The organism is Pseudomonas hydrolytica (genome assembly GCF_021495345.1).
GTDB classification, from domain to species: domain Bacteria; phylum Pseudomonadota; class Gammaproteobacteria; order Pseudomonadales; family Pseudomonadaceae; genus Aquipseudomonas; species Aquipseudomonas hydrolytica.
This window is the reverse complement of the sequence record NZ_CP099397.1, coordinates 2,269,248-2,326,918: the sequence shown is the minus strand read 5'-3', so window position 1 is coordinate 2,326,918 and position 57,671 is coordinate 2,269,248. Positions and strand designations below refer to the sequence as shown.

Annotated in this window: 44 protein-coding genes (2 of these 44 cut by a window edge); 29 read left to right on the top strand and 15 right to left on the bottom strand. The window is 65.7% G+C overall.

Annotated elements, in window-relative coordinates; all coding sequences use genetic code 11:
* The 8 genes from purB to L1F06_RS10710 form a co-directional block, all read left to right on the top strand.
* Window positions 1-623, top strand: the final stretch of a protein-coding gene (purB, locus tag L1F06_RS10745) for an adenylosuccinate lyase (protein WP_129483591.1). The gene continues 748 nt to the left of window position 1, outside the view; only the last 623 of its 1,371 coding nucleotides appear in the window; its start codon lies off the left edge, out of view; the stop codon is at window positions 621-623.
* Window positions 624-701: 78 nt separating this feature from the next.
* Window positions 702-1,868 carry a ribosomal protein uL16 3-hydroxylase gene (locus L1F06_RS10740; protein ID WP_012018721.1) on the top strand — a complete coding sequence of 389 codons (1,167 nt, stop codon included), beginning with the start codon at window positions 702-704 and terminating at the stop codon, window positions 1,866-1,868.
* The gene (locus L1F06_RS10735; protein ID WP_003240666.1) at window positions 1,861-2,286 is read left to right on the top strand and encodes a GNAT family N-acetyltransferase; all 426 of its coding nucleotides are present in this window, start codon (window positions 1,861-1,863) and stop codon (window positions 2,284-2,286) included. Before L1F06_RS10740 ends, L1F06_RS10735 begins: the two co-directional genes overlap by 8 nt.
* Before the next feature lie 8 nt (window positions 2,287-2,294).
* The gene (locus L1F06_RS10730) at window positions 2,295-2,936 is read left to right on the top strand and encodes a DUF7931 domain-containing protein (protein WP_129483592.1); all 642 of its coding nucleotides are present in this window, start codon (window positions 2,295-2,297) and stop codon (window positions 2,934-2,936) included.
* Window positions 2,933-3,742: a secretin N-terminal domain-containing protein gene (locus L1F06_RS10725; RefSeq protein ID WP_129483593.1), complete on the top strand. Its 810-nt coding sequence runs from the start codon at window positions 2,933-2,935 to the stop codon at window positions 3,740-3,742. The genes L1F06_RS10730 and L1F06_RS10725 overlap by 4 nt, the downstream gene beginning before the upstream one ends.
* A gap of 558 nt (window positions 3,743-4,300) precedes the next feature.
* The gene (locus L1F06_RS10720; RefSeq protein WP_012018723.1) at window positions 4,301-5,896 is read left to right on the top strand and encodes an isocitrate lyase; all 1,596 of its coding nucleotides are present in this window, start codon (window positions 4,301-4,303) and stop codon (window positions 5,894-5,896) included.
* A gap of 288 nt (window positions 5,897-6,184) precedes the next feature.
* On the top strand, window positions 6,185-8,188 hold the full coding sequence (locus tag L1F06_RS10715) for a PhoX family protein (protein ID WP_129483594.1): 2,004 nt from the start codon (window positions 6,185-6,187) through the stop codon (window positions 8,186-8,188).
* 128 nt (window positions 8,189-8,316) lie between these two features.
* Window positions 8,317-8,955: a hypothetical protein gene (locus tag L1F06_RS10710; protein ID WP_129483595.1), complete on the top strand. Its 639-nt coding sequence runs from the start codon at window positions 8,317-8,319 to the stop codon at window positions 8,953-8,955.
* 18 nt (window positions 8,956-8,973) lie between these two features.
* On the opposite strand, the gene L1F06_RS10705 is transcribed toward L1F06_RS10710, so the two are convergent.
* Together L1F06_RS10705 and L1F06_RS10700 are read right to left on the bottom strand one after the other, a co-directional pair.
* Window positions 8,974-9,495 carry a hypothetical protein gene (locus L1F06_RS10705; protein ID WP_129483596.1) on the bottom strand — a complete coding sequence of 174 codons (522 nt, stop codon included), beginning with the start codon at window positions 9,493-9,495 and terminating at the stop codon, window positions 8,974-8,976.
* A 63-nt stretch (window positions 9,496-9,558) separates the two neighbouring features.
* Window positions 9,559-10,962 carry a pectin acetylesterase-family hydrolase gene (locus L1F06_RS10700; protein ID WP_096826565.1) on the bottom strand — a complete coding sequence of 468 codons (1,404 nt, stop codon included), beginning with the start codon at window positions 10,960-10,962 and terminating at the stop codon, window positions 9,559-9,561.
* A gap of 500 nt (window positions 10,963-11,462) precedes the next feature.
* Here L1F06_RS10700 and L1F06_RS10695 point away from each other — a divergent pair, with 500 nt between their 5' ends.
* The 13 genes from L1F06_RS10695 (at window position 11,463) to nuoN (ending at window position 26,343) form a co-directional block, all read left to right on the top strand.
* Window positions 11,463-11,876: an NADH-quinone oxidoreductase subunit A gene (locus L1F06_RS10695; protein WP_003240678.1), complete on the top strand. Its 414-nt coding sequence runs from the start codon at window positions 11,463-11,465 to the stop codon at window positions 11,874-11,876.
* A gap of 10 nt (window positions 11,877-11,886) precedes the next feature.
* Window positions 11,887-12,564, top strand: a complete 678-nt coding sequence (locus L1F06_RS10690; protein ID WP_003240680.1) for a NuoB/complex I 20 kDa subunit family protein — start codon at window positions 11,887-11,889, stop codon at window positions 12,562-12,564.
* A gap of 62 nt (window positions 12,565-12,626) precedes the next feature.
* A complete protein-coding gene (nuoC, locus tag L1F06_RS10685; protein ID WP_129483597.1) occupies window positions 12,627-14,408 on the top strand; it encodes an NADH-quinone oxidoreductase subunit C/D in 1,782 nt (593 codons plus the stop codon).
* 1 nt (window position 14,409) lies between these two features.
* Window positions 14,410-14,922 carry an NADH-quinone oxidoreductase subunit NuoE gene (gene nuoE, locus L1F06_RS10680; protein WP_012018729.1) on the top strand — a complete coding sequence of 171 codons (513 nt, stop codon included), beginning with the start codon at window positions 14,410-14,412 and terminating at the stop codon, window positions 14,920-14,922.
* Window positions 14,919-16,265, top strand: coding sequence for an NADH-quinone oxidoreductase subunit NuoF (gene nuoF / locus L1F06_RS10675; RefSeq protein ID WP_129483598.1), 1,347 nt, complete (start codon window positions 14,919-14,921; stop codon window positions 16,263-16,265). The genes nuoE and nuoF overlap by 4 nt, the downstream gene beginning before the upstream one ends.
* A gap of 58 nt (window positions 16,266-16,323) precedes the next feature.
* On the top strand, window positions 16,324-19,032 hold the full coding sequence (nuoG, locus tag L1F06_RS10670) for an NADH-quinone oxidoreductase subunit NuoG (RefSeq protein WP_129483599.1): 2,709 nt from the start codon (window positions 16,324-16,326) through the stop codon (window positions 19,030-19,032).
* Window positions 19,029-20,021 carry an NADH-quinone oxidoreductase subunit NuoH gene (gene nuoH, locus L1F06_RS10665; RefSeq protein ID WP_012018732.1) on the top strand — a complete coding sequence of 331 codons (993 nt, stop codon included), beginning with the start codon at window positions 19,029-19,031 and terminating at the stop codon, window positions 20,019-20,021. Before nuoG ends, nuoH begins: the two co-directional genes overlap by 4 nt.
* A gap of 13 nt (window positions 20,022-20,034) precedes the next feature.
* A complete protein-coding gene (nuoI, locus tag L1F06_RS10660; RefSeq protein ID WP_003240692.1) occupies window positions 20,035-20,583 on the top strand; it encodes an NADH-quinone oxidoreductase subunit NuoI in 549 nt (182 codons plus the stop codon).
* A 67-nt stretch (window positions 20,584-20,650) separates the two neighbouring features.
* Window positions 20,651-21,160 carry an NADH-quinone oxidoreductase subunit J gene (nuoJ, locus tag L1F06_RS10655; RefSeq protein ID WP_129483600.1) on the top strand — a complete coding sequence of 170 codons (510 nt, stop codon included), beginning with the start codon at window positions 20,651-20,653 and terminating at the stop codon, window positions 21,158-21,160.
* Entirely contained in the window at window positions 21,157-21,465 is a 309-nt protein-coding gene (gene nuoK / locus L1F06_RS10650) for an NADH-quinone oxidoreductase subunit NuoK (protein ID WP_003240696.1), read from the top strand. The genes nuoJ and nuoK overlap by 4 nt, the downstream gene beginning before the upstream one ends.
* Complete coding sequence (nuoL, locus tag L1F06_RS10645; protein ID WP_129483601.1) at window positions 21,462-23,312, top strand: NADH-quinone oxidoreductase subunit L; 1,851 nt, start codon at window positions 21,462-21,464, stop codon at window positions 23,310-23,312. The genes nuoK and nuoL overlap by 4 nt, the downstream gene beginning before the upstream one ends.
* 13 nt (window positions 23,313-23,325) lie before the next feature.
* The gene (gene nuoM, locus L1F06_RS10640) at window positions 23,326-24,855 is read left to right on the top strand and encodes an NADH-quinone oxidoreductase subunit M (protein ID WP_129483602.1); all 1,530 of its coding nucleotides are present in this window, start codon (window positions 23,326-23,328) and stop codon (window positions 24,853-24,855) included.
* 18 nt (window positions 24,856-24,873) lie between these two features.
* The gene (nuoN, locus tag L1F06_RS10635; RefSeq protein ID WP_003240701.1) at window positions 24,874-26,343 is read left to right on the top strand and encodes an NADH-quinone oxidoreductase subunit NuoN; all 1,470 of its coding nucleotides are present in this window, start codon (window positions 24,874-24,876) and stop codon (window positions 26,341-26,343) included.
* A gap of 111 nt (window positions 26,344-26,454) precedes the next feature.
* On the opposite strand, the gene tam is transcribed toward nuoN, so the two are convergent.
* A complete protein-coding gene (gene tam, locus L1F06_RS10630) occupies window positions 26,455-27,216 on the bottom strand; it encodes a trans-aconitate 2-methyltransferase (RefSeq protein ID WP_129483603.1) in 762 nt (253 codons plus the stop codon).
* A 303-nt stretch (window positions 27,217-27,519) separates the two neighbouring features.
* Between tam and L1F06_RS10625 the strand changes: the two genes are divergently transcribed.
* A complete protein-coding gene (locus L1F06_RS10625; RefSeq protein WP_003240705.1) occupies window positions 27,520-28,527 on the top strand; it encodes a TRAP transporter substrate-binding protein in 1,008 nt (335 codons plus the stop codon).
* 19 nt (window positions 28,528-28,546) lie between these two features.
* Here L1F06_RS10625 and L1F06_RS10620 read toward each other — a convergent pair whose 3' ends face one another.
* From L1F06_RS10620 to L1F06_RS10580, 9 genes are all read right to left on the bottom strand, one after another.
* On the bottom strand, window positions 28,547-30,598 hold the full coding sequence (locus tag L1F06_RS10620; protein ID WP_129483604.1) for a putative bifunctional diguanylate cyclase/phosphodiesterase: 2,052 nt from the start codon (window positions 30,596-30,598) through the stop codon (window positions 28,547-28,549).
* A 146-nt stretch (window positions 30,599-30,744) separates the two neighbouring features.
* Entirely contained in the window at window positions 30,745-32,274 is a 1,530-nt protein-coding gene (locus L1F06_RS10615; protein WP_129483605.1) for an efflux transporter outer membrane subunit, read from the bottom strand.
* Window positions 32,271-35,375 carry a multidrug efflux RND transporter permease subunit gene (locus L1F06_RS10610; protein ID WP_129483606.1) on the bottom strand — a complete coding sequence of 1,035 codons (3,105 nt, stop codon included), beginning with the start codon at window positions 35,373-35,375 and terminating at the stop codon, window positions 32,271-32,273. Before L1F06_RS10610 ends, L1F06_RS10615 begins: the two co-directional genes overlap by 4 nt.
* Window positions 35,376-35,517: 142 nt before the next feature.
* Window positions 35,518-38,610: an MdtB/MuxB family multidrug efflux RND transporter permease subunit gene (locus tag L1F06_RS10605; protein WP_129483607.1), complete on the bottom strand. Its 3,093-nt coding sequence runs from the start codon at window positions 38,608-38,610 to the stop codon at window positions 35,518-35,520.
* Window positions 38,607-39,851 carry an MdtA/MuxA family multidrug efflux RND transporter periplasmic adaptor subunit gene (locus L1F06_RS10600; protein ID WP_129483608.1) on the bottom strand — a complete coding sequence of 415 codons (1,245 nt, stop codon included), beginning with the start codon at window positions 39,849-39,851 and terminating at the stop codon, window positions 38,607-38,609. Before L1F06_RS10600 ends, L1F06_RS10605 begins: the two co-directional genes overlap by 4 nt.
* A gap of 164 nt (window positions 39,852-40,015) precedes the next feature.
* A complete protein-coding gene (tpx, locus tag L1F06_RS10595; RefSeq protein ID WP_003240712.1) occupies window positions 40,016-40,516 on the bottom strand; it encodes a thiol peroxidase in 501 nt (166 codons plus the stop codon).
* A gap of 175 nt (window positions 40,517-40,691) precedes the next feature.
* Window positions 40,692-44,372 carry a translocation/assembly module TamB domain-containing protein gene (locus tag L1F06_RS10590; protein WP_129483609.1) on the bottom strand — a complete coding sequence of 1,227 codons (3,681 nt, stop codon included), beginning with the start codon at window positions 44,370-44,372 and terminating at the stop codon, window positions 40,692-40,694.
* Window positions 44,369-46,096, bottom strand: coding sequence for an autotransporter assembly complex protein TamA (locus tag L1F06_RS10585; RefSeq protein WP_129483610.1), 1,728 nt, complete (start codon window positions 46,094-46,096; stop codon window positions 44,369-44,371). The genes L1F06_RS10590 and L1F06_RS10585 overlap by 4 nt, the downstream gene beginning before the upstream one ends.
* Before the next feature lie 67 nt (window positions 46,097-46,163).
* Complete coding sequence (locus L1F06_RS10580) at window positions 46,164-46,808, bottom strand: GNAT family N-acetyltransferase (protein WP_096826576.1); 645 nt, start codon at window positions 46,806-46,808, stop codon at window positions 46,164-46,166.
* Between the two features lie 244 nt (window positions 46,809-47,052).
* On the opposite strand from L1F06_RS10580, the gene xthA reads away from it, so the two are divergent.
* The 4 genes from xthA (at window position 47,053) to L1F06_RS10560 (ending at window position 50,685) form a co-directional block, all read left to right on the top strand.
* Complete coding sequence (gene xthA, locus L1F06_RS10575; RefSeq protein WP_003240718.1) at window positions 47,053-47,865, top strand: exodeoxyribonuclease III; 813 nt, start codon at window positions 47,053-47,055, stop codon at window positions 47,863-47,865.
* Window positions 47,866-47,967: 102 nt separating this feature from the next.
* The gene (locus L1F06_RS10570) at window positions 47,968-49,350 is read left to right on the top strand and encodes a substrate-binding domain-containing protein (RefSeq protein ID WP_003240720.1); all 1,383 of its coding nucleotides are present in this window, start codon (window positions 47,968-47,970) and stop codon (window positions 49,348-49,350) included.
* A gap of 177 nt (window positions 49,351-49,527) precedes the next feature.
* Window positions 49,528-50,517, top strand: coding sequence for a TerC family protein (locus tag L1F06_RS10565; protein WP_003240721.1), 990 nt, complete (start codon window positions 49,528-49,530; stop codon window positions 50,515-50,517).
* Window positions 50,518-50,526: 9 nt separating this feature from the next.
* A complete protein-coding gene (locus tag L1F06_RS10560; RefSeq protein WP_003240723.1) occupies window positions 50,527-50,685 on the top strand; it encodes a hypothetical protein in 159 nt (52 codons plus the stop codon).
* A 159-nt stretch (window positions 50,686-50,844) separates the two neighbouring features.
* On the opposite strand, the gene L1F06_RS10555 is transcribed toward L1F06_RS10560, so the two are convergent.
* On the bottom strand, window positions 50,845-52,074 hold the full coding sequence (locus tag L1F06_RS10555) for an acyl-CoA dehydrogenase (protein WP_003240725.1): 1,230 nt from the start codon (window positions 52,072-52,074) through the stop codon (window positions 50,845-50,847).
* Between the two features lie 140 nt (window positions 52,075-52,214).
* Here L1F06_RS10555 and L1F06_RS10550 point away from each other — a divergent pair, with 140 nt between their 5' ends.
* Complete coding sequence (locus L1F06_RS10550; protein ID WP_129483611.1) at window positions 52,215-53,150, top strand: LysR family transcriptional regulator; 936 nt, start codon at window positions 52,215-52,217, stop codon at window positions 53,148-53,150.
* 63 nt (window positions 53,151-53,213) lie between these two features.
* Here L1F06_RS10550 and L1F06_RS10545 read toward each other — a convergent pair whose 3' ends face one another.
* Both L1F06_RS10545 and L1F06_RS10540 read right to left on the bottom strand, forming a co-directional pair.
* Window positions 53,214-53,648: a DoxX family protein gene (locus L1F06_RS10545; protein WP_003240729.1), complete on the bottom strand. Its 435-nt coding sequence runs from the start codon at window positions 53,646-53,648 to the stop codon at window positions 53,214-53,216.
* A gap of 105 nt (window positions 53,649-53,753) precedes the next feature.
* Window positions 53,754-55,169: an MltF family protein gene (locus L1F06_RS10540; RefSeq protein WP_003240731.1), complete on the bottom strand. Its 1,416-nt coding sequence runs from the start codon at window positions 55,167-55,169 to the stop codon at window positions 53,754-53,756.
* A gap of 278 nt (window positions 55,170-55,447) precedes the next feature.
* On the opposite strand from L1F06_RS10540, the gene L1F06_RS10535 reads away from it, so the two are divergent.
* Together L1F06_RS10535 and L1F06_RS10530 are read left to right on the top strand one after the other, a co-directional pair.
* A complete protein-coding gene (locus L1F06_RS10535) occupies window positions 55,448-56,275 on the top strand; it encodes a TatD family hydrolase (RefSeq protein ID WP_012018751.1) in 828 nt (275 codons plus the stop codon).
* A gap of 86 nt (window positions 56,276-56,361) precedes the next feature.
* Window positions 56,362-57,671 carry the 5' portion of a methyl-accepting chemotaxis protein gene (locus tag L1F06_RS10530; protein ID WP_012018752.1) on the top strand. Its footprint extends 160 nt past the window's final position, so only the first 1,310 of its 1,470 coding nucleotides appear in the window; it begins with the start codon at window positions 56,362-56,364; its stop codon lies off the right edge, out of view.

Below are 57,671 nucleotides of genomic sequence, written 5' to 3'. Positions count from 1 at the left end.
AGCCGCACGACTACATCGCCGAGCTGTTCGACGCCATTGCCCGCTTCAACACCATCCTGATCGACTTCGACCGCGACGTCTGGGGCTATATCTCCCTCGGCTACTTCAAGCAGAAGACCGTGGCTGGCGAGATTGGCTCCTCGACCATGCCGCACAAGGTCAACCCGATCGACTTCGAGAACTCCGAAGGCAATCTGGGCATCGCCAACGCGATCTTCCAGCACCTGGCCAGCAAGCTGCCGATCTCCCGCTGGCAGCGCGACCTGACCGACTCCACCGTGCTGCGCAACCTGGGTGTCGGCTTCGCGCACAGCGTCATCGCTTATGAGGCAAGCCTCAAGGGAATCAGCAAGTTGGAGCTCAATGCTCAACGTATTTCAGAGGATCTGGACGCCTGCTGGGAAGTGCTCGCCGAGCCGATCCAGACCGTGATGCGCCGCTACGCCATCGAGAACCCGTACGAGAAGCTCAAGGAGCTGACCCGCGGCAAGGGCATCAGCCCCGAGGCCCTGCTGGCCTTCATCGACGGCCTGGACATGCCGGCCGCCGCCAAGGAAGAGCTCAAGCAACTGACCCCGGCGCGCTACATCGGTAACGCCGTGGCCCAGGCCAAGCGCATCTGAGCGACACCAGCCTCGAGGACGCCCGGCTGAGCCGGGCGTTTTTGTTTTAAGGTTTTTATTCATTTCAAGGGCTTACTGATGAATCCTGATACTCCGCTGCAATTGCTGGGTGGCCTCACAGCCCGTGAATTCCTGCGCGACTACTGGCAGAAGAAACCGCTGCTGGTGCGCCAGGCCATTCCCGACTTCGAAAGCCCGATCAGCCCGGACGAACTGGCCGGCCTGGCGCTGGAAGAGGAAGTCGAGTCGCGCCTGGTGATCGAGCATGGCGAGCGCCCCTGGGAACTGCAGCGTGGCCCGTTCAACGAAGACACCTTCCAGGATCTGCCCGAGCGCGACTGGACCCTGCTGGTCCAGGCCGTCGATCAGTTCGTCCCGGAAGTGGCCGAGCTGCTGGAGGACTTCAAGTTCCTGCCCAAGTGGCGCATCGACGATCTGATGATCAGCTTCGCCGCGCCCGGCGGCGGCGTCGGCCCGCATTTCGACAACTACGACGTATTCCTGCTGCAGGCTCACGGTCATCGCCGCTGGCAGATCGGCCAGATGTGCGATTCCGACAGCCCGCTGCTCCCCCACGCCGATCTGAAGATCCTGGCCGAATTCGAACCAACCGATGAATGGGTGCTGGCACCCGGCGACATGCTCTACCTGCCGCCATGCCTCGCCCACTGTGGCACCGCTGAGGATGATTGCATGACTTATTCCGTGGGCTTCCGCGCGCCGAGCGCCGCCGAAGTACTGACCCATTTCACCGATTTCCTCGGCCAGTTCCTGCCCGACGAAGAGCGCTACAGCGATGCCGACATCCAGCCGAGCGAGGATCCCAACCAGATCCAGCGCGACGCCCTGGAGCGCCTCAAGGCCCTGCTCAACGAGCACATGAGCGACGAGCGCCTGCTGATGACCTGGTTCGGCCAGTTCATGACCGAGCCCAAGTACCCGGAGCTGGTCGCCGGCATCGAGATCGAGGAGGAAGATTTCCTCGGCGCCCTGGAAGATGGCGCGATCCTCATCCGCAACCCCAGCGCACGCATGGCCTGGTCGGAAGTCGGTGACGACCTGGTGCTGTTCGCCAGCGGCCAGAGCCGCCTGGTTTCGACCAGCCTGCGCGAGCTGCTGAAGCTGATCTGCAGCGCTGACGCGTTACATGTGGAAAACCTCGGTGCCTGGCTGGCCGATGACGAGGGGCGTACCCTGCTATGGGAACTGGTCAAACAGGGCAGCCTGGGGTTCGCCGATGAGTGAGATCACCGTCCGCGTCGCGGACTGGCATAGGGACAATGCCGAGCTTCGCCGCATCCGCGACAGCGTGTTCGTCGCCGAGCAATCGGTGCCGCCGGAACTGGAGTGGGACGCCGAAGACACCGACGCCGTGCACTTTCTCGCCGAAGAAGGTGATTACGCGGTGGGCACCGCACGCCTGCTGCCGGACGGTCACATCGGCCGCGTTTCGGTGCTCAAGGACTGGCGCGGCCTCAAGGTCGGCGAAACCCTGATGCAGGCGGTGATCGCCGAAGCGGAAAAGCGCGGCCTGCGTCAGCAAATGCTCACCGCTCAGGTGCACGCCACGCCGTTCTATGAAAGGCTAGGCTTCAGGATTGTCAGCGACGAGTACCTCGACGCCGGCATACCGCACGTGGATATGGTGCGCACCAGCCAGTAGAGGCCCCGATGAACGAAAAAGACGCCCCGGTCGAACCGATCGATACGCCAGAAGCCATTGAGCTGGCAGCCATCGAATTCGAGTCGCCGGGGCGTTTTGCCGTGCACAACCCGCAGTCCGTGACGCCGGATGCGGCGCAATGGGAGCCGGCGCCCTTCATCCTCGGTCAGCACGAGCACCTGGAACGCTTCAGCCAGCCGCAGGAGGCGCGCGCTCACGTGCTGGCACTGATCCAGCAGGCCCAGCGCAGCCTGTGCCTTTACAGCGACGACCTGGAGCCCTGGCTCTATCACCACAGCAGCGTGCAGCATGCCTGCACCCGCTTTCTGCTGAGCAGCCCGCGTGCGCGCCTGCGCATCCTGCTGCGCGATCCGACCCGTGCCGTGAAGGAAGGTCACCGGCTACTCAGCCTGTCTCGCCGCTTGTCGTCGAATCTGCATATCCGCAAACTCAACCCGGACCATGCCAGCGAGGAGCTGGCCTACCTGATTGCCGACGACCGAGGGCTGCTGTTACGCCCGGAGCTCGACCAGCAGTCCGGCTATACCCTGTACAACGACCCGGCGCGCGTTCGTCAGCGCCAGGCCCAGTTCGACCAGGCCTGGGACACCAGCATCACCGACCCCGATCTGCGGAGCTTTCTGCTATGACCCTGCGCACGCTGTTCGCCGCCCTGCTTCTCGGCCTGTGCCTGCCGCTGCACGCGGCTACCGAGGTGATTCCGCTGAACTACCGCACCGCCGACGATGTGCTTGGCGTGGTGCAGTCGATGCTCGGCAACGAGGGCAAGGTCAGCGCCTACGGCAACCAGCTGATCGTCAATGCTTCACCCGCCAAGATCGGCGAGATTCGCGTGCTCCTGCAGCAGCTCGACACCCGTCCTCGCCGCCTGCTGATCACGGTCGAAAGCGCCGACAGCAGCTACCAGAACGACCGCGGCTATCGGGTCGACGGCACGCCCAGCGCCGGCAATGCCGAGGTGCAGGTCGGCCGTGGCGAAGTGAACGGCCGCGACCAGGTGCGCATAATTCGTCGCAGCACTGACAGTCGTGGCGGCGGCACCCAGCAGGTACAGGCCACCGAAGGTTATCCGGCGCTGATCCAGGTCGGCCAGAGCGTGCCGCTGACCACCACCAGCACCGGCCCCTACGGGCGGATCTATCAGGACACCCAGTACCGCGACGTCACCCGAGGCTTCTACGTAACGGCCAGCCTCTCCGGCGAACTGGTGCATGTGGCCATCAGCAGTCAGCGTGATCGCGTCAACAGCAACCGCCCAGATGTGATCGACGTGCAGAGCACCGACACCCGCGTCAGCGGCCGACTCGGCGAATGGATCACCCTTGGCGGAGTCAGCGAGGACACCAGCTCCAGCGGCCGCGACGTGCTGCGTCGGCACACCACCCAGGGCCGCGAAGACATGTCGCTGCGGATCAAGGTCGAGGCGCTCGACTGACGCCACCGACCAAAGTCGAGTGCATTTTCCTCACAAGAACGATGGACAACACGCGCAACCCGCAAAACCGCTGAAACGCCCGCCTCATGGGCTGCCATGCGTGACCAGCCAGTCGTCTCCTGAATATGTAGTAGCCTGAAAAAACCACTACAAAACGTTTGACGAAGCATTTCTCGAGAGGCATGATGGCCTCGCTCCCGCTAGCCAGGGGTCCTGAAAAGGATCTCCAGATCGTTCACGAAGTACTTCGTAACGGTCCGTGTCCCAACAGCCCACAAGGCCGTACGACGAGGTTGCGACTGGAACGAAGTTGTCCTGAGGGACGGGGAAGCGTTTAGCGTCAGACAGATCGAAAGATGCAGCAGGTGCCCAAGGTTTCCACGAGCCGACCGGCCCAAGCGACCTTATCGAGCTGTTCGCCACATCCCCCCTCCTCGCGGTCAATCCTCGCCCCAGCCGTCTCGCCGTCAAAGTGGAAGCCTCCCGCAGCCGCTGCATCCGTGCACGCATTGCGAGGGTAGTCGGTGCTCAACCAACACATTTTTTGAAGGATTGACCATGTCCGCATATCAAAACGACATCAAGGCTGTAGCCGCTCTGAAAGAGAAGTTCGGCAGCAGCTGGAGCGCTATCAACCCCGAGTCCGTCGCCCGTATGCGCGCTCAGAACCGCTTCAAGACCGGTCTGGAAATCGCTCAGTACACCGCTGACATCATGCGCAAGGACATGGAAGAGTACGACGCCGACTCCTCCCTCTACACCCAGTCCCTGGGCTGCTGGCACGGTTTCATCGGTCAGCAGAAGCTGATCTCGATCAAGAAGCACCTGAAGACCACCAACAAGAAGTACCTGTACCTGTCCGGCTGGATGGTTGCGGCTCTGCGCTCCGACTTCGGCCCGCTGCCGGACCAGTCGATGCACGAGAAGACCGCCGTCTCCGACCTGATCGAAGAGCTGTACACCTTCCTGCGTCAGGCCGACAGCCGCGAGCTGGACCTGCTGTTCACCGCGCTGGACGCTGCTCGCGAAGCCGGCGACCAGGCCAAGGCTGCCGAGATCCAGAACCAGATCGACAATTTCGAGACCCACATCGTCCCGATCATCGCCGACATCGACGCCGGCTTCGGTAACCCGGAAGCCACCTACCTGCTGGCCAAGCGCATGATCGAAGCCGGTGCCTGCTGCATCCAGATCGAGAACCAGGTTTCCGACGAGAAGCAGTGCGGCCACCAGGACGGTAAAGTGACCGTTCCGCACGCCGACTTCCTCGCCAAGATCGCTGCCGTTCGCTACGCCTTCCTCGAGCTGGGCATCGACAACGGCGTGATCGTCGCACGTACCGACTCCCTGGGCGCCGGCCTGACCAAGCAGATCGCCGTCACCAACAAGCCGGGCGACCTGGGCGACCTGTACAACAGCTTCCTCGATTGCGAAGAAATCTCCGAAGCCGAGCTGGGCAACGGCGACGTCGTGATCAAGCGCGAAGGCAAACTGCTGCGTCCGAAGCGCCTGCCGTCCAACCTGTTCCAGTTCCGCGCTGGCACCGGTGAAGACCGCTGCGTACTGGACTGCATCACCAGCCTGCAGAACGGCGCCGACCTGCTGTGGATCGAGACCGAGAAGCCGCACGTTGGCCAGATCAAGGGCATGGTTGACCGCATCCGTCAGGTCATCCCGAACGCCAAGCTGGTGTACAACAACAGCCCGTCCTTCAACTGGACCCTGAACTTCCGTCAGCAGGTGTTCGACGCCATGGCTGCCGAAGGCAAGGACGTGTCCGCCTACGACCGCGCCAAGCTGATGAGCGTGGAGTACGACGAGACCGAACTGGCCAAGCTGGCCGACGAGAAGATCCGTACCTTCCAGCGCGACGGTTCGGCCCACGCCGGCATCTTCCACCACCTGATCACCCTGCCGACCTACCACACCGCGGCCCTGTCCACCGACAACCTGGCCAAGGGCTACTTCGCCGACCAGGGCATGCTGGCCTACGTGAAGGGCGTGCAGCGTCAGGAAATCCGTCAGGGCATCGCCTGCGTCAAGCACCAGAACATGGCTGGCTCCGACATCGGCGACAACCACAAGGAGTACTTCGCTGGCGAAGCTGCTCTGAAGGCAAGCGGTAAAGACAACACCATGAACCAGTTCCACTAAGAACGGTTCCCCTGCTGCGGACCACGCATCCGCAGCAGCTTGTTTGCCTAACTAGCCCCGGCACTGCCGGGGCTTTTTTTATCCCCCGCTTTCGGCACTTGCGCGCGCGGCTGTTGCAGGGGGCGCCATGCGCACCAGCTGTTTGCAGCGGCCTCGGTGCGCACGATGCACCCTGCAGAAAGCCCAACCTCGCAGTTTTGTGCAACAGCGCACAGTCGCTGTCACTATTCCGTCGTTTTCCTTGGTTAGCGTCATGGCTCCGTCGATCAGCCTAACCAGGAGCCCTCCATGCGCAATGAACACGAACAAGACGTGCTATTCGGCAATGGTGATGAACCGCTCAGCAACACTTCCGCCAACCCCCATATCAATGACCTTATCGAAGCCGGCCTGAGCCGTCGCCAGGTCGTCGCTGGCGGCGCTGCGCTGGGCGTCATGGGTTTTCTCGGGGTGGCCATGCCCGGCACCGCCGAGGCCGCCGGCAACCCGCTCAAGGACCTGCTCGAGCGCCTGAAAAAGCGCAGCAAGCGTCTGCCGTTCAACCCGGTGGCGGTGACCCGTGCCGATACCATCACCGTACCGGCCGGCTACAAGGCCACCACCTTCATTCCCTGGGGCACGCCGATTCGCGGCAGCTTCCCGGCTTTCCTCGAGAACGCCGGCAACAGCGCCGCCGATCAGGCCGACCAGATCGGCATGCACCATGACGGCATGCACTTCTTCCCCATTGACGGTCAGCGCGGCGGCGGTCACAAGAGCGACCACGGCCTGCTGGTACTCAACCACGAGTACATCGACGCGCCGCTGCTACACCCCAACGGCCCCACCCTGATCGGCGGCAAGCGCAGCAGCGCCGATGAGGTTCGCAAGGAAATCAATGCCCACGGGGTTTCCGTGGTGGAAGTGCGCCGTGTGCGCGGCCAATGGGAGGTGCTGCCCAGCGCCCGCAACCGCCGCATCACTGGCGCCACGCCGATGCAGATCAGCGGCCCGGTACGCGGCCACGCCCTGCTCCGGACTCGCTACAGCCCCGACGGCACCGCCACTCGCGGCACATTGAACAACTGCGCCAACGGCTTCACCCCCTGGGGCACCTACCTGACCTGCGAGGAAAACTGGGCCGGCTATTTCGCCAGTGGCGATGCCGAACGCCCGCGTGAAATGACCCGCTACGGCGTGGGCAGCGCCAGCCGTTACGGCTGGGATCACCTGGCCGGCGACGAATTCCAGCGCTTCAACGCCACCCGCCTGGCCGCCGACGCCACCGGCGACTACCGTAACGAGCCGAATCACTTCGGCTGGATCGTCGAGATCGACCCCTTCGCGCCGGAATCGGCCCCGATCAAGCGCACCGCACTGGGTCGCTTCGCCCACGAGGGCCTGGTGTTCGCCCCGGTCAAGCCGGGCCGTCCGGTGGTGTGCTATTCCGGCGACGACTCGCAGAACGAGTACATCTACAAGTTCGTCAGCCGCGGCAAGTACGTACCGGGCCGCAGCAACGGCAGCCTGCTCGACGAGGGCACCCTCTACGTGGCGCGCTTCAAGGCCAATGGCAAGGGTGAGTGGCTGGCCCTGGACATCAAGGACAAGGCCTTCCAGGCTGCCTGCAAGGCTGCCGGAGTGAGCTTCGCCGACCAGGGTGAGGTGCTGATCAACACCCGCCTGGCTGCCGATATCGTCGGCGCCACCAAGATGGATCGCCCGGAATGGGGCGCGGTGAACCCGAACAACGGCGACGTCTACTTCACCCTCACCAACAACAGCTCGCGCACCGTCGCCGACGCGGCCAACCCGCGCCCGGCCAATGCCTACGGTCACATCATCCGCTGGCGCGAGCAGAGCCGCGACTATGCCGGTCGTGAGTTCGTCTGGAGCCTGTTCCTGCTGGCCGGCCCGGAAAGCGACAGTATCGACCCCAACGGCAAACCCCTGACCGCCGACAATCGCCTGGCCAGCCCGGATGGCCTGTGGTTCGACGATGAAGGCCGGCTGTGGATCCAGACCGACATGAGCGGCAGCCAGCTCGCCAGCGGCCCGTTCGGCAACAACCAGATGCTGGTAGCCGAACCGACCACCGGCGAGATGAAGCGCTTTTTGGTCGGTCCCGTGGGCTGCGAAGTCACCGGTATTACCGCCACGCCGGACTTCCGCACGCTGTTCGTCAACATCCAGCACCCGGGTGAAGGCTCGACCCCGACCGATTTCCGCAGCACCTGGCCGGACGGCCCCGGCCGCCGCCCGCGCTCGGCCACGGTGATTGTCACCCGCGAAGACGGCAAACCGCTGTTCTGATCCCACCGCCGGCACCCTCTCCCCCTGCGGGAGAGGGTTGTCCGGCGCGTTCATTCGATGCATGGACAGGCAAAGCGCCGTGGCAGCTTCTACGCTGAGAACGCCATCGACTCGCGCAAGGAATGCCCATGCCCCGCTCCACCCTGCTGTTCGGCACCTGCCTCGTTCTGGCCGGAACCGCCCTGAGCTGGTACTGGCTGCAGCCGGCTGCCCGGACCGCGCAGCAGGCACCTGCCACGCCGCCTGCAACCAGCGCCTTGCCGCAACCCGCCGTCCCCAGCGAGCAGCCGCCTACCTCCGAACAGCTGCAGCTGCTGGCCGCCCCACAGGTCAGGAAACAGCAGCAGCGCCTGGCCTTTCATAACCGCTATCGGGACTTTATCGAGCGCGCCGCAGAGCTGGACGCCGCAGCCCGCGCCGCCGAGGTGCGCGACCTCGAGCAAGGCATCGAGACGCTGGAGCAGCAAGGCGAGCTGGCCCTGAGCGAGGCGCTGCTGCTGCAACTGGCGCTGATCAAGGCGGACACTCAGGATGAAGCCGCGCAGAAGGCCCGTGGCGAGGCCCTGATACGTCGCTACCAGGCGCTGAGCGCCGAACGCGAGGCTGCCCAGGCGCAGCGACCGGATCCGCAGTTCGAGCGCTACAAGGCCGAGGAGCGGCGCATCGTCGAGGAAGTCATGGCCCTGCAGAATGTCCCCGACGGGCTCAGCCGTGATCAGTATCTGCGTCAGCGCCTGCAGGAAGCCCGCGAGCGCAGCTATCAGTGACGATGCACTGGCATGAAGCTACTGATTGCCCGGCAGATGTTCACCGAAATAGCCGCCGAAGAAGCGCAGCCCGAAGTTCATGCCTCTGCGTCCGGACTGGTAATAGGAGCGGTTCTGCGGCGGCACTCTCAGCTCATCGAACAAGCTATCCGCTTCCGAGAAGGCAATCCCGCCGTAGTACTGGGCGACCACGGCAAAGCGCGGGCCTCGTACACTGCGCAGCACATGGCTGGCCAGCTGCATTGAGTGCGAAGTGATGGCCGCCCCGGCCAAATGCTCGAAGTAACAGCGCCCCCAGCCGTTGCGCTGCGGCTCCCATTCCATGACGGCCACCACCGAACAATCGGATATGCCCTCGGTGAAACACCCCGCATACGCCTCGTCTGCCACGTCCCCGCACCAGGGCTGGCTCATCTGCAGATAACGCAGGTCGTTCTTCTCGCGGATGACCAGCGGGCCTGCCGTGGGCGGGAAAGGCAGTGCCAATCCGGCGCGTCCATGGCCGGCATTTCTGTCCTGCACCACGTAGGTTCCCGGCATGGATCGACTCCCTGAATGCTGTTGAAAAAGGGGCGCGGTCTGGCGCCGCGCCCCTGCGTACCATCAGAGCAACTGGTCCAGCAGGTAATACAGCAGATTGAACGGCTTGTTGCGGTCGGCTACGTCGCTGCTCTCGGAAGCGTCCAGCACCTGGCCGGTGCCATCGAGCACATTGCTGACGAAGTGATCCAGCTCCAGGTTCTGCTCCTGAATATCGGAGTTGGCGAACTCGATGATGCTGGTGCAGTGGCTTTCGTTGACGTTGCGAAACTGCGGGAAATAGCCGCCGACGTTACCCAGGTTGGCCAGTTGGCCACGCAGACGGCTGGTGTCGGTGCGCCAGCGCTGCTTGATCAGCGCCTCCTTGGTGGCCTGATCCGGCGCGTTGACGATCTCCGGATAGAAGCGCTCGTAGGAATAGGACGAGTAGTTCAGATCCTGCCAGAAGTGCGTGTGGCCCATACGGTCGCCCGGCAGGTTGCTCGACAGCGCCGGATACAGGCTGCCCAGGTCAGTGCTGGAGAAACCGGGCAGCCGCGCCTGCAGGTACTGCAGCGGCCCCTGCGCGGCATCCAGCCCCCAGGCCTGACGGATCAGGGTCTGCAACGGATAGGAGGGATAGGCCTGGTTGTCGCCGGCCAGCGCGGTGTAGACGGGTCCGGAATCGTTGATCAGGTAGCCGCGATTGGGCGCGATGTCCTGACGCAGGTTGGCATAGTTGGTCAGGCTGCCGGCGCCGCCGGCACTGCAACCGGTAGCGAGCATCTGCGTCGGCCGCGGCAGGTTGTCCTTGAGCCAGCCCACCACCGCGCGCATGTTGCGCAGCCCGTTGTGATGCCACACCAGTGGCGGCTGCTGACCTTGCGGGTCTTCGTACACCGCCACCTTGTCGCCGGAGTAGATGTCGCCGGTGCAGTAAGGCACGTAGACCATGTTCCAGTTCTGCGTCTTCACCCGCGTCCAGGGATGCAGGCGCACGACGAAGGGGCTGACCAGGCTGGCGCCCGGGTTGAGCAGCGACATGTAGTCGTCGGCGATGCCATTGGGGTTGCGTGCACCGCGGATGCCGCTCTGCCCGCTGCAGCTGGCGTAATCCCAGCAGGCACCACCGCCCTCCAGGTAGATGATGGTGTTGCGGGTATTGGGCACGCGGTTGATGAAGAACTTGTAGGGCGAGCCGTTGCCGCACACGGCACCGGTCTGCGGCGCCATCTGAATGGTCTGCCAGCCGTAATAGTTACCGGGATTGAAACCGCTGTTGAAACCGGCCGGGTTGGCCAGAAGCGGATAAGGCCCGGTGCGCTGCGCCGGCGTTACCGGATTGTCCGCCTTGGGTGGCGACACCAGATTGCTCAGCGTCTGCCAGAAGTTGTAATCGCCCAGCTCCGCGCTTGCGGGCGCAGACAGGGCCAATAGCAGGACAGCGGGCACGGCACGGTGTAAGGACCAAGGTGTGACGACAGGCATGGCAAACCCCTCATGTTGTTCTGATACGAAGGGTCGGCATACCCAGGCAGGGGCAACTGCGCAGACCCAGCGAATGGTCGGGTACTGCTGGATCAGCGAATGCGTCGCGCGGCGGCGATTCATGCACGCTAGTACAAGATCGCCAGAGTGTCTCAAAACCGAGAATATCTTTTCGGGATGGAACTTAGCCTTCTAATTGCTCTCGGTTATTTCACTGTACGGTTTCTGGTCATGCTTTCGTGCTGCTACCAAAGCCTTAGGCAATTGCGCATTTCGCCGAAGATGATGCTCTCGAAAAGTCCGGCAGACTCAGCGGATGCATGAGTCAGGTGCTCAGGGCCAGCGCTCGGACGCACAAGAATAGGGCTTTTTTTGCTTCGACAAATTTACTTACATTTAACCTGCGCATAGTATGGAGCACATACTTTTGCTCAGGCGCCCTCGCAGGCGCTCATTAGCGACTAGATTAAAAGCCGTTCCTTAGCTCAAGGAGTACCGGCATGCCTGATGTGCCATCGACCCTGTCCCACGACTGGGCCTTTGCTGTCTTCCTGCTCGGAGTGTGCGGGCTTATCGCCTTCATGCTCGGCGTTTCCAGCCTGCTCGGCAGCAAGGCCTGGGGACGCAGCAAGAACGAACCCTTCGAGTCGGGCATGCTCCCCACCGGCAACGCGCGGCTGCGCCTGTCCGCCAAGTTCTATCTGGTCGCGATGCTCTTCGTGATCTTCGACGTTGAAGCCCTCTTTCTCTTCGCCTGGGCGGTCTCGGTACGCGAAAGCGGCTGGGTCGGCCTGGTCGGTGCTACCGTTTTCATAACCATTCTGTTCGCGGGTCTTGTCTACGAGTCGGCGATAGGTGCGCTGGATTGGGCACCTGAAGGACGCCGCAAGCGGCAGGCGAAGCTGAAACAATGAGGCTTTGGCGATGCAATACAAACTTACTCGGGTCGACCCGAATGCGCCCAACGAGGCGTATCCGATCGGCCAGCGGGAGCTCGTGTCCGACCCGTTGCTAGAGGATCAGGTCCACAAGAACATCTACATGGGCAAGCTGGAAGAGGTGCTCAACGGCGCCATCAACTGGGGACGCAAGAACTCCCTGTGGCCCTACAACTTCGGCCTCTCCTGCTGCTACGTGGAAATGACCACGGCCTTCACCGCCCCGCACGACGTTGCGCGTTTCGGCGCCGAGGTCATCCGCGCCTCACCCCGCCAGGCCGATTTCATGGTCATCGCCGGCACCTGCTTCATCAAGATGGCGCCGGTCATCCAGCGTCTCTACGAGCAGATGCTGGAGCCCAAGTGGGTCATTTCCATGGGTTCATGCGCCAACTCCGGCGGCATGTACGACATCTACTCGGTCGTTCAGGGGGTGGACAAGTTCCTTCCCGTGGACGTCTACATCCCCGGCTGTCCGCCCCGCCCCGAGGCATTCCTGCAAGGCCTGATGCTGCTGCAGGAGTCCATCGGCCAGGAGCGTCGCCCGCTATCCTGGGTGGTAGGAGACCAGGGCATCTACCGTGCCGAGATGCCTTCGCAGAAGGAGCAACGCCGCGAGCAGCGAATCGCCGTTACCAATCTACGTAGCCCCGACGAAGTCTGAACCGCCTCTTGCTCCGCAAGAGTCCGGCCCATTCCCTACGTTGACCGATAGCGACCGAGATCATGACTGCAGACACCGCTGTGTCCATACCGCCTTACCAGGTCGATGACCAGGACGTCATCGCCGAACTTCGCGCCCGCCTTGGCGACGACGGCTTCACCCTGCAAGCGACACGTACCGGCATGCCGGTGCTCTGGGTGAGCCGCGAACGGCTGCTGGAGGTGCTCAAATGCCTGCGCCACCTGCCGCGCCCCTATGTGATGCTCTACGACCTGCACGGCGTCGACGAGCGCCTGCGCACCCAGCGCCGCGGCCTGCCGGACGCCGATTTCACCGTGTTCTACCACCTGATGTCGCTGGAGCGTAACAGCGACGTGATGGTCAAGGTCGCCCTCAGCGAGCGCGATCTCAACCTGCCGACCGCCACCGGCATCTGGCCCAACGCCAACTGGTACGAGCGCGAGGTCTGGGACCTGTACGGCATCACCTTCCAGGGCCACCCGCACCTGACCCGCATCATGATGCCGCCGACCTGGGAAGGTCACCCGCTGCGCAAGGACTACCCGGCGCGCGCCACCGAATTCGATCCGTTCAGCCTGACCCTGGCCAAGCAGCAGCTCGAGGAGGAAGCCGCGCGCTTCCGCCCCGAAGACTGGGGCATGAAGCGTGGCGGCGAGCACGAGGACTACATGTTCCTCAACCTCGGCCCCAACCACCCGTCCGCGCACGGCGCGTTTCGCATCATCCTGCAGCTCGACGGCGAGGAGATCGTCGACTGTGTGCCGGAGATCGGCTACCACCACCGTGGCGCCGAAAAGATGGCCGAACGGCAGAGCTGGCACAGCTTCATCCCCTACACCGACCGCATCGACTACCTCGGCGGGGTGATGAACAACCTGCCCTACGTGCTGGCGGTGGAGAAGCTGGCCGGCATCAAGGTGCCGGACCGGGTCGACTTCATCCGCGTGATGCTCGCCGAGTTCTTCCGCATCACCAGCCACCTGCTGTTCCTCGGCACCTACATCCAGGACGTCGGCGCCATGACCCCGGTGTTCTTCACCTTCACCGACCGCCAGCGCGCCTACAAGGTGATCGAAGCCATCACCGGCTTCCGCCTGCACCCGGCCTGGTACCGCATTGGCGGCGTCGCCCACGACCTGCCGCGCGGCTGGGACAAGCTGGTCAAGGAGTTCGTCGACTGGCTGCCCAGGCGCCTCGACGAATACGAGAAGGCGGCGCTGAAGAACAGCATCCTCAAGGCCCGCACCATCGGCGTGGCGCAATACAACACCAAAGAAGCGCTGGAATGGGGCACCACCGGCGCCGGCCTGCGCGCCACCGGTTGCGACTTCGACCTGCGCAAGGCGCGCCCCTATTCCGGCTACGAGCACTTCGAGTTCGAGGTGCCGCTGGCCGCCAATGGCGATGCCTACGACCGCTGCATGGTGCGCGTGGAAGAGATGCGCCAGAGCATCCGCATCATCGACCAGTGCCTGAAGAACATGCCGGAAGGCCCGTACAAGGCCGATCACCCGCTGACCACGCCGCCGCCTAAAGAACGCACGCTGCAGCATATCGAAACCCTGATCACCCACTTCCTGCAGGTTTCCTGGGGGCCGGTCATGCCGGCGGGCGAATCCCTGCAGATGATCGAGGCGACCAAGGGCATCAACAGCTACTACCTGACGAGCGACGGCAGCACCATGAGCTACCGCACCCGGATTCGCACGCCCAGCTTCGCCCACCTGCAGCAGATCCCCTCGGTGATCCGCGGCAGCATGGTGGCGGACCTGATCGCCTACCTGGGCAGTATCGACTTCGTCATGGCCGACGTGGACCGCTGACATGATCCAGACAACCAATAGCAGCACGCTGATCCAGACCGATCGTTTCACCCTCAGCGAAACCGAGCGCTCGGCCATCGAGCACGAGATGCATCACTACGAAGACCCGCGCGCGGCCAGCATCGAGGCGCTGAAGATCGTGCAGAAGGCGCGCGGCTGGGTGCCGGACGGCGCCAGCGAGGCCATCGGCGAGGTACTCGGCATCCCGGCCAGCGACGTCGAGGGCGTGGCCACCTTCTACAGCCAGATTTTCCGCCAGCCGGTCGGCCGCCACGTCATTCGCGTGTGCGACAGCATGACCTGCTACATCGGCGGCCACGAAAGCGTGCTGGCCGAAATGCACAAGCAGCTCGGCATCGGCCTCGGCCAGACCACCGCAGACAACCGCTTCACCCTGTTGCCGGTGTGCTGCCTGGGCAATTGCGACAAGGCGCCGGCGCTGATGATCGATGACGACACCTTCGGCGACGTCCGCCCCGATGGCGTCGCGGCGCTGCTGGAGGCCTATCCATGAAAACCATGACCTCCATCGCCCCGGCCAACCGCGTACCGCGTCAGGAGGAAAGTCACCCGCTGACCTGGCGCCTGCGCGACGACGCCCAGCCGATATGGCTCGAGGAATACCAGGCCAAGAACGGCTACGCCGCCGCGCGCAAGGCGCTGACCGCGATGGCCCAGGCCGACATCGTGCAGACCGTCAAGGATTCCGGGCTCAAGGGCCGTGGTGGCGCGGGCTTCCCCACCGGCGTGAAGTGGGGCCTGATGCCCACCGACGAATCGCTCGATATCCGCTATCTGCTGTGCAACGCCGATGAAATGGAGCCCAACACCTGGAAGGACCGTCTGCTGATGGAACAGCTGCCGCACCTGCTGGTGGAAGGCATGCTGATCTCGGCACGGGCGCTCAAGGCCTACCGTGGCTACATCTTCCTGCGCGGCGAGTACGTCGAAGCGGCGCACAACCTCAACCGCGCCATCGAGGAAGCCAAGACCGCCGGCCTGCTCGGCAGGAACATCTTCGGCTCGGGCTTCGACTTCGAGCTGTTCGTGCATACGGGTGCGGGGCGCTACATCTGCGGCGAAGAAACCGCGCTGATCAACTCCCTGGAAGGCCGCCGCGCCAACCCGCGCGCCAAGCCGCCCTTCCCCGCCGCCGTCGGCGTATGGGGCAAGCCCACCTGCGTGAACAACGTCGAGACCCTGTGCAACGTGCCGGCCATCGTTCAGCACGGGGTGGACTGGTACAAGTCGCTGGCGCGCGAAGGCAGCGAAGACCACGGCACCAAGCTGATGGGTTTCTCCGGCAAGGTGAAGAACCCCGGCCTGTGGGAGCTGCCGTTCGGCATCAGTGCGCGCGAGCTGTTCGAGGAACATGCCGGCGGCATGCGCGATGGCTACCGGCTCAAATGCTGGCAGCCCGGCGGCGCCGGCACCGGCTTTCTGCTGCCCGAGCACCTCGATGCGCTGATGTACGCCGGCGGCATCGCCAAGGTCGGCACGCGCATGGGCACCGGCCTGGCGCTGGCGGTGGACGACTCGATCAACATGGTCTCGCTGCTGCGCAACATGGAGGAGTTCTTCGCCCGCGAGTCCTGCGGCTGGTGCACCCCCTGCCGCGACGGCCTGCCCTGGAGCGTGAAGATCCTCCGTGCCCTGGAGCGCGGCGAAGGCACTCGCGAGGACATCGCCACCCTGCTCGGCCTGGTCAACTTCCTCGGCCCCGGCAAGACCTTCTGTGCCCACGCGCCAGGCGCCGTGGAGCCGCTGGGCAGTGCCATCAAGTATTTCCGTGAAGAGTTCGAGGCCGGCGTAGCCCAGGCGACGACCACGCCCCGCATGCCGGCGGCCGCGAGCTGAACAGACGAATTCCCTTAGCCAGCCGCTTTGATCAAGCGGGCAAACGAAGACCGAAGAAATGGCCACTATCCACGTAGACGGCAACGATTTCGAAGTCGATGGGGCGGACAACCTGCTGCAGGCCTGTCTGTCTCTCGGTCTCGACATCCCCTACTTCTGCTGGCACCCGGCGCTGGGTAGCGTCGGTGCCTGCCGCCAGTGCGCGGTCAAGCAGTACAACGACGAGCATGACACCCGCGGCCGCATCGTCATGTCCTGCATGACACCCGCCACCGACAATACCTGGATCAGCATCGACGATGGCGAAGCCAAGGCCTTCCGCGCCAGCGTCGTCGAATGGCTGATGACCAATCACCCGCACGACTGCCCGGTGTGCGAGGAAGGCGGCCACTGCCACCTGCAGGACATGACGGTGATGACCGGGCACAACGCCCGCCGCTACCGCTTTACCAAGCGCACTCATCAAAACCAGGAACTGGGCCCCTTTATCGCCCACGAGATGAACCGCTGCATCGCCTGCTACCGCTGCGTGCGCTACTACAAGGACTACGCCGGCGGCACCGACCTGGGCGTGTTCGGCGCGCACGACAACGTGTACTTCGGCCGTGTCGAGGACGGCACGCTGGAAAGCGAGTTCTCCGGCAACCTGGTGGAGGTCTGCCCGACCGGCGTGTTCACCGACAAGACCCACTCGGCGCGCTACAACCGCAAGTGGGACATGCAGTTCGCCCCGAGCATCTGCCATGGCTGCGCCAGTGGCTGCAACATCAGCCCCGGCGAGCGCTACGGTGAGCTGCGGCGCATCGAGAACCGCTTCAACGGCTCGGTGAACCAGTACTTCCTCTGCGACCGCGGCCGCTTCGGCTACGGCTACGTCAACCGCGCAGACCGTCCGCGCCAACCGCTGCTGGCCGGCCAGGCCATCGGCATCGACGCCGCGCTGGACAAGGCCGCCGAGCTGCTCGAAGGCAAGCGCGTGATCGGCATCGGCTCGCCGCGCGCCAGTCTGGAATCCAACTTCGCCCTGCGCGAACTGGTGGGCGCCGACAACTATTACAGCGGTATCGCCGCCGGCGAACTGGCCAATATCCGCCTGATCCGCGACATCCTGCAGAATGGCCCGCTGCCGACCCCGACCCTGCGCGACGTCGAGCTGCACGACGCCATCTTCGTCCTTGGCGAAGACGTGACCCAGACCGCCGCCCGTCTGGCCCTGGCCCTGCGTCAGGCAGTCAAGGGCAAGGCCACGGAGATCGCCGCCGGGGCGCGCATTCAGGACTGGCACATGGCAGCGGTGCAAAACGTTGCCCAGCACGCCCTGCACCCGCTATTTATCGCCAGCGTGACGGCGACCCGACTCGACGATATCGCCGAGCAGTGCGTGCACGCCGCGCCGGCCGACCTGGCCCGCATCGGTTTCGCCGTGGCCCATGCCATCGACCCCAGCGCACCGCCCGTCGACGGCCTGGAAGCTGAGGCGCAAGCGCTGGTACAACGCATCGCCGACGCTTTGCTCGCGGCCAAACGCCCGCTGATCGTCTCCGGCGCCTCGCTGGGCGACAAGGCCCTGATCGAAGCCGCCGCCAATATCGCCAGCGCGCTGAAGAACCGCGAGAAGAGCGGTTCGCTGAGTTTGGTCGTACCCGAAGCCAACAGCCTGGGGCTGGCCCTGCTGGGTGGTGATTCGGTCGATGCTGCATTGGACGCCCTGAGCAGCGGCCAGGCCGATGCCGTGATCGTGCTGGAGAACGACCTGTACCGCCGCGCCGAGGCGGCCAAGGTCGATGCCGCGCTCGGCGCCGCCAAGGCGGTGATCGTCGCCGATCACCAGCGCACCGCCACCGGCGAACGCGCCCACCTGCTGCTGCCGGTGGCCAGCTTCGCCGAAGGCGACGGCACCCTGGTCAGCCTCGAGGGCCGCGCTCAGCGTTTCTTCCAGGTCTATGAACCGAGCTACTACGACGCGGGCATTCTGATCCGCGAAGGCTGGCGCTGGCTGCACGCGCTGCACAGCACCCTGCAGGGCAAGGCCGTGGACTGGACGCAACTGGATCAGGTCACCGCCGCCTGCGCCGCCAGCAACCCGCTGCTGGCCGGTATCGAGAACGCCGCGCCGAGCGCCTCGTTCCGCATCAAGGGTCTCAAGCTTGCGCGCGAGCCGCACCGCTACAGCGGCCGCACCGCCATGCGCGCCAATATCAGCGTGCACGAGCCGCGTCAGCCGCAGGACCAGGACTCGGCCTTCGCCTTTTCCATGGAAGGCTACGCCGGCAGCGTTGAGGCCCGGCAGCAGATTCCCTTCGCCTGGTCGCCAGGCTGGAACTCGCCGCAGGCCTGGAACAAGTTTCAGGACGAAGTCGGTGGGCATCTGCGCGCAGGCGACCCCGGCGTGCGGCTGATCGAAGCCGCCGGCAACGCCCTGCCCTGGTTCAGCGTGAACGCTGCGTTCAGTCCGGCAGCCGGCACCTGGCAGGTGGCGCCGCTGCACCACCTGTTCGGCAGTGAGGAAAACTCCGCGCGCGCCGAGCCCATCCAGCAGCGCATGCCCGAGCCCTACGTGGCCCTGCCGCGCGAAGAAGCGGCGCGCCTGGGTGTTAACGACGGCGCGCTGCTGGCCCTGCGTATCAATGGCCAGGCCCTGCGCCTGCCGCTCAAGGTACGCGACGACCTGGCCGTCGGTCTGGTCGGCCTGCCGGTTGGCTTGCCGGGGCTTGCGGCGACGCTTGCCGGTGCCAGCGTGACCCTGCTGCAGGAGGCCGCGCAATGAACTGGCTGACGCCCGAACTGATCGAGATACTGGTCGCGGTGCTCAAGGCCATCGTCATCCTGCTGGCGGTGGTGGTCTGCGGCGCGCTGCTGAGCTTCGTCGAACGGCGCCTGCTCGGCTGGTGGCAGGATCGCTACGGCCCCAACCGCGTCGGGCCGTTCGGCATGTTTCAGATCGCCGCCGACATGATCAAGATGTTCTTCAAGGAGGACTGGACGCCGCCGTTCGCCGACAGATTCATCTTCGTCCTGGCACCGATGATCGCCTTCGCCGCCATGCTGATGGCTTTCGCCATCATCCCGATCACCCCGACCTGGGGCGTGGCGGACCTGAACATCGGCATCCTGTTCTTCTTCGCCATGGCCGGCCTGTCGGTCTACGCGGTGCTGTTCGCCGGCTGGTCGAGCAACAACAAGTTCGCCCTGCTCGGCAGCCTGCGCGCCTCGGCCCAGACCATCTCCTACGAGGTGTTCCTGGCCCTGGCGCTGATGGGTGTGGTGGCGCAGGTCGGCTCGTTCAACATGCGCGACATCGTCGACTACCAGGCGCAGAACCTGTGGTTCATCATTCCGCAGTTCTTCGGCTTCTGTACCTTCTTCATCGCCGGCGTGGCCGTGACCCACCGTCACCCCTTCGACCAGCCGGAAGCCGAGCAGGAGCTGGCCGACGGCTATCACATCGAATACGCCGGGATGAAATGGGGCATGTTCTTCGTTGGCGAATACGTCGGCATCGTGACCATTTCGGCGCTGCTGGTGACGCTGTTCTTCGGTGGCTGGCACGGTCCGTTCGGCCTCCTGCCGCAGATCCCGTTCTTCTGGTTCGCGCTGAAAACGGCCTTCTTCATCATGATCTTCATCCTGCTGCGCGCGTCGATCCCACGTCCGCGCTACGACCAGGTCATGGCCTTCAGCTGGAAGTTCTGCCTGCCGCTGACCCTGATCAACCTGCTGGTGACCGGCGCCCTGGTGCTGGCCGCGGCCCAGTAAGGAGACCCACAGAATGTTCAAGTACATATGGGATGTGCTGGTCGGTACCGGCACCCAACTGCGCAGCCTGGTCATGGTGTTCAGCCATGGCTTTCGCAAGCGCGACACCCTGCAATACCCGGAAGAGCCGGTCTACCTGCCGCCGCGCTACCGTGGCCGCATCGTCCTGACCCGCGACCCCGATGGCGAGGAGCGCTGCGTGGCATGCAACCTGTGCGCCGTGGCCTGCCCGGTGGGCTGCATCTCGCTGCAGAAGGCCGAGACCGACGACGGTCGCTGGTACCCGGAGTTCTTCCGCATCAACTTCTCGCGCTGCATCTTCTGCGGCCTGTGCGAGGAAGCCTGCCCGACCACCGCGATCCAGCTCACCCCGGACTTCGAGATGGGCGAGTACAAGCGCCAGGATCTGGTGTACGAGAAGGAAGACCTGCTGATCAGCGGCCCCGGCAAGAACCCGGACTACAACTTCTACCGCGTTGCCGGCATGGCCATCGCCGGCAAGCCCAAGGGCGCCGCGCAGAACGAGGCCGAGCCGATCAACGTCAAGAGCCTGCTGCCATGACTCGTTCTTACCCTCTCCCCCAGCTCCTTTCCCGTACACGGGAAAGGGGCGCCATGAGGAGCTTCTGATGGAATTCGCGTTTTACTTCGCCGCCGGCGTGGCGGTGGCAGCCACGGTGGGGGTGGTCACCAACACCAACCCGGTGCATGCCCTGCTGTACCTGATCGTCTCGCTGCTGGCAGTGTCGATGGTGTTCTTCGCCCTTGGTGCGCCCTTCGCCGGCGCACTGGAAATCATCGTCTACGCGGGCGCCATCATGGTGCTGTTCGTCTTCGTGGTGATGATGCTCAACCTCGGCCCGGCCGCCGTGGATCAGGAGCGCAAGTGGCTTGCCCCCGGCATCTGGATCAGCCCGGCGCTGCTCAGCGCCCTGCTGCTGGGGCAGCTGCTCTACGTGCTGCTGGCACAACCCGGCGATGCGACCATCGGCCATGCCAGCGTCGAAGCCAAGGCGGTCGGCATCAGCCTGTTCGGCCCCTACCTGCTGGCGGTGGAGCTGGCCGCCATGCTGCTGCTCGCCGCGCTGGTCGCCGCCTTCCATCTCGGCCGTCACGATGCCAAGGAGCCCAACGCATGACCGGCATTCCCATGGAGCACGGCCTGGCACTGGCCGCGGCGCTGTTCTGCATCGGCCTGGTCGGCCTGATGGTGCGGCGCAACATCCTGTTCATTCTGATGAGCCTGGAAGTGATGATGAACGCCGCCGCGCTGGCCTTCGTCGTCGCCGGCGCCCGCTGGGGCCAGCCTGACGGCCAGGTGATGTTCATCATGGTGATCACCCTGGCCGCCGCCGAGGCCAGCATCGGCCTGGCGATCCTGCTGCAGCTGTATCGCCGCTTCAACACCCTGGATATCGACGCTGCCAGCGAGATGCGCGGATGAACCTTCTAGCCCTGACCCTGTTCTTCCCGCTGCTTGGCTGGCTGCTGCTGGCCTTCTCGCGCGGACGCCTGACGGAAAACACCAGCGCGCTGATCGGCGTCGGCTCCATCGGCCTGGCGGCGGCCAGCGCTGCCTGGGTGACTGCCGACTTCCTCGGCAACCCGCCGGCCGGCGGCGCCTACAGCCTGACCCTGTGGCAGTGGATGAGCGTCGAAAGCCTGGCGCCGAGCTTCACCCTGTATCTCGACGGTCTGTCGCTGACCATGCTGGGCGTGGTCACCGGCGTGGGTTTTCTGATCCACCTGTTCGCCAGCTGGTACATGCGCGGCGAGGAAGGCTATTCGCGCTTCTTCGCCTACACCAACCTGTTCATATTCAGCATGTTGCTGCTGGTACTCGGCGACAACCTGCTGGTGCTGTTCTTCGGCTGGGAAGGCGTGGGCCTGTGCTCGTACCTCCTGATCGGCTTTTACTACAAGCACGTACCCAACGGTAACGCGGCGCTCAAGGCCTTCATCGTCACCCGCGTGGGCGACGTGTTCCTGATGATCGGCCTGTTCCTGCTGTTCCTCAACCTCGGCACCCTGAACATCCAGGAGCTGATGACGCTGGCGCCGCAGCAGTACGCGGCCGGCGACGCCTGGCTGTGGCTGGCCACCCTGATGCTGCTGGGCGGCGCAGTGGGCAAGTCCGCCCAGTTGCCGCTGCAGACCTGGCTGGCCGACGCCATGGCCGGCCCGACCCCGGTCTCGGCGCTGATCCACGCGGCGACCATGGTCACTGCCGGCGTGTACCTGATCGCCCGTACCCACGGCCTGTTCCTGCTGACCCCCGAGATTCTCGAGCTGGTCGGCATCGTCGGCGGCGTGACCCTGGTGCTGGCCGGCTTCGCCGCCCTGGTGCAGACCGACATCAAGCGCATCCTCGCCTACTCGACCATGAGCCAGATCGGCTACATGTTCCTGGCCCTGGGCGTCGGCGCCTGGGATGCGGCGATCTTCCATCTGATGACCCACGCCTTCTTCAAGGCCCTGCTGTTCCTCGCCTCCGGTGCAGTGATCCACGCCTGCCACCACGAGCAGAACATCTTCAGGATGGGCGGGCTGTGGAAGAAGCTGCCGCTGGCCTACGCCAGCTTCGTCGTCGGCGGTGCGGCCCTGGCTGCCCTGCCGCTGCTCACCGCCGGTTTCTACTCCAAGGACGAGATTCTCTGGGAAGCCTTCGCCAGTGGCCACCGCGACCTGCTCTACGCGGGGCTGGCCGGTGCCTTCCTGACCTCGATCTACACCTTCCGCCTGATCTTCATCGCCTTCCATGGCGAGCAGAAGACCGAAGCGCATGCCGGCCATGGCCTCGCCCACAACCTGCCGCTGCTGGTGCTGATCGTGCTGTCCACCTTCATCGGCGCCTGGATCACCCCGCCGCTGGCCGGCGTGCTGCCGCAGAGCGCAGGCCATGCCGGCGGCGAAGCCAAACACAGTCTGGAACTGCTCTCCGGCCTGATCGCGGTAAGCGGCATCGTCCTCGCCGCCCTGCTCTTCCTCGGCCAGCGCCGCGTTGCATCGGCCGTCGCGCAGAGTGCGCCGGGTCGCCTGCTGAGCGCGCTATGGTTCGCCGCCTGGGGTTTCGACTGGCTCTACGACAAGCTGTTCGTACGCCCCTACCTGCTGCTCTGCCGCCTGCTGCAGCGCGACCCCATCGACCGCGGCATCCGCGTGATTCCGCTGCTGGCCCGCGGCGGCAACGCCCTGCTGGCCAGCAGTCAGACCGGCCAGGTGCGCTGGTACGCCGCCTCGGTCGCTGGCGGTGCCGTCCTGGTCATCGCCGTCATCCTCTTTCTGAGTTAAGGAAAACAGCCTGATGATTCTCCCCTGGCTAATCCTGATCCCCTTCATCGGCGGTCTGCTGTGCTGGCAAGGCGAGCGTTTCGGCCACGTCCTGCCGCGCTGGCTCGCGCTGATCACCATGGGCCTGCTGCTCGGCCTCGGCCTGTGGCTGTGGGCCAGCGGCGACTTCACCCTGGCGCCGGCGCCGGACGGCGGCCCGCGCTGGGCCCACGAGTTCGTCATCGACTGGATTCCGCGCCTGGGCATCACCATCCATCTGGCCATGGACGGCCTGTCGGTGCTGATGGTGGTACTCACCGGCCTGCTCGGCGTGCTCTCGGTGCTGTGTTCGTGGAACGAGATCCAGCACCGCGTCGGCTTCTTCCACCTCAACCTGATGTGGATTCTTGGCGGCGTGGTCGGCGTGTTCCTCGCCGTCGACCTGTTCCTGTTCTTCTTCTTCTGGGAAATGATGCTGGTGCCGATGTACTTCCTCATCGCGCTCTGGGGTCATAGCGGCAGCGACGGGCGCACCCGCATCACCGCCGCCACCAAGTTCTTCATCTTCACCCAGGCCAGCGGCCTGATCATGCTGGTGGCGATCCTCGCCCTGGTGCTCGTGCACTTCAACCAGACCGGCGTGCTGACCTTCAACTACGCCGACCTGCTGCAGACCGAGCTGGCGCCGGGCACCGAATACCTGCTGATGCTCGGCTTCTTCATCGCCTTCGCGGTGAAGTTCCCGGTGGTGCCGGTGCACTCCTGGCTGCCGGACGCCCACGCCCAGGCGCCCACCGCCGGCTCGGTGGACCTGGCCGGCATCCTGCTGAAGACCGCCGCCTACGGCCTGCTGCGTTTCGCCCTGCCGCTGTTCCCCAACGCCTCGGCGGAGTTCGCGCCCATCGCCCAGTGGCTGGGCGTGTTCGCCATCCTCTATGGCGCCTTATTGTCCTTCGCGCAGACCGACATCAAGCGCCTGGTGGCCTACTCCAGCGTGTCGCACATGGGCTTCGTGCTGATCGCCATCTACTCCGGCAGCCAGATCGCCCTGCAGGGTGCGGTGGTGCAGATGGTCGCCCACGGCCTGTCCGCCGCCGCGCTGTTCATCCTCTGCGGCCAGCTCTACGAGCGCCTGCACACCCGTGACCTGCGCCAGATGGGCGGGATCTGGGCGCGCATGCCGTGGCTGCCGGCCATCAGTCTGTTCTTCGCCGCCGCCGCGCTGGGCCTGCCGGGCACCGGCAACTTCGTCGGCGAGTTCCTCATCCTGATCGGCAGCTTCCACGGCGCGCCCTGGGTCGTGGTGATCGCCGCCACCGGCCTGGTGCTGGGCTCGGTGTACGCCCTGGCGATGATCCACCGCGCCTATTTCGGCCCGGTGCAGCAGGATGCGCCGCTGCCCGGGCTCAAGCCGCGCGAGCTGAGCATGGTGCTCGGCCTCGCGGTCCTGCTGATCCTGCTTGGCGTCTACCCGCAGCCGGTGCTCGACACCTCAGCCGCCAGCATGCATGGCGTGCAGCAGTGGATGGCAGACGCTCTCAATCAACTCGCTTCGGCCCGCTAGCTTATGGAGCATCACGCTGTGGAATTCACCGCCCAACACCTGATCGCCCTGTTGCCGCTGCTGGTCACCTGCACGAGCGCGATCGTGGTGATGCTGGCCATCGCCGCCAGGCGCAACCATGCCCTGACCTTCGTGCTGACCGTGCTCGGTCTCAACCTCGCACTGCTGTCGCTGCTGCCGGCCATGGGCGTGGCGCCCCTGGAGGTTACCGCGCTGTTGCAGATCGACCGCTTCGCCGGCTACTACATGGCCCTGGTGCTCGCCGCCAGCCTGGCCTGCGTGACGCTGACCCACGCCTATCTGGGCGGTCAGTCCGGCAAGGGCTATCCGGGCAACCGCGAGGAGCTGTATCTGCTGATCCTGCTGTCGGCCGCCGGCGGCCTGGTGCTGGCCAGCGCGCAGCACCTGGTGGGTCTGTTCATTGGCCTGGAGCTGCTGTCGGTGCCGACCTACGGCATGATCGCCTACGCCTTCTTCAACAAGCGTTCGCTGGAGGCCGGCATCAAGTACATGGTGCTGTCGGCCGCGGGTTCGGCCTTCCTCCTGTTCGGCATGGCGCTGCTCTATGCCGAGGCCGGCGACATGGGTTTCCGCGCCATCGGCGCCAGCCTGGCGCAGGGCAGCAGCCTGCTGGTGGAACTGGGCATCGGCATGATGCTGATCGGCCTGGCCTTCAAGCTGTCGCTGGTGCCCTTCCACCTGTGGACGCCGGACGTCTACGAAGGCGCGCCGGCGCCGGTGGCAGCCTTCCTCGCCACGGCCAGCAAGGTGGCGGTATTCGCCGTGCTGCTGCGCCTGTATCAGATCTCTCCGGCCACCGCCGGCGGCTGGCTGAACGAGCTGCTGACGCTGATCGCCATCGCCTCGATCCTGTTCGGCAACCTGCTGGCGCTGCTGCAGAACAACCTCAAGCGCCTGCTGGGTTATTCCTCCATCGCCCACTTCGGTTACCTGCTGGTGGCGTTGATCGCCAGTCAGGGCCTGGCCGTGGAAGCCATCGGCGTGTACCTGGCCACCTACGTGCTGACCAGCCTCGGCGCGTTCGGCGTGATCACCCTGATGTCCACGCCCTACAGCGGTCGCGATGCCGATGCGCTGTACGAGTACCGCGGCCTGTTCTGGCGCCGTCCGTACCTGACCGCCGTGCTCACGGTGATGATGCTGTCGCTGGCCGGCATACCGCTGACGGCCGGCTTCATCGGCAAGTTCTACGTGATCGCCGCCGGGGTCGAGGCGCAGCTGTGGTGGCTGCTGGGTGCCATGGTGCTGGGCAGCGCCATCGGCGTGTTCTATTACCTGCGGGTGATGGTCACGCTGTTCATGCGCGAGCCCAATCTGCGCCGCCACGACGCCCCCTTCGACTGGGGCCAGCGTGCTGGCGGCATCATGCTGCTGGTGGTGGCTCTGCTCGCCTTCTTCCTCGGCGTGTATCCGCAACCACTGCTGGAGCTGGTGCATAACGCAGGGCTGGTCGCCCTGGCGCAGTGACCGACAAGCCCCGCGAAATGCGGGGCTTGTTTCATCGGCTGAGGCTTAGGTCGCGTAGCCCGGATGCAATCCGGGGAACTGGCGTCGATCCCTTCCCGGATGGCATCCGGGCTAGCGCCGAGCCACCAGGAACAGACGCGGAAACGGCAGCAGCACCCGGCCATCGGCCTGCGCCGGATAGGCCTCGGCAATCGCCGCCTGGTAACGCTCGAGGAAGGCTGCCTGCTCTGCGGCATCCAGCGGCTGCAGGAACGGCAGCAGCGCCGTCGACTTGAACCACTCCACCACCGCAGCGGCATTGTCCAGTACGTGGAAGTAGGTGGTGCGCCAGATATCCAGTTCGCTGGCATGGGCGCCGAGGATGTCGTAATAGGTCTGTGCGCTGTGCCGCTCGGCATGGCGCACGTCGCCGATGCGCGCCGCCCATGGCCCCACGGCGGCCACCTCGCGGGCCAGGCGATGGGCCGGCTCCTGCAGGTTGTCCGGGGTCTGGATCGCCAGCCAGCCACCCGGCGCCAGCTGTCTCAGCAGCGCCGGATAGAGCTGGGCATGGTCCGGCAGCCACTGCAGCGAGGCGTTGGCCAGGATCAGCTGCGGCGCTACCTCGGCCTGCCAGTGCTGGATATCCGCCAACTGGAAGCTGACCTGTGGCAGGCGCTCGCGGGCGGCGCGCAGCATGTCTTCGCTGTTGTCGATGCCGATCAGCCGCGCCCCCGGCGCATGCGCCTGCAGCACTGCGGTGGAGTTGCCGGGGCCGCAACCCAGGTCAATGGCCAGTTCGATGCCTTCGCGCGGCACCGCCGCCAGCAGGTCGTATACCGGGCGGGTACGCTGGCGTTCGAACAGGGAGTACTGCTGGGCAGACCAACTCATCGCATCGTTCCTCCAATTCAATGGCGAGCGGCAGGATAGCAGGCGCATCCGGCTTCTCGACCACACCGGCAAGTTTCCGCTTTCCGCCATCGCGCACATGGCGGAAACCCGCCACGCGCTGTGCGCCAGGTCACAGTGCTTTTCGCACGCCCAGCAGGCTGGCGAAATTTCGCCACACTGGCATAAGGCTTGCCATGCAAGCAGCCAGCTTCGCTGGAAAAAGCCTGTTACCCCAGCACCGAAGCGACCAACACTCAAGCAGCCGTCAAGGCTCCGCAACCGATAAGAAGAAAAGGAAGCAGTATGTTCAATACCCTACGCGCCCTGGCCGCCTGCGCCCTGGCGTTAGCCTCTCTCAGCGCCGCCACGGCGCTGGCCGACGAACCTATCCTGATCAAGTTCTCCCATGTGGTTGCCGACGGTACGCCGAAGGGTCAGGGTGCGTTGCTGTTCAAGCAACTGGTCGAGGAACGCCTGGCCGGCAAGGTCCGGGTGGAGGTCTACCCCAACTCCACGCTGTATGGCGATGCCAACGAACTGGAGGCCCTGCGCAACAACGACGTACAACTGCTGGCACCTTCGCTGGCCAAGTTCGAGCAGTACACCAAGCAGCTGCAGGTGTTCGACCTGCCCTTCCTGTTCGACGACCTGGAGGCCGTCAACCGCTTCCAGAAGCGCGCCAAGGGCCGTCAGCTGCTGCGCTCGATGGAAGACCACAACATCGTCGGCCTGGCCTACTGGCACAACGGCATGAAGCAACTCTCGGCCACCCGTGCGCTGAACATGCCCGGCGATGCCAATGGTCTGAGCTTCCGCATCCAGCCCTCGGCGGTGCTCGAGGCGCAATTCCGCCAACTGGGCGCAAATGCGCAGAAACTGCCCTTCGCGGAGGTCTTCAAGGCGCTGCAAAGCGGTCAGGTGCAGGGCGCGGAGAACCCCTGGTCGAACATCTACAGCCAGAAGCTGCATGAGGTACAGCCGTTCATCAGCGAAACCAACCACGGCGTGCTGGACTACATGCTGGTGAGCAACTCGCGCTTCTGGTACGGCATTCCGCATCAGATCCGCATGGAACTGGAAGGCATCATCGACGAAGTCACCTACGCGGTGAACAAGCAGGCCGAGGCCGCCAACCAGACCGACCGCCAGCGCATCGTCAGTTCCGGCCGCAGCCAGGTCATCACCCTCAGCCCCGAAGAGCGCGAAGCCTGGCGCGAAGCCATGCGCCCGGTGTGGCAGCAGTTCGAGACGGTGATCGGCAGCGATGTGATCAAGGCGGCGCAGACGGTGAACCGCAAGCAGCGCAACTGATGGCGAAAAACCGCCACCCTCATGCCGCCGACAGATGCTCCGGCGGCAGAGGCTGGCCAAGCAGGTAGCCCTGCAGGGAATCGCAGCCCAGCTCGGTGAGAAACGCCTGCTGCTGACGGGTCTCCACCCCTTCGGCGACGATGCGCAGGTCCAGTGCCTGCCCCAGTGCGACGATGGCCGAAACGATGGCGGCGTCGTCGCCATCGTGCTCCAGGTCGCGCACGAAACCGCGGTCGATCTTCAGCTCGTTGGCCGGTAGCCGCTTGAGGTAGAGCAGGCTGGAGTAACCGGTGCCGAAATCGTCGATGGCGATGTCCACGCCCATACCGGCCAGCTGTTCGAGAATCGCCAGACTGGCGTTCACATCGTGCATCGCCGTGCTTTCGGTAATCTCCAGGGTCAGGCAGTTGGCCGGCAGCCCATGCCGGTCCAGGGTCCGCCGCACGCTTTCGACCAGCTCACCATGACAGAACTGCAGCGCCGACAGGTTCACCGCTACGCGCCAGTCGCGGCGCCCCTGCTCGTACCACAGGCGCATCTGCCGGCAGGCCTCGTTCAGCACCCAGTCGCCGATGGCGATGATCAGCCCGGTCTTTTCTGCCAGGCCGATGAAACGATCCGGCGTCAGCAAGCCCTGCTGCGGATGCTGCCAACGCAGCAGCGCCTCGGCGCCGATCATGCGCTCGCTGCCGGTGGCGAACTTGGGCTGGTAGTACAGCAGGAACTCGCCGCGCTCCAGCGCCGCCCGCAGATCGTGCAGCAGCTGCAGTTGCTGGCGCGCATTGGTGTTCATCGAGCGTTCGAAGAAGCTATAGCCGTTCTTGCCCAGCCCCTTGGCGTGGTACATCGCGGCGTCGGCATTGATCAGCAGTTCCTGTTGATTGCTGCCGTCCCCCGGGTACACCGCGATGCCGACGCTGGTGGAGACGCGCAGCTCGTGCTCGTCCACCCGGAACGGCTGGCTCAGCAGGCTGACCACCTGCCCCGCCACGCTGGCGGCATCGTCGGCCTGGCGCAGTTCGGCGAGCAGCACGAACTCGTCGCCGCCGATGCGTGCCAGGCTGTCCTGTGCTCGCAGATTGGCGCGCAGGCGCTGGGCCACGGCCACCAGCAACTGGTCGCCGATGTGGTGGCCGAAGGCGTCGTTGACCGGTTTGAAGCCGTCCAGGTCCATGAACAGCAGGGCGAAATGGCCGCCGTTGCGCTGCACCTTGAGAATACTCTGGCCGATGCGGTCTTCCAGCAGCAGGCGGTTGGGCAGCTTGGTCAGGCCGTCGTGCAGGGCCAGCTCGGTGAGCTCCGCGTTAGCCCTGGCCAGCGACTGGCTGAGCAGCGCCGTACGTGCCTCCAGGCGGGCATCGAGAATCGAGGTGAGCAAGGCGATGGCCAGCACCGCCAGGGTCACCACCACCACCAGGCTGGCCAGCCAGCCGCTGCCCAGCCCGCTGCCGGCTGCAGCGCAGTAGCTGCCCTCGGCGAAGTTCGCCGCCGCCATACCGGTGAAGTGCATGCCGACGATGGCCACGCCCATGATCACCGCCGCCCCCGCCCGCGCCACGCGCACGTAGGGGGTGTCGCGACGCAGGCGGAAGGCGATCCATAGCGCCGCGCCCGAGGCGACCACGGCGATCAGCAGCGACAGGCCGAACAACAGCGGGTCGTAGTCGATCCCCGGCTGCATGCGCAGCGCCGCCATGCCGATGTAGTGCATGGCCGCGATGCCCGTGCCCATGGCCAGCGCGCCGAGGCCCAGCTGCCAGGCCGGCAGCTCGGGCTGGCTGACCAGCCACAGGGCAAAGCCCGAGGCGAGTATGGCGATGCCCAGCGACAACAGGGTGATGGTCAGGTCGTAACCCAGCGGGATGGGCAGACTGAAGGCGAGCATGCCGACGAAATGCATGGACCAGATGCCAATGCCCATGGCCAGCGCGCCGCCGACTATCCAGAGCGAGCGGGCAACACCTCGGGCACTGGCGATGCGGCCAGCCAGATCGAGCGCGGTGTAGGAGGCGAGAATCGCCACGCACAGCGACAACAGCACCAGGGAATAGTCGTAACTACCGATCAGCATTCGAACACTCTACAGGTTTGCGCCGACCGCGGAGCGCGGTGTGCTCCGTATCCCTGATGGCCAGTTGCAAGCATCATCGACAAGAGCGCGAATCTTAGCGCAAAGCCCGACCAGGGATGAACCCGATACCCCAGTTGACTACTGGGTCATTGTGCTTTGCTCGTCCGCTCGTCGGTTTCGCGCAACTGCTCGCTCTGCCAGCCACCGCCGAGAGCGGCAATCAGTTGCACGCTCGCGGTCAGCCGGCTGCCCAGCAACGTGAGGTTGCTACGTTCGTTGTTCAGCGCGGTGGCCTGCACATTGACCACGCTGTTGTAGTCCAGGGTGCCGGCGCGGTACTGGTTCTCGATCAGGCGCAGCGATTCGCGCGCGGCGTCCAGTGCCTGCTGCTGGATGCCGCTCTCCTGCTCCAGCACGCGCAGTTGCACCAGATAGTCTTCCACCTCGCGAAACCCGTCCAGCACCGCCTGGCGGTACTGCGCCACGGTCTGGTCGTAGGCGGCCTCGCTGCGTTCCAGCTCGGCGCGGCGGGCGCCGCCGTCGAACAGGGTCAGCGCCAGTTGCGGGCCGAGCGACCAGAAGCGGTTGGGCACTTCGATCCAGTCGGCGAAGCTGCTGCCGCGGTAGCCGCCGCTGGCCGAAATGGTCAGGTCGGGAAACCAGGCCGCCTCGGCCACGCCGATCTGTGCGTTGGCCGCCATCACCCGTCGTTCGGCCGCGGCGATGTCGGGACGCCGCTCGAGCATCTGCGAAGGCAATGCCAGCGGAATCGGCGGCAGCTGCGGCACGCTTTCGCGCTCGGCGATGGACAGTTCGGCCGGGCTGACGCCCACCAGCACGGCGATGGCATGTTCCAGCTGGGCGCGCTGCCACTCGAGATCGACCGCCTGCGCCTGGGTGCTGCGCAGCTGGGTGGTGGCCTGGGTCACGTCGGATTTGGGCACGATGCCGGCCCTGTACTGGTTTTCGGTCAGGCGCAACGAGCGCGCATAGGCGGCGACCGTGGCATCGAGCAGGCGCTTCTGCTCATCCAGCACGCGCAACTGCAGGTAGTTCTGCACCAGCTCGCTCTGCAGGCTCAGGCGCGCCGCGGCCAGGTCGGCGGCACTGGCCTCGAACTCGGCACGGCTGGCCTCCAGGCCGCGGCGCAGCTTGCCCCAGACATCCAGCTCCCAGGCGGCGTTGAGGCTGAGGTCATAACTCTTGGAAATGCTCGACGCACCGGAGCCGCTGACGGTGACGCCATCGGCGGTACGGATGGTGCTGTCACCGCCCCCCTGCCCGGCCCGAGTCACCCCGGCGCTGCCGGACAGGGTCGGATAGAAGCGCGCCCGCGCGCCACGCACCAGCGCACGGGCCTGGCGGTACTGCGCCTCGGCCGCGGCCAGGTTCTGGTTGGACAGGTGCAGGCGCTCGACCAGGGCGTTGAGTTCGGCGTCGCCGTACAGCTCCCACCAGGCGCCGCGCTCCAGGGCGTCGCCTGGGGTAGCGGCCTTCCAGCCCGCGACCTGTTTGAACTGCATCGGCGCTGCCAGCTCGGGGCGCTGATAGTCGGGGCCGAGCATGCAGCCGCCGAGCATCCCCAGCAGCACGAACAGACCGTAGCAGCGGGCTCTGCTGGCGAACGGAGCGGAATTGAAGGCTTCGCGAGCAGCGCTCGCTTCTGGGATGTTCATAGCGGGGTTTCCAACGAAGCATCGGTGCGCACGCCGCGCCAGCGGTTGACGCGGTGGCGCAGGCGGTCGAAGTAGAGGTAGATCACCGGCGTGGTGTAGAGCGTCAGCAACTGGCTGAGTACCAGGCCACCGACAATGGTGATGCCCAGCGGCTGGCGCATTTCCGAGCCTTCGGCACTGCCCAGCACCAGCGGCAGCGCGCCGAGAATGGCCGCCAGGGTGGTCATCAGGATCGGCCGAAAGCGCAGCAGGCAGGCGCGGCGGATGGATTCCTGCGGGCTGAGATGCTCGCCGCGTTCCAGTTGCAGCGCCAGGTCGACCATGAGGATGGCGTTCTTCTTGACGATGCCGATCAGCAGGAACAGGCCCAGGAGCGAAATCAGGCTGAACTCCATGCCCACCAGCTGCAGCGCGAGCAAGGCGCCGACGCCGGCCGAGGGCAGCGTGGAGAGGATGGTCAGCGGATGCACGTAGCTCTCGTAGAGCACGCCGAGCACGATGTACACCACCACCAGCGCCAGCAGGATCATCAGCGGCTGGTTGCCCTGGGTCTGCTGGAAGGCCGCGCCGGTGCCGCCCAGGGTGCCCTGCACCTCGGTGGGCAGACCGAGGCGCGCCACCGCGTCTTCTATCGCCCTGCTGGCCTGATCCAGGCTTACGCCCTCGGCCAGGGCGAAGCCGATGTTCTCGGCGGCGAACTGACCCTGGTGGTTGACCCTGTCCTCCTCCAGGCCGCGTTCCCAGCGGGCGAAGGTGGACAGCGGCACGCGCGCCCCATCGGTGGTGATCAGCTGGATCTGGTCCAGCGCCTCGGGGTGCTGGGCATAGCGCGGGTTGATTTCCATCACCACGCTGTACTGGTTCAGGGCCTGGTAGATGGTCGACACCTGACGCTGACTGAAGGCGTTGTTGAGCACCGCGGTGATCATGCTCATCTCCACGCCCAGGCGCTGCGCGGCCTCGCGGTCCACCACCAGGCGGATCTGCTGCGCACCGCTGTTCTCGCGGGCGTCGATATCGGTCAGTTCGGGCAAGGCGCGCAGGGCTTCGCGCACCTTCGGCAGCCACTGGCGCAGGGCGTCGAGGTCGTCGGAGAGCAGCATGTACTCGTTCTCCGAGCTGCGGCCCTCGCGGCCGCCGATCTGCAGATCCTGATCCGGCATGAGGAACATGCGCCCGCCCGGCACCTTCGGCACGCTGGCGCGCAGACGATTGATCACCTGCTGCGAGGAAACGTTGCGCTCGCTGATCGGCTTAAGACGCACGATCATAAAGGCGTTGTTGATACCGCCGGCGCCACCGATGAATCCCGCCACGCTGTCCACTGCCGGATCGGCCAGCACCGCCTTGCGGAAGATCTCCATCTTCGGCTGCATGACCTGGAACGACAGGCCGTTGTCGCCGCGAATGAAGCCGATCAGTTGGCCGGTATCCTGCTGCGGCATGAAGGTCTTGGGAATGCTGACGAACAGGTAGACGTTCAGCGCAATGGTCGCCAGCAGGCTCAGCAGCATCAGCAGCGAGTGACGCAACGCCCAGTCCAGGCTGCGCCCGTAGAAGGCCAGCACGCGGTTCTGCAGGCGCTCGCCCCACTGCTGCAGGCGGCCCTGCGGCTGCTCGGTCTCGGCCTTGAGCCAGCGTGCGCAGAGCATCGGCGTCAAGGTCAGTGACACCACCAGGGAGATCACCACGGCCACCGCCAGGGTGATGGAGAACTCGCGAAACAACCGCTCGACGATGCCGCCCATGAACAGGATGGAGATGAACACCGCGACCAGCGACAGGTTCATCGACAGCAGGGTGAAGCCCACTTCGCGCGAGCCCTTGAAGGCGGCCGCCATGGGCTTCTCGCCGTTGTGGATGTGGCGGGCGATGTTTTCCAGCACCACGATGGCATCGTCCACCACCAGGCCGGTGGCGATGATCAGCGCCATCAGCGACAGGTTGTTCAGCGAGAATCCCAGCAGGTACATGGCGGCGAAGCTGCCGATCAACGACACCGGCACCGCCAGCGCCGGAATCAGCGCCGCGCGCCAGCGCCCGAGGAAGGCCAGCACCACCAGGATCACCAGGCCCACGGCGATCAGCAGGGTGCGCTCGGCTTCGTGCAGGGTGGCGCGGATCACCGGCGAACGGTCCATGGCCACTTCCAGGTCGACGCTGGCCGGGATCACTTCGCGCAGCGCCGGCAGCTCGGCACGTATGTCGGCGATGGTCTGCAGAATGTTCGCCCCGCTCTGCCGGTTGATCACCAGCAGCACGGCCTCGCGGTCGTTGAAGAAGCCGCTGTTGTAGCGGTCCTCGACGCCGTCGGTGACGGTGGCCACGTCGCCCAGGCGCACCGCGGCGCCGTCCTGGTAGCGGATGATCATCGGCAGGTAGTCGGCGGCCTTGGCCAGTTGGTCGCTGGCCTGCACCTGCCAGCGGCGCTGCTCGTCCTCCACCGCGCCCTTGGGCCGCAGGGCGTTGCTCGCCGCGATGGTCTGGCGCACTTCGTCCAGGGCGATGCCGTACTGGTCGAGCAGGCGCGGCTCCAGCGACACGCGCACCGCCGGCAGGGAGCTGCCGCCGACCTGCACCTCGCCGACACCGCCGACCTGCGCCAGCTTCTGCGCCAGGATGGTCGAGGCCACGTCGTACAGCTGGCCCTTGCTCAGGGTGTCGCTGGTCAGCGAGATGACCATGATCGGCGCCTGCGACGGATTGATCTTGCGGTAGCTGGGCATGGTGCGCATGCCGCTGGGCAGCAGCTCGCGGGCGGCGTTGATCGCCGCCTGCACCTCGCGCGCGGCGGTGTTAATGTCCTTGTCCAGGTCGAACTGGATCATGATCCGCGTGCTGCCCTGGCTGCTGCGGCTGTTCATCTGGCTGATGCCGGCGATGGTGCCGAGCGAACGCTCCAGCGGCGTGGCCACGGTGGCCGCCATGATCTGCGGGCTGGCCCCCGGCAGGCTGGCCTGCACGGTGATGGTGGGAAAATCCATCTGCGGCAACGGCGCCACCGGCAACAGGCCGAAGCTGACGCCGCCGAGCAGCATGATCGCCAGGCTCAGCAGCAGGGTCGCCACCGGACGGCGGATAAAGGGGGCGGAGAGGTTCACCGTCCTTCTCCCTCCGGGAGAAGGTGGCGCGCAGCGCCGGATGAGGGTCGCGACGGCGCCCCGATTGAAGTTCGGGCAACCTTCATACCCTCACCCCCAGCCCCTCTCCCGAAGGGAGAGGGGAGCGAAAGCGCTGCGCCGCTCATATGGCCAGCCCCGCCGCACTGCGCCCGCTGACGCGACGCGACAGACGATCGAAGTACAGGTAGATCACCGGCGTGGTGAACAGCGTCAGCACCTGGCTGACCAGCAGGCCGCCGACCATCACCAGGCCCAGCGGCTGGCGCAGCTCGGCGCCGGAGCCCGAAGCCAGCATCAGCGGGATGGCGCCGAACAGCGCGGCCAGGGTGGTCATCAAGATCGGACGGAAACGCAGCAGCGCCGCCTGGTAGATCGCCGCCTCGGGCGCCATGCCCTGGTTGCGTTCGGCCTCCAGGGCGAAGTCGATCATCATGATCGCGTTCTTCTTGACGATGCCGATCAGCAGGATGATGCCGATGATGGCGATCAGGCCCAGGTCGTTGCCGGTCAGCAGCAGCGCCAGCAAGGCGCCGACACCGGCCGAGGGCAGGGTCGAGAGAATGGTGATCGGGTGGATATAGCTCTCGTAGAGCACGCCGAGCACGATGTACATGGTGATGATGGCCGCCAGGATCAGCAGCAGCGTGGAGCTCAGCGAGGCGCGGAAGGCCTCGGCCGCGCCCTGGAACTGGGTGTTGATCGCGCCGGGCAGGCCGATCTCCCGCTCCACCTGCTCGATCACTGCCACCGCCTCGCCCAGCGACACGCCCGGCGCCAGGTTGAACGACAGGGTCACCGCCGGGAACTGGCCGATATGGTTGACCAGCAGGCTGGCCGGGCGCTCTTCGATCCGTGCCAGGGAGGACAGCGGTACCTGCTGGCCATCGCCGGTGGCGACGTGGATCTGACGCAGCGCGGCCAGACCGATGCGGCCGCCGTCGCGGCTCTCCAGCACCACCCGGTACTGGCTGGACTGGGTATAGATGGTGCTGATCTGGCGCTGGCCGAAGGCGTCGTAGAGCGCATCGTCGATATCGCCGACATTGATGCCCAGACGCGCGGCGGCGTCGCGGTCGATATCCAGGTACACCTGCAAGCCGCGGTTCTGCAGATCGCTGGCGACATCGGTGAGCTGCGGCTGCTCGCGCAGCGCCTCGACCAGGCGCGGCGTCCAGGTTTCCAGCAGCTGGCTGTCGGGCGATTCCAGGGTGAACTGGAACTGGGTGCGGCTGATGCGATCCTCGATGGTCAGGTCCTGCACCGGCTGCATGAACAGCTCGATCCCGGGAATCTTCGCCAGCTCGGGGCGCAGCCGCTCGATCACCTGGCTGGCGGTGACGTCGCGCTCGCCATGGGGTTTGAGGTTGATCAGCAGGCGGCCGCTGTTGAGCGTGGGGTTGTCGCCGTCCACACCGATGGACGAGGACAGGCTGGCCACCGCCGGATCGCGCAGGATGACGTCGGCCAGGCGCTGCTGGCGCTCGCTCATGGCGCTGAAGGAAATCGACTGCGGCGCCTCGGAAATGCCCTGGATCACCCCGGTGTCCTGTACCGGGAAGAAGCCCTTGGGTACCGCCAGGTACAACAGCACGGTCAGGCCCAGGGTGGCCACGGCCACCAGCAGGGTCAGCGGCTGGTGCCTGAGCACCCACTGCAGCCACACGCCGTAGCGCTCGATCATGGCGTCGATGAAGCCTCCGGCGGCGCGGTAGAAGCGCCCCTCCTCTTCGGGCTTTTCCGCCTTGAGCAGGCGCGCGCACATCATCGGCGTAAGGGTCAGCGACACCACCAGGGAAATCAGGATGGCCACCGCCAGGGTGATGGCGAACTCGCGGAACAGCCGCCCGACCACATCGGCCATGAACAGCAGCGGGATCAGCACGGCGATCAGCGACAGGGTCAGCGAGACCAGGGTGAAGCCGATCTGCCGCGCGCCCTTGAGCGCGGCCTCCAGTGGCGTCTCGCCCTCCTCCAGATGGCGGGCGATGTTCTCCAGCATGACGATGGCGTCGTCCACCACGAAACCGGTGGCGATGGTCAGCGCCATCAGCGTCAGGTTGTTGATGGTGAAGCCGGCCAGGTACATCACGCCGAAGGTGCCGATCAGCGACAGCGGCACGACGATGGACGGAATGACGGTCGCCGACAGCTTGCGCAGGAACAGGAAGGTCACCATCACCACCAGGGCGATGGCCAGCAGCAGCTCGTGCTGCACGTCGCGCACCGCGGCGCGGATGGTCTGGGTACGGTCGGTGAGCACCTTGACCTCGACGCTGGCCGGCAGGCCTTCGGTAAGGTGCGGCAGCAGGGTCTGGATGCGGTCGACCACCTCGATGACGTTGGCCCCGGGCTGGCGCTGCACGTTGACCAGCACCGCCTGGTTGCGATCGGCCCAGGCGGCCAGACGTTCGTTCTCGGCACCGTCGATGATCTCGGCGACATCCTTCAGGCGCAGCGCGGCGCCGTTCTGGTAGCTGAGGATCAGCTCGCGGTACTCGTCCACGGTTTTCAGCTGGTCATTGGCGTCGAGCTGCGAGACCCGGGTCGGCCCGTCGAAATTGCCCTTGGGCTGATTGACGTTGCTGGCGGTGATCAGACTGCGCACGTCGGCCAGGCTCAGGCCGTAGGAGGCCAGCGCCTCGGGGTTGACGCGGATGCGCACTGCCGGGCGCTGGCCGCCGGCCAGAGTGACCAGGCCGACACCGCTGGTCTGCGCCAGTTTCTGCGCCAGGCGGGTGTCCACCAGGTCGTTGACCTGCGGCAGCGGCATGGCGCTGGACGTCACCGCCAGGGTCAGCACCGGCGTATCGGCCGGGTTGACCTTGTTGTACACCGGCGGCGCCGGCAGATCGCCCGGCAGCAGGTTGCTCGCCGCATTGATCGCCGCCTGCACCTCCTGCTCGGCCACCGCCAGCGGCACCTCCAGATTGAAGCGCAGGGTGATCACCGAGGCGCCGCCGGAGCTGGTCGAGGACATCTGCTTGAGCCCGGCCATCTGCCCGAACTGGCGCTCCAGCGGCGCGGTCACCGCACTGGTCATCACGTCCGGGCTGGCGCCCGGGTACAGGGTCAGTACGCGGATGGTCGGATAATCCACCTCCGGCAATGCCGAGACCGGCAACAGGCGGTAGGCGATCAGGCCGCTCAAGAAGATCGCCACCATCAGCAGCGTGGTGGCGACCGGCCGCAGGATGAAGGGGCGGGAGATGTTCATGCGTCGTTCCGTGCTGCGCCGTCGCGCTTGCCCTGGAGGGCGTCCGGCTCATTGGCCGCGCCGTCGGGGCTCTGCACCAGGTCCGGGTCGACCACTTCCACCTCGCTGCCGTCGCGCAGGCGGTCGGTGCCCTCCAGCACCAGCCGTTCGCCAGGCTGCACGCCGCCGGCCACCAGGCTGCGCTCGGCGTCGCTGGCCGCGATGGTGACCTGGCGGATGCTCACCTTGCTATCGCTGTCGACGACGTAGACGAAGGTGCCACGGGTGCCGAACTGCACGGCAGCCGACGGAATGATGGTGGCCGCTTCGCGGGTTTCCACGCGCAGGCGCACATTGACGAACTGGTTGGGAAACAGCATCTGCTCGGCATTGTCGAAACGCGCCTTGAGCTTGACCGTGCCGGTGGCGGTATCGATCTGATTGTCCAGGCTCTGCAGCACGCCCTCGGCCAGCTTCAACCGCTCGCCGCGGTCCCAGGCTTCGACGGCCAGGGTCACGCCGTCGCGGCGTCTTTGCAGCACCGCCGGCAGATCGCCCTCGGGGATGGTGAAGATCACCGCAATCGGGTCGGTCTGGGTGATCACCACCAGCGGCGTGGTATCGCCGCCGCTGACCAGGTTGCCGACATCCAGCTGCCGCAGACCGAGACGACCGGAGATCGGCGCACGAATCTGGGTGAAATCCAGATTGAGCTTGGCGGTGGCGACATCCGCCTGATTGCTCTGCAGGCTGCCGCGGTACTGGTTGACCAGCGCCTGCTGGGTATCCAGGGTCTGCTTGGCGATGCTGTCTTCGGCGAACAGCCCCTTGTAGCGCTGCAGGTCCAGCTCGGCGTTCTTCAGCAGCGCCTGGTTCTCCTGCAATGCGCCCTGCGCCTGCTGCAGCGCCACCTGATAGGGGCGCGGGTCGATCACCGCGAGCAGGTCGCCGGCCTTGACCTGCTGGCCTTCCTCGAACAGCACCTTGACCAATTCGCCCTCCACTCGCGAGCGCACGTTGACGGTGTTGTAGGCGGTCACCGTGCCGAGCGCCTTGAGTTCGATGGCGAAATTGCCCTGCTCCACCTCGGCCAGGCGCACCGGTACCGGGCCCATGTCGCCGAAGCGACCGCGCCCCGTGGGCTGGGATTGCGGCTTGCTCGGCCAGAACCACCAGAGCAGCAGAAACAGCACGGCCAGCAGAGTCAGGCCGATCAGCCATTGGCGGGAGGTAGTGGCGGAGGTCGCAGAGGCGTTGGACATGGCGGGGAAACGGATCACTTCTTGTGGGAGTCGGCACCATAAGCACTGACAACCGCCAAGCAAAGCCCATTTACCCGCTTTTTACCCAGGACTTACGTTACTAACTATTTGAGGTGCGAATAAAAACGGCCTGCAGAGCAGGCCGTCTTGCGCCTTTGGCAGCCTTACTTGAGCGCCGCCAGCGCCGCTGCGTAGTTCGGCTCGTCGGCGATCTCGCCGACCAGTTCGCTGTGCAGCACCTTGTCGTTCTCGTCCAGCACCACCACCGCACGGGCAGCAACGCCGGCCAGCGGGCCAGCGGCGATGGCCACGCCGTAGTCCTTAAGGAAGTTCGCGCCACGCATGGTGGACAGGTTCATCACGTCGTTCAGGCCTTCTGCGCCGCAGAAGCGCGCCTGGGCGAACGGCAGGTCGGCGGAAATGCACAGCACCACGGTGTTGGGCAACTGCGCGGCCTCGGCGTTGAACTTGCGCACCGAGGTGGCGCAGGTCGGGGTATCAACGCTGGGGAAAATGTTCAGCACCTTGCGCTTGCCGGCCAGGCTGGCCAGGGTGACGTCGCCGAGGTCCTTGCCGACCAGACTGAAGGCCGGCGCCTGCTGGCCGGCCTGTGGCAGCTGGCCATCGACCGGAACCGGGTTGCCTTTGAGGGTGACTTGCGCCATGGGAGTTTCCTTATCGTTCAGGGAGTTGAAGGGCGAATGTGTGACATGGGCGACGCCGACAGCGGGTCGCCCATCGAATGGCAGGTCACGGCCCGACCAAGGCTCCAGCCTAGCGCAGAAGTGGCGCCGATACACCCGAGGCCGAGTAGGGATTTAGCGAAGCGCCGAGGCGGCATCAGAAATCCCTGCGATAGAACAGGTCCAGCGAACTGGCCAGGCCGCTGGCGGCCTCCAGATACAGACGCCGGCTCAATTGATAACGCAGCGCGATGGTGTTGGCCGGCTCGAACACGCCCACGCCATAGCGCAGGCTGAGCCGTTCGGTGATGTTGCCGCTGGCTACCACGCTGGTGGTCACCCCGCTGCCTTCGGTGTCGAGCTGAAAGTCCTGGATGCCCAGGCTGCTGGCCAGGCCGGTGGTCAGCGAACTGCTGCTGGCCAGGCCCAGGGCCAGCGCCGCCTGACCGAGCATATTGTTGTCGCCGCTGCTCTGCCCGAGCGGACGCCCCAGCACCAGGTAGGACAGCGCCTGCTCCTGGCTCATCGACGGCTCGGCGAAGACCGTGGTGGTCGGCTGCTCGGCGTTGCCGGAGAGGCGAATGCCGGCCACCACGTTATCGACCCGGCGTATCGCCTCGACATCCAGGAACGGCTGATCGATGGGCCCGGTGAACAGCAGACGCGCGCGGCGAATGGTCAGGCGCTGGCCGTAGGCGCGGTAGCGCCCGCCGACCAGATCCAGCTCGCCGCGGGTATCGAGATTGTCGCCAATGTGCACGCGCCCGCGCAGATCCGCAGTGAGCCCGAAGCCGCTGAAGGCCAGCTTGTCCTGTCCGACCTCGACATCGATGTCCATGGCCATGCTCAAACCCGGCTCGACCTGCGGCGTCTCGCGGCCGACCACCTGCGCATCGTCTGACAGCTTGACGGTGGTGGGCGGCAGCTCGCGCACGCTGATCAGGCCGCGCGGCACGCCCACCCTGCCGCGTACCGCCAGTTGCTGGGCACGCAGCTGCAATTGCAGATCGGGTTCCACCTCCAGCTCGGCATAGGGCTCGACCTTCACCGGCAGACGCTGGCCCTGCACGGACAGATCGCCGCTCAGCCCCTCGGCCCAGCTCAGTTCACCGCTCAGATTGCCGCGCCCCTGTTCGCCGCTGCGCCAGTTGCCGGACAGCTGCACCCGTTCGCCAGCGATCAGTGCCTGCAGCTGCAAGGTTTCCAGGCTCAGCGGCAGTTCGCTGCCGGACAGCTCGCCATCCTCCAGGCGCAACTGGCCGTTGATCTGCGGCGCCAGCAGATGGCCGGAGATGTTGCCGCTGCCCTGCAGCTTCCCCTCGAGCCTTTCGGCCATCGGCACGAAGGGGCGCAGCACGGCCAGGTCGAAGCCGCTCAGGCGAAACTCGCCATTCACCGGCTTGTTCGCCGGGCGCGGATCGATCTGTGCCTGCAGTACCAGTTCACCGAGGCGGCTGCTGAGAAAGCGCAGCTCGCTGTCCACCCGCTGCGGCCGCAGCGTGCTCTCCAGGCGCAGGCTGTCATAGGCGAAGTCCAGCCACTGTTCCTCCTCGGGCTGGCGGATGCGCAAGGTGCCGGCGTCGGCATCCAGGGCGATGCGGCCATTGGGGCCGCTCTGCGGCAGGTCGAGCTTGAGCTGGCCGTTCAGCTGGCCCTGCCAGGCGAAATCCTCGGGCAGCCAGGGCTGCAGGCTGGCCAGGGGGAAGTTCTCCAGGCGCCAGTCCAGGCTGGGCTGCGGCATGAGGCGTTGCTGGCCGCCACAGAGGCTGGCATCCGCGGCCTGCCAGCAGTGCGCGCCCAGTGTCAGGCGACCGCTGGCCAGGCGCTCGAGGCTGGCCGCCTGCTGTAGTTGCCAATCCTGGCCACCGCTCTGGATACGGCCGCTGGCGATGCGTCCGCGCCAGTCGCCCTGCTCGTTCAGCGTGCCGTCCAGCGCCATCGCCAGCTGCAGCAGCGGGCCTTGCAGGTCCAGCTGCAGGGCCTGGCGGCGAGCATCGCCGCGGCCTTCGGCCTGCAGGCGGCCAAGGTAGGTGTCGCCAATGCGAATGCCGCGCAGGTTCAGGGTCAGATTCGCCTGTTGCCGCGCATCCAGCGTTGCCTCCAGTTGCACGCGGCGCAGGCTGGGGTCGCCGAAGGCCAGGCGCTCGCCCGTCAGCGCGAGCTGCCCCTGCGGCGCCTGCAGCGTACCGGCCAATGCCAGCTGGCCCTGCAACTGCCCCTGCAGCCCGGGCCAGAGCTGACCGAGACGCGGCAACGCCAGTTCCAGCTGACCGCGCAGGCGCTGATCCAACGCGCCCTGGCCGCTCACCCGGTTGTCACCGAGGCGCACCAGCAGGCGCTGCAGCTGCCATTGCTCCCCGGCTCCAGCGCCTTGTACCTGCAACTGCGCAGGCTGGCCGCGCAGGCGCCCGTTGAGGTCGATATCGGCCTGCGCCTGCAGCGCGCCGGCGTTGAAACTGCCGGCGGTGTTCAGCGGACCGCCCAGGTTGCCGGGCATTTCGGCCAGCCAGTAACCGGGGTCGAGCTCGCTGAGCTGGAGCATGGCCTGCCAGTCGATGCCCTCGGCGAAGCCCAGCCTGAGCACGCCCTGCGCGCGGCCCTGACCGGCCACCAGTTGCAGCTGCGGCAGGCTGACCTGGCCGAGGTCACCACTGACCGGGCTGCTCAGGCTGAAGTCCCCCGCCGGTCCCTGCAACTGCGCGGCGAAGTTGCCCAGGTAGCTGCCTTCGCTATAGCTGACCTCCGCCTGCAGGGTGCGCACAGTCACCGGTGGCGGTTCGTCCAGCGGGTAAAGGCGCTGCCAGGGGAAATCCAGCCAGTCCAGCTGGGCATCGACGCTGAAGGCTTCGCTCCAGGCCAACTTGCCTTCGACCTGCAGGTGCTGCTGCTCGGCCTGAATACGCAGCAACTCGATATCCGCACCGGCGGCATCGACCCGCCCGCTCAGCCGCAGCGGCATCGGCGCCTGTTCGGCCGGCAGGTTGGCGCTGCCTTCTATGCGATAGCCGGCAGCCAGATCGCCCTTGGCCTGCAACTGCAGGTCCTGCAGGCGCAGGGTCGGCGGCAAGGCGCTGCTGGCCTGGAAGTCGCGGCTGATCAGGCGCAGCTCGGCCGGCAGATGCTCGGCCAGGGCCTGCACCTGGCCTTGCAGGCGTGCGTCGAGGTAGCCGCTGCTGTCGGCATCGAGCTGAAGACTGCGTTGCAGCTCCCCGCCGATCTGCAGCGCCAGCTGCCAGGGCTTGCCGTCCACTTCGGGCAGTTGCAGGCGACCGCTCAGGGCCAGCGGCCAGTCGCCCTGCGGTGTCAGGCTGCCGCGCAGATCCAGGCTCAAGTCATCGCGGCGCAGGGCCAATTGCTGCAGTTCGACACCGCGTTCGTTCCAGCTGGCGATCAGCTGCAGGTCGCTCAGTTGGGTTTGCCCATCCAGGCGCAGCTCGCCCAGACGGATATCGCCCAGCTGCAGGCGCAGCGGCAGATTCAGACTGGGCAGGCTGAGCGGTTCGCTGCTCGGCTCAGCGCTTGGCGGCAGGTTCAACGCCGCCTGCTGCAGATGCAGACGGTCGATGCATAGCGTCAGGCGCAGCAGGCAGGACGGCGACCAGGCCATGTCCAGCTGCTGCAGCTCCACGCGCATTTCGCCCTGCTGCCAGATCAACTGTTCAGCCTGCCAGGCACCGCCCAGGCGGCCATCGAAACCTTCGACCTGCAACCCCGGCACCTGCTGCAGCAGCCAGCGGCTGCCGGCCTGAGAGCCCAGCAACAGCCAGAGCGAGGCGCCAACCAGCAGCATCAGGCCCAACAGGCCAACCGCCACACCCTTGAGCAGACGCCGGGTCACAGTTCCGGCCCCATGGAAAAGTGCAGGCGCACGCCGCCGTCATCATCCAGCGCATGGGCCAGGTCCAGGCGCAGCGGGCCGACCGGCGAGACCCAGCGCACGCCGAAACCTACCCCGGTCTTGAGCGTGGGGAATTCCAGGGAATTGAACGAGTTGCCCTGATCGACGAAGGTCGCCAGGCGCCACTTGTCGGTCAGGCTGTACTGGTACTCGACGCTGGCAGCGAACAGGTAGCGGCCGCCGACCCTGTCGCCGCGATTGTTCTGCGGCGACAGGCTCTGATAGTCGTAGCCCCGCACGCTCTGGTCGCCGCCGGCGAAGAAGCGCAGCGATGGCGGCACACCGGAAAAACTGTTGGTTTCGGTGCCGCCGAACTGCACACGGCCAAGCACTCGGTGGTTGTCCAGCAAGGTGGTCAGCCCCTTGAGCATGACGTTGCCGTGCAGCACGTTGGCGTCGGATAGCAGGCCATCCACCGCGCCGGAGAGGTCGAACTGCACGCGATAGCCCTGGTTGGGATCGAGGCGATTGTCGCTGCGCAGCAGCGAATAGCTGACCCCCGGCATCAACAGCGTACTCAACCCAGAATCATCGCCCAGGCGGTATTCCTCGCGCTGCCATTTCACCGACAGTACCCGCTGCCAGCCACCGGCACGCCGGCTGTGCCATTCCGGGCCGACGGTGAGCAGGCGGCTGAGGCTGTCCTTGCTGGCCAGCTCCTCGTACTGATAGCCACCGGCCAGGCGCAGCTTGTCGGTCAGGGGCGGATCACCCGGGATGTCGTACCACAGGCCGAGGTTCTGCCGCGGCGCCGACAGCTCGCTCTCCACCCCGTAGCTGTGGCCCTGCGGATTGCGCCAGTGGCGCGTCCAGTTGGCACGCAGGCGCGGCCCGACGTCGGTGGAAAAGCCCAGGCCAAGGCCCATGGTGCGTGGCTGGCGCACCTGCAAATCGACCGCGACGGGAATGCGCTGCTGATCGGCCTGGGTGGGAATGGCGTCGACCCGTACCGATTCGAAATAACCGCTGGACTGCAGCGCCTGGTACAGCTCGGCGATCAGTTCGGAGTCATAGGGGGTATCGGCCTTGAACGGCACCATGCGCCGCAGCAGATCTTCATCGAAGGGAAAGTCGCCGCTGAAGGCGATATCGCCGAGGCGGTAGCGCGGCCCGCTGAGGTAGACCAGGTCGATATCGGCGACCCCGGCCGCCGGATCGACCTGCAGGCTCTGCCGGGTAAAACGCCCGTCGAAGAAGCCGTAGCGCGACGCCTGATTCTGGATCAGCCGTTTGGCATCCTCGTAGCGCCCGTGATTGAGGACCGAGCCGGGCTGAAGGCGGGTCGCGGTGGGCAGACGGAAGGCTGCCAGCTCGCTGGCCGGCCCCTCGACACGAATGTTCACGTTGCGCAGGCGCACACGCTCGCCAGGCTCGACATCCAGTATCAGACGCGGCGTCTCGCCTTCCTCGATGCGGCTGCGAATGCGCGCCTGGTAATAGCCCAGCGCCTGCGCGGCCTTGTTCGCCTCGCTCTCGGCGATGCGCCGCAGGCGCCGCAACGACTGCAGATCGCGCCCCTCCAGACTCCCGACGTAACCTTCGATATTGGTTCTGAGGGCGGAATTGGCCGGGGTGATTCGCACTTCCAGCTCGCCGGCCGCGAAGGCCCCGGTGCTGATCAGCAGCAGCACCAGGCTGCGCCGAATATGTCCATATACACTCATGCCGGGGATGCTAACACGGAGCGCAGCGCGTGCCAGAGCCTTGGCGCCGCGCAACGACCGCCAGGGTTCAGGCGCTGACCCTGACCACCGGTTGTGGATTGGGATGGAAGAACACGTGCTCCACGACCGGGCCGATCGCCAGCTCGCCGATCTCCTCGTAGCCCTGACGTCGATAGAAGTCCAGATAGCGCGCATTACCGGTATCCAGCACCACGCCTTGCGAGCCGGCATCCTCGGCGCACCAGTCGTGCAGCGCTTCGAGCAACTGCTCGCCGCGGTGCTGCCCCTGGAACTCGGGATGAATGCCCAGCAGCGGCAATACGTGATACGGGCCGGGCGGCAGGCAGGCGAGCACGGCGTCGTGGTATTCCAGATAACGCCGGGTGCAGCCGTAGCCGGTGCTGAGCAGCATACGCAGGCGCCAACCCCAGCTCTCGGTGATATCCAGGCGGCGCTGCGGCGGCGCGATCAGGGCCGCACCGATCAGACGATCGTCGATCAGCAGACCGATGGCCGGCAGGTCCTCGGCAAAGTGCTGCTGCACCAGTTCCCGCACCGTGGCCCGCACCCGCTGATCGAAGCCCGGACGTTCGGCCTCGAACAGGTAGGCGAAGGTCGGCTCGTGGCGGTAGGCGTGGTACAGCAGCGAACGCACTTCGCGGGCGTAGCCGCCATCGAGCATGCGAACTTCGGCAGGAGCGTTATGGGGCATGGCGAACCTCTGTGGTTGGGGGCGCCCGGGCGCGTCACTGCCAACTTAGCACCGCCTACCTCCCCCCGCCAGGCGCTGGCCGCGAGCGCGGCGGATCGGCTAGCATCGCCATTCAATCCGAAAGTCGCGCAGCGGCGCTCTCCCTATGCCCTTCGTCCTTCGCGAAGGCAAGGCATGCCGCCAAGGCTTTCCTCATCCGGGCTGCCGCTGGTGGCATGCCCGTCAGCCCAGGACCCGCCCACCCATGAAAATCGTCTCGTTCAATATCAATGGCCTGCGCGCACGCCCCCACCAGCTCGAAGCGCTGATCGCCAAGCACCAGCCCGACGTGATCGGCCTGCAGGAAACCAAGGTGGCCGACGAGCAGTTCCCCGAGAGCGAGATTCGCCAGCTCGGCTACCACGTGCACTACCACGGGCAGAAAGGCCATTACGGCGTCGCCCTGCTCTCGCGCCAGGAGCCCCTGAACCTGCAGAAGGGCTTTCCCAACGATGGCGAGGAATCCCAGCGGCGCTTCATCTACGGCACCTTCGCCGATGCCCATGGCAACCCGGTCACGGTGATGAACGGCTACTTTCCCCAGGGCGAAAGCCGTGACCACCCGGTGAAGTTTCCCGCCAAGCAGCGCTTCTACGCCGATCTGCAGCAACTGCTGGTGGAACGCTTCGATCCGCAGCAGGCGCTGGTGGTGATGGGCGACATCAACATCAGCCCTGAGGATTGCGACATCGGCATAGGCGAAGCCAACCGCCTGCGCTGGCTGAAAACCGGCAAGTGCAGCTTCCTGCCCGAAGAACGCGAGTGGCTGGCCACCCTGAAGAACTGGGGTCTGGTGGACAGCTTCCGCCATCTCAATCCGGCGGTTAACGACCGTTTCAGCTGGTTCGACTACCGCAGCCGCGGCTTCGAGGACGAACCCAAGCGCGGCCTGCGCATCGACGTGATCCTCGCCAGCCAGGCCCTGCAGGGTCGCCTCAAGGATGCCGGCATCGACTATGACCTGCGCGGCATGGACAAGCCGTCGGACCATGCGCCGATCTGGCTCGAACTGGCCTGAGGGCCTCTACGGCGCGGCGCGCCCCAGCGCCGTCACATGAATGAAATCTGACTGACTTATTCTGCGCGGCACTTTCATCACCCACCAGAAGGTGCCTGCCGCATGTCGCGAGCCCTGCCCGCCGCCGACCTCGATCCCTGGGGTCGTACCCTGTTCCTGCTACTGCTCGGTTTCCTCTGCTACGGTCTGCCGCTCTCGGTATTCGCCGCCCTGCCCGCCTCCCAGGGCAATCAGCCGGTGCTGCGCATCCAGGGCTCCAACACCATCGGCGCCAAGCTCGGCCCCGAGCTGGTCAAGGGACTGTTCGAAGCCCAGGGGCTGCGCGACATTCGCAGCGAAGCCGGCGCGGCGGAGAACGAACAGCGCCTGCTGGCGCGTCAGGCCGATGGCCGCGCGGTAATCGTGGAAATCGCCGCACACGGCTCCGGTACCGGCTTCACCTCGCTCAAGGACGGTTCGGCCGACCTGGCCGCCTCCTCGCGCCCGATCAAGGACGGCGAAGTGGCCAACCTGGCCGCTCTCGGCGACCTGCGCAGCCCGCAGAGCGAACAGGTGATCGCCATCGATGGCCTGGCCATCATCGTGCATCCCTCCAACCCGGTCAGCGCGCTGAGTGTGGACCAGGTCGCGCAGCTGTTCTCCGGCCAGATCAGCGACTGGTCGGCGCTCGGCGGCAGGCCCGGCGCGGTCAGGCAGTACGCCCGCGATGACAACTCCGGCACCTACGACACCTTCAAGGAGCTGGTGCTGGCCCCGGGCGGACGCAGCCTGGCCGGCACCGCTCAGCGCTTCGAGTCCAGTACCCAGCTGTCCGATGCGGTCGCCGGCGACCCCAACGGCATCGGCTTCATCGGCCTGCCCTACATTCGCCAGGCCAAGGCCGTGGCCATCGCGGCCGGCGACTCCCAGCCCATGCCGCCGAGCACCACGCTGATCGCCACCGAGGACTATCCGCTGTCGCGCCGGCTGTTCATCTATAACCAGCCGCAGCTGGACAACCCCTGGGCCCGCGCGCTGATCGATTTCGCCCACAGCCCCCGTGGCCAGGCCATAGTCGACAGCACCGGCTTCATCGCCCAGACGGTGCAGGCCGTGCAGGTCGCGCCCGACGCGCAGCTGCCCGCCGACTACCGCCAGCTGGCCGAACAGGCACAGCGTCTGTCGGTGAACTTCCGCTTCCAGGAAGGCAGCGCGACGCTGGACAACAAGGCGCAGCGCGATCTGCAACGGGTCATGGATTACCTCAGGCAGCACGACAAGCTGCAGGGCAAGGTGGTGCTGGTGGGCTTCGGCGATGCCAAGAGCGACCCCGAGCGCGCCGAACTGCTGTCCAAGCTGCGGGCCATGGCCGTGCGTCGCGAACTGGCCAGGCAGGGCGTGCTGTTTCGCGAGGTCACCGGCCTCGGCGGCGAGCTGCCGGTGGCGGCCAACAACGAAGAACACGGGCGCATCCGCAATCGCCGGGTCGAGGTCTGGGTCTACTGAGCCGCGCCTGCCCGGCGCCCGCGAAAAATATTTGTCGGCGGGGCTTGGCACAACACCTGCCCGGCGCTAGCCTTTGCAACGCGTGACGCCGGGCCCCTCTGGCGGTGAGTTTCTCACCGTGATGTCGGAGTCACTGAGTCGATTTCATTTCAACTCAGGCAGACATAGGGAGGGCTCATGGACGCTCTACTTGCCTTTTTCACCACCCCGCTCTTCGGTACCCCCGGCTGGTTCTGGCTGGCCTTTCTGATACTCATCGTCACCCTTCTGGTACTCGACCTCGGCGTGCTGCATCGCGATCAGCACGAAATCGAGATGCGCGAGAGCCTGCTGCTGTACTCGGGCTACTTCAGCGTCGGTGTCGCCTTCGGCGGCTGGATCTGGTGGCAACTGGGCGCGACCAAGGCGCTGGAGTACTACACCGGCTTTCTCGTCGAGCAGTCGTTGTCGATGGACAACGTCTTCGTCATGGCGATGATCCTCGGCTACTTCAACATCCCCCGGCGCTATCAGCACCGCGTGCTGTTCTGGGGCATCCTCGGGGTCATCGTGCTGCGCGCCATCATGATCGGCCTGGGTACGGCCCTGGTGCAGCAGTTCGACTGGATTCTCTACCTCTTCGGCGCCTTCCTTCTGCTGAGTGGCTTCAAGATGCTGCGCAGCAATGACCATGAAGCGCATCCCGACCTTGCGCAGAACCCGCTGCTGCGCTTCGTGCGCAAGCACATCCGCGTGACCGACGAGCTGCATGGTGGCCAGTTCCTGGTGCGCCTGCAGGATCAGGTCAGCGGCAAACCGCTGCTGTATGCCACGCCACTGCTGCTGGCGCTGATCCTGATCGAGCTGGCCGACCTGGTCTTCGCCGTGGACAGCGTACCGGCCGTGCTGGCCATCTCGCAGGACCCGTTCATCGTCTACACCTCAAACATCTTCGCCATCCTCGGCCTGCGCGCGCTGTACTTCGCCCTGGCCGCGCTGATGCACCGCTTCATCTACCTGAAGTACGCGCTGGCGCTGGTGCTGATGTACATCGGCGGCAAGATCTTCCTGCACGATCTGGTCAAGGTTCCCGCCCTGCTCTCGCTTGGCGTAACCTTGGGCCTGCTGGCTGGCGGCGTGGTGCTTTCCCTGCTGCGCACCCGCGAGCCGAGGGCTGCCGAACACTGAGGAATGGCGATGGCGGAAGTGCGCATCGAGCTGATCGAACGCCAGGGTCGACGACTCTGGCAGGTGCGCATCGGGCGCCGCGCCCTGACCTTTCATGAAGAGCTGGCGGCACGGACCTTTGCCGCCCAGCTGCATATGCGCCTGACGCGGCCGGGCCATCTACCCTAGGGGGGGTGTCACGGGACGTACGCGCACCTCATACAACCGCGGCGTGGTGCGCACGGCGCACCCTACCTGTGTGCGCATCCGACTCCCAGGGTGGCCGTGCGCACCGATATAAACGACGAGGCCCGCAAAACGCGGGCCTCCTCTTTCCAGGCTGGCGAATCAGCGGCTGGCTTTCATCACGTCGCGCGGCACGTACTTGCCGATCTCGTACTTGCCGATGGCGGCGCGGTGCACTTCGTCCGGGCCGTCGGCCAAACGCAGGGTGCGCTGCATGGCGTACCAGTAGGCCAGCGGGAAGTCGTTGGAGACCCCGGCACCGCCGTGCATCTGGATCGCGCGGTCGATCACCTTGAGCGCCACGTTGGGCGCCACCACCTTGATCTGGGCGATCTCGCTGGCCGCGATCTTGTTGCCCACGGTGTCCATCATGTACGCCGCATTGAGCGTCAGCAGGCGCGCCTGGTTGATCTCCATGCGCGAGTTGGCGATGTGGTCGATGTTGCCGCCCAGGCGTGCCAGCGGCTTGCCGAAGGCGGTGCGGCTCACGGCGCGCTTGCACATCAGCTCCAGGGCGCGCTCGGCCATGCCGATCGAACGCATGCAGTGGTGGATACGGCCCGGGCCGAGGCGACCCTGGGCGATCTCGAAGCCGCGGCCTTCGCCGAGCAGCACGTTCTCGTAGGGCACGCGCACGTTCTCGAACAGCACCTCGGCGTGGCCGTGCGGCGCATCGTCATAGCCGAACACCGGCAGCGGGCGCAGCACGGTCACCCCGGGCGCATCCATCGGCACCAGAATCATCGAGTGCTGCTGGTGGCGCGGCGCATCCGGGTTGGTCAGGCCCATGAAGATCATCACCTTGCAGCGCGGGTCGCAGGCGCCGGAGGTCCACCACTTGCGGCCGTTGATCACCCACTCGTCACCTTCGCGGCGAGCGTTGGCCTGCATGTTGGTGGCGTCGCTCGAGGCCACGCCCGGCTCGGTCATGGCGAAGGCGGAGCGGATCTCGCCGGACAGCAGCGGTTCCAGCCACTGCTGTTTCTGCGCTTCGTTGCCGTAGCGCACCAGCACCTCCATGTTGCCGGTGTCCGGCGCGGCGCAGTTGAACGGCTCCGGGCCGATCAGCGAGCGCCCCATGATTTCCGCCAGCGGCGCGTATTCGGTGTTGGTCAGGCCCGCACCGTAGTCCGATTCGGGCAGAAACAGGTTCCACAGGCCTTCGGCCTTGGCCTTGCTTTTCAGCTCTTCCATGATCGCGGTCGGCTGCCAGCGGTCGCCCTCGGCCACCTGCTGCTCGAACACCGCTTCGGCCGGGTAGACATAGGCCTCCATGAACGCGGTGACGCGTTCACGCAGCTCTTGAACCTTGGGGGAATAGGCAAAATCCATGGGGCTACCTTCTTGGTGTGCGGTTGTAGAAATGATGCTAGAACAGCGCTTAAGATTTATCGAACCTATTTTCCGCGTGTATGAACATTCATAACCGATATATGATCGACTGATATCGACAGCCCTGGAGCACATCCGGCATGAACCTGACCAAGGTGGATCTCAACCTCTTCATCGTCTTCGACGCCATCTACACCGAGGCCAATCTGACCCGTGCCGGACAGATCGTCGGCATCACCCAGCCGGCGGTTTCCAATGCCCTGGCCCGCCTGCGCGAGACCTTCAACGACCCGCTGTTCGTACGCACCGCCCAGGGCATGGTGCCGACGCCGATGGCGCAGAACATCATCGGCCCGGTGCGCAATGCCCTGCAGCTGCTGCGCGTGTCGGTGCAGGAAAGCCGCACCTTCAATCCACTGCAGGCGAACAAGACCTATCGCATCAGCATGACCGACCTCTCCGAGCAGATCCTCCTGCCGCCGCTGTTCCAGCGTCTGCGCCGCCTGGCGCCGAGCGTGTGCATCGAGAGTTTCCTGGCCAAGCGCCGCGAGACCACCAAGGAGCTGGCCGCCGGCCGCCTCGACTTCGCCGTCGACGCACCGCTCAACACCGACCCGCAGGTGCGTCACGTCAAGCTGCTGGATGACCGCTACGTCTGCGCCATGCGCCCGGGCCACCCGCTGGCCAAGGACAAGATCAGCCTCGACGAGTACCTGTCGCTGACGCACATCCACATCTCCAGCCGCCGCAGCGGGCTGGGCTACGTGGATCTGGCCCTGGGCAAGATGGGCATACAGCGCAAGATCGCCCTGCGCTCGCAGCATTACCTGATGGCCAGCAGCGTGATGCTGCAGACCGATATGGTGATCACCGTGCCGGAGCGCTTCGCCCGCCGTCATCACCTGCATCACGTGACGCTGCCGGTCGGCGACGTGCCGGCGCTGGAAACCCACCTGTACTGGCACGAAAGCAACGATCAGGACCCGGCCAACCGCTGGATGCGCGAGCAGATGATCGAACTGGCCCAGCAGGTCACCGCGCAGGAGAAGAAAGCCGAGCAGGCCGCGACGACCTGATAGCTTGCAGCCGAACGCAAGAAGGCCCGCATATGCGGGCCTTCTCGTTGTTGCCGGATCGAATCAGCGAGCGATCTTGCCATCCACCGACAGCTTGCCGGCCCCTTCGAACACCAGCGCCACGCTGATGGCCAGCAGCGCCAGGGCGAACTCGTAACCGTTGTTGCTCATGAAGAAACCGTTGGCGAAGTGCACGGTGAAGATGGCCACCAGCATGGTCACCGCCAGCACCACCGCAGCCGGGCGTACCAGCAGACCGATGATCAGCGCCACACCGCCGAAGAATTCGGCGCTACCGGCCCCCAGTGCCATCAGGTAGCCCGGCGTCAGGCCGATGCTTTCCATCCACTGCGCCACGCCGTCCAGACCATAGCCACCGAACCAGCCGAACAGCTTCTGCGCGCCATGGGCGGCGAAGGTGATACCGGCGACGATACGCAGGATGGTGATGCCGAAGCCGGCCTGGGTGGCGGTGATGCTCTTGATCAGGTTGTTCATTACAGCGCTTCCTTCGTGTGTGGGAGTTGATGGCGCACAGAATAACCAATTAATTCGATTTAAAAACAGCAAAAAGCCGCTAATTAATATCGAAAAGATAGATAGTTAGTTGGCCGTCAGACGCTGTCTTTGCGGTTCGAGCAGATAGCGCTCACGGTCATAAGCAAGGTAGTACTTATTCACCGCATTCACATAACTCACCACGCCCATGCCCATCTGCTCCATGGCCACACGCTCGACCTGGAAGAACCACTGATTGGGATTCAGGCCCCGCCTGCGTGCCTCGGCGCGCAGGCTCTGCACCCGTTGCGGGCCCAGGTTGTAGCCCGCCAGGACGAATGCCATGCGTTCGCGCTCGTTGAGCTGCGGGCTGTTGAAGAAGTTGCGGCGGATCATCGCTAGGTACTTGCTGCTGGCCTGGACGTTACCGTCGAGGTTCTGGATGTTGCTCACCCCGACGCTTCGCGCTGCCGCCGGAGTGATCTGCATCAGCCCGGTGGCGCCGCTGGCGCCGCGCGCCGAAGGATTGAGGGTCGACTCCTTGAACGCCAGGGCGGCCAGCAGCAGCCAGTCGAAACCTTGTTGTTCGGCATGCTGCTGCAGCACCGGACGCACTCTTTCCAGACGCTGTCGCTCGGTGCGTCCGAGCGGCGAATGCACCCGGTACTGGCGCCGGTAGACCCGCTGGAACGCCGCATCCTGATCGGCCGGCGCCTGATAGCCGCTGAAGAAGCGGTCGATGCTGGCGCGCAGCATCGGCGCATCGGGGCGCACGAACCATTTCATGTCGCCGTCGCGCGCCAGCACCAGATGCTTGTCAACGCGCAGCTTGGGCATCACCTTGGCCCAGCGCTCGGCGATTGGCAGCTCCACGGCGGTGCGCTCGAAGATGCCGGCCTGAACCATCTCCAGCACGTCCTCCACCGCCAGGCTGGGGTCCACCCACTCCACGACGATGGGAGGCAGCTTGCGGTCGGCCAACTGCTGATTGATCCGTCGCAGCGCCTCACCCACGGCGCTACCGGTGGGCAGCGACAGGCTGCGGCCGGCCAGTTGCTCGAGGCTGCGGTAATGCCGGTTGCCCTGCTTCGACACCAACACCAGCGGCACCTCGCGGCGAATCGCCATGCTGGCGCTGACATCGTGGCCGGTACGCACATTGAGCAGCTCCCCCGGCGCCACCAGATCGCCCTCGCCACGCTGCAGGGCGCCGAGCAGCTGATCCTTGGCCTTGGGAATGATCTTCAGCTTGAGGCTGCGGCCATCGCGGGAATTGCGATTGAGATACTGTTCGAAGGCGCGCAGGCGATGGTACTCGACACCGATGCTCTGCCCCTTGACCGCGCCCGAACTGTTGCGACTCTGGTTGACCAGCACGCGCAGCTCGCCACTGCTGCGGATCGTCGGCAGATCACGCGCGCTGCGCACCTGGCTGCCGACCTCCGGCGGGCCGGCCACGCGCGCGCTGACCGAGAACGGCAGCGCGGCCAACAGGCACAGGATCAGCAACAGTCGCGACATCGAATCTCCAGGAACGGGCGGCAGGCCGCCAGAAACCACGCGGGGTCCATTGCCTGCTCTTCGCCAAGGCGCGACAGACGGCAACTGACCACGAACCCATCAAAGAAGTTCCCCCGGCCAACGCGGGGGGCGGAGGTTCGCACAGCCAGCGGCGCCAACGCCAGCCCACAACCTCGTAAAAGCTTTAGAAAAAATCACCAACCTCTTGTTTTATTTGCTTTTTCTGACGAACGGAAAGCATCTGGTATGCTGCCCCATCGCGCACATCAGGTGGCACCATGCAACTCATCGATATAGCCGTCAATCTCACCCACCCCAGCCTCGCCGCGCAGGCCGAGGCGCTGCTCGAGCGCGCCTATGCGGCGGGCGTCTGTCAGCTGGTGCTGACCGGCACCAGTCTGACCGAAAGCGAAGCGAGCCTCGCACTTTGCCGACAGCTGGATGCCCGTGGTGGGCGCCTGTTCAGCACCGCCGGGGTGCACCCTCACGATGCCAGCAGCTGGAACGGCGCCAGCAGCGCCGCCCTCAAAGCCTTGCTGAGCGAGCCGCAAGTGCGAGCCGTTGGCGAGTGCGGGCTGGATTTCGATCGCGATTTCTCACCGCGCCCGGCTCAGGAAAAGGCTCTGGAGGAACAGCTGGCACTGGCCGCCGAGCTGCAGATGCCGGTGTTCCTGCATGAGCGCGAGGCCAGCCAGCGGTTGCTGGAGATTCTGCGCGACTATCGTGACCGGTTGCCGGCGGCGGTGGTGCACTGCTTCACCGGCGAACGACGCGCCTTGTATGCCTACCTGGATCTCGACCTGCATATCGGCATCACCGGCTGGGTGTGCGACGAGCGCCGCGGCACCCATCTACATCCTCTGCTCAAGGACATCCCCGGCGAGCGGCTGATGCTGGAAACCGACGCCCCCTTCCTGCTGCCGCGCAGCCTACGGCCGAAGCCCAAGAGCGGGCGCAACGAACCGGCCTATCTCGTCGAGGTGCTGCGCGAGGTGGCCCTGCATCGCGGGCAGAGCGCCGAACAGCTGGCCAGCTCGACCACCGCCTGCGCCCGCGCATTCTTCGCGCTGCCGACCATACTGGATGACGCCAGCCCGGAGTGTTGATTGACGTCAAGACTCCGGCAAGCCGTCGAGGGCATACTGCTGGCACTTGGCCAATATTCAATGCAGCGAGACGGACAGACATCAGCATGGGCGCCTGGATCAGCGATCTATCTCTCAAGTACAAATTCTGGGCGGTCAACGCCGTCGCGTTCGTCATCAGTCTGATGCTGGTGCTGTTCGCCCTGCATACCGAGCAGCAGGCGCGCAGCGCCGACGCCAGGCAGGCCGTCCAGCACCAGGCACGCCTGCTTCAGCAATGGCCGCAGCAGGCCGCACTGCCCAGCTCGGCCGACATTCAGCTGCTGCAGGGCAATGCCGCCTTGCCAGGCGCGCGCGGCACGGCCGATGGCAGCGGCTGGCAAGCGCTGACGCATGAGGCCTGGTTCGGCACCAACCCCGTCATCGGTGCGCAGCGCGTCACCCTCAGCGATGGACGCAACCTGGCGATACTGGCCAGCGCGCCCAGCCTGCTCGACCTGTTCGCCCAGCACGCGCTGACCTATGCCATCGCCGTCGCCGTTCTGATGCTCCTGCTGCTGGGGGCCTCGCAGCTGCTCATCCGCTTTCTGCTCAGCCATCTAAACAGCCTCAAGGACGTGATGCTGCAGGCCGAACGCAGCGGCGACCTGTCGCTGCGTGCAGCCGCGGACAGCCGAGACGAGGTCGGCCAGATGGCCGCCGCCTTCAATGCCATGCAGGCCGGTTACCAGCGAGTGGTCGGCACCGTTGGCCAGGTTGCCAGCGAACTGAACAACGGCACGCGCAGCCTCGCCGAGCGCATGGGCAGCGTGCGCCAGGGCATGCTCAGCCAGCAGAGCGAAACCGACCAGGCAGCCACCGCCATCAACGAGATGTCGGCCACCGTGCAGAACATCGCCGAGCACGCCAGCACCACCCGCGATCAGTCGCATGGCGCCGACCAGCTGGCCCGCGCCGGACAACAGGTGGTCGGCCGCGTCGAACAGTCCATCGCCGCCCTGTCCCAGGGCGTGCGCCAGAGCGCCGGCAGCATCGAGCGCCTGGCCGAGGACAGCCAGCACATCAGCCGCGTGGTCGGGGTGATTCATGGCATTGCCGAGCAGACCAACCTGCTCGCGCTCAACGCGGCGATCGAAGCCGCGCGGGCGGGCGAGATGGGCCGCGGTTTCGCCGTGGTCGCCGACGAGGTGCGCAATCTGGCCAAGCGCGTGCAGGACTCCACCGACGAGATCACCCAGATGATCGGCAGCCTTCAGGGTGGTACGCGAGACGCCGTGGAATTCATGCGCGAAAGCTCGGAAAACGCCAGCCAGTGCGTGCAGCTGGCGCAAGAGGCAGGCGAATCGCTGGCGGCCATCACCACCGCGGTGGCGCTGATGCGTGACAGCAACACGCAGATCGCAGTGGCCGCCGCGCA

What these genes read in the sequence shown, in the direction of transcription:
- L1F06_RS10740 (WP_012018721.1), top strand. Translation starts at nt 702, where the DNA reads ATGAATCCTGATACTCCGCTGCAATTGCTGGGTGGCCTCACAGCCCGT.
- L1F06_RS10735 (WP_003240666.1), top strand. Translation starts at nt 1,861, where the DNA reads ATGAGTGAGATCACCGTCCGCGTCGCGGACTGGCATAGGGACAATGCC.
- L1F06_RS10730 (WP_129483592.1), top strand. Translation starts at nt 2,295, where the DNA reads ATGAACGAAAAAGACGCCCCGGTCGAACCGATCGATACGCCAGAAGCC.
- L1F06_RS10725 (WP_129483593.1), top strand. Translation starts at nt 2,933, where the DNA reads ATGACCCTGCGCACGCTGTTCGCCGCCCTGCTTCTCGGCCTGTGCCTG.
- L1F06_RS10720 (WP_012018723.1), top strand. Translation starts at nt 4,301, where the DNA reads ATGTCCGCATATCAAAACGACATCAAGGCTGTAGCCGCTCTGAAAGAG.
- L1F06_RS10715 (WP_129483594.1), top strand. Translation starts at nt 6,185, where the DNA reads ATGCGCAATGAACACGAACAAGACGTGCTATTCGGCAATGGTGATGAA.
- L1F06_RS10710 (WP_129483595.1), top strand. Translation starts at nt 8,317, where the DNA reads ATGCCCCGCTCCACCCTGCTGTTCGGCACCTGCCTCGTTCTGGCCGGA.
- L1F06_RS10705 (WP_129483596.1), bottom strand. Translation starts at nt 9,495, where the DNA reads ATGCCGGGAACCTACGTGGTGCAGGACAGAAATGCCGGCCATGGACGC.
- L1F06_RS10700 (WP_096826565.1), bottom strand. Translation starts at nt 10,962, where the DNA reads ATGCCTGTCGTCACACCTTGGTCCTTACACCGTGCCGTGCCCGCTGTC.
- L1F06_RS10695 (WP_003240678.1), top strand. Translation starts at nt 11,463, where the DNA reads ATGCCTGATGTGCCATCGACCCTGTCCCACGACTGGGCCTTTGCTGTC.
- L1F06_RS10690 (WP_003240680.1), top strand. Translation starts at nt 11,887, where the DNA reads ATGCAATACAAACTTACTCGGGTCGACCCGAATGCGCCCAACGAGGCG.
- nuoC (WP_129483597.1), top strand. Translation starts at nt 12,627, where the DNA reads ATGACTGCAGACACCGCTGTGTCCATACCGCCTTACCAGGTCGATGAC.
- nuoE (WP_012018729.1), top strand. Translation starts at nt 14,410, where the DNA reads ATGATCCAGACAACCAATAGCAGCACGCTGATCCAGACCGATCGTTTC.
- nuoF (WP_129483598.1), top strand. Translation starts at nt 14,919, where the DNA reads ATGAAAACCATGACCTCCATCGCCCCGGCCAACCGCGTACCGCGTCAG.
- nuoG (WP_129483599.1), top strand. Translation starts at nt 16,324, where the DNA reads ATGGCCACTATCCACGTAGACGGCAACGATTTCGAAGTCGATGGGGCG.
- nuoH (WP_012018732.1), top strand. Translation starts at nt 19,029, where the DNA reads ATGAACTGGCTGACGCCCGAACTGATCGAGATACTGGTCGCGGTGCTC.
- nuoI (WP_003240692.1), top strand. Translation starts at nt 20,035, where the DNA reads ATGTTCAAGTACATATGGGATGTGCTGGTCGGTACCGGCACCCAACTG.
- nuoJ (WP_129483600.1), top strand. Translation starts at nt 20,651, where the DNA reads ATGGAATTCGCGTTTTACTTCGCCGCCGGCGTGGCGGTGGCAGCCACG.
- nuoK (WP_003240696.1), top strand. Translation starts at nt 21,157, where the DNA reads ATGACCGGCATTCCCATGGAGCACGGCCTGGCACTGGCCGCGGCGCTG.
- nuoL (WP_129483601.1), top strand. Translation starts at nt 21,462, where the DNA reads ATGAACCTTCTAGCCCTGACCCTGTTCTTCCCGCTGCTTGGCTGGCTG.
- nuoM (WP_129483602.1), top strand. Translation starts at nt 23,326, where the DNA reads ATGATTCTCCCCTGGCTAATCCTGATCCCCTTCATCGGCGGTCTGCTG.
- tam (WP_129483603.1), bottom strand. Translation starts at nt 27,216, where the DNA reads ATGAGTTGGTCTGCCCAGCAGTACTCCCTGTTCGAACGCCAGCGTACC.
- L1F06_RS10625 (WP_003240705.1), top strand. Translation starts at nt 27,520, where the DNA reads ATGTTCAATACCCTACGCGCCCTGGCCGCCTGCGCCCTGGCGTTAGCC.
- L1F06_RS10620 (WP_129483604.1), bottom strand. Translation starts at nt 30,598, where the DNA reads ATGCTGATCGGTAGTTACGACTATTCCCTGGTGCTGTTGTCGCTGTGC.
- L1F06_RS10615 (WP_129483605.1), bottom strand. Translation starts at nt 32,274, where the DNA reads ATGAACATCCCAGAAGCGAGCGCTGCTCGCGAAGCCTTCAATTCCGCT.
- L1F06_RS10605 (WP_129483607.1), bottom strand. Translation starts at nt 38,610, where the DNA reads ATGAACATCTCCCGCCCCTTCATCCTGCGGCCGGTCGCCACCACGCTG.
- L1F06_RS10600 (WP_129483608.1), bottom strand. Translation starts at nt 39,851, where the DNA reads ATGTCCAACGCCTCTGCGACCTCCGCCACTACCTCCCGCCAATGGCTG.
- tpx (WP_003240712.1), bottom strand. Translation starts at nt 40,516, where the DNA reads ATGGCGCAAGTCACCCTCAAAGGCAACCCGGTTCCGGTCGATGGCCAG.
- L1F06_RS10585 (WP_129483610.1), bottom strand. Translation starts at nt 46,096, where the DNA reads ATGAGTGTATATGGACATATTCGGCGCAGCCTGGTGCTGCTGCTGATC.
- L1F06_RS10580 (WP_096826576.1), bottom strand. Translation starts at nt 46,808, where the DNA reads ATGCCCCATAACGCTCCTGCCGAAGTTCGCATGCTCGATGGCGGCTAC.
- xthA (WP_003240718.1), top strand. Translation starts at nt 47,053, where the DNA reads ATGAAAATCGTCTCGTTCAATATCAATGGCCTGCGCGCACGCCCCCAC.
- L1F06_RS10570 (WP_003240720.1), top strand. Translation starts at nt 47,968, where the DNA reads ATGTCGCGAGCCCTGCCCGCCGCCGACCTCGATCCCTGGGGTCGTACC.
- L1F06_RS10565 (WP_003240721.1), top strand. Translation starts at nt 49,528, where the DNA reads ATGGACGCTCTACTTGCCTTTTTCACCACCCCGCTCTTCGGTACCCCC.
- L1F06_RS10560 (WP_003240723.1), top strand. Translation starts at nt 50,527, where the DNA reads ATGGCGGAAGTGCGCATCGAGCTGATCGAACGCCAGGGTCGACGACTC.
- L1F06_RS10555 (WP_003240725.1), bottom strand. Translation starts at nt 52,074, where the DNA reads ATGGATTTTGCCTATTCCCCCAAGGTTCAAGAGCTGCGTGAACGCGTC.
- L1F06_RS10550 (WP_129483611.1), top strand. Translation starts at nt 52,215, where the DNA reads ATGAACCTGACCAAGGTGGATCTCAACCTCTTCATCGTCTTCGACGCC.
- L1F06_RS10545 (WP_003240729.1), bottom strand. Translation starts at nt 53,648, where the DNA reads ATGAACAACCTGATCAAGAGCATCACCGCCACCCAGGCCGGCTTCGGC.
- L1F06_RS10540 (WP_003240731.1), bottom strand. Translation starts at nt 55,169, where the DNA reads ATGTCGCGACTGTTGCTGATCCTGTGCCTGTTGGCCGCGCTGCCGTTC.
- L1F06_RS10535 (WP_012018751.1), top strand. Translation starts at nt 55,448, where the DNA reads ATGCAACTCATCGATATAGCCGTCAATCTCACCCACCCCAGCCTCGCC.